Source organism: Mastigocoleus testarum BC008, assembly GCF_001456025.1.
Taxonomy (GTDB): Bacteria; Cyanobacteriota; Cyanobacteriia; order Cyanobacteriales; family Nostocaceae; genus Mastigocoleus; species Mastigocoleus testarum.
This window is the reverse complement of sequence record NZ_LMTZ01000138.1, coordinates 1-57,671: the sequence shown is the minus strand read 5'-3', so window position 1 is coordinate 57,671 and position 57,671 is coordinate 1. Positions and strand designations below refer to the sequence as shown.

Here is a 57,671-nt window from a genome sequence, read left to right as displayed (position 1 = left end):
CAAATAGTTGGAATCTATCTCCAATTCTTAATTTATTATTATTTTGGAATTAAATGCAGGGGAATACAAATAAATTGGTATAGATTATGGAAATATTTTTCTACGACCGGCATAATTTACCGCAAACGACCAGATCGTAAAATGCTAATAATTAACCATATACTCAGTAAACTAGCGGTAGCAAATAAAACATTACTAATAATAGAAAGCTGATTGGTTTTAGCATTACTAGAAACAATTGCTGCTCCCATAATCAGCGAACCTACTAATATACTAAAGGATAAACGGTTAGCTGCATCATCTGCTGTTCGACGCAAATTATCTAACCCTTTGAGTGATAAATTCCATTGCAAAGTTTCTGAGGTGACACGCTCAAGAACCAATTCTAATTGTCGGGGAGATTGCAAAGACAGACTTTTTAAATCTAAAGCTGTTCTCAACAGGGATCTTACGGGAGCATCGCCAAATAATTGTTGACGGAATAGATCTGTTATTAAAGGTTTAATTTCATCTAAAAAGTTAAGTTCGGGATTAAAGGAGCGGGCTAGTCCTTCTAAATTAGCAATTGTTTTTGCATACAAACCCATATTGCTGGGTAAACGAATTCTGTTATTCCGAGCTACTTGAAAAATTTCGTAAACTACCTCGGAAAAATTTAATTGAGATAAACTCAAGTTAAAGTATTTTCTTAATAATCGGTCGTAGTCAGCTTCCAAACGAGATAAATTTACTTTTTGAGAAACGTCTGATAACTGTAAAGTTAATTGGGCACATCGTTGAGCATCAAGATCGACAATTGCCAACAACATTTCAATCAATATTTGTTGCGTGCGGGGATCGAGTCTCCCCACCATACCACAATCTAACAAGGCAACACGACCGTCTTTGAGATAAAAAATATTTCCTGGGTGGGGATCGGCATGGAAAAAACCATCAATATATAATTGTTGTGAAAAAGCTCGAAATAGTAAAGAAGTAATTTCTTTACGTTCCGTAGTAGGGTCTTTGCCATTTTTATGATTTCCCAAATCAGCAGATAAAATTGGTCCTCCATCCAACCATTCCATTACCAATAATTTTGGTGTAGTCAATTCCCAATCAATTTCTGCTACTACTAACTTTTGGGGATCAAACCACTTACTTTGAGATAAATTACTCCTTAATTTATCGGTAAAACCAGCTTCGCGAGTAAAATCTAACTCATCTTCTAAAGCCTTACAAAACTCATCCGCAATTGTTTTAATTTCATAAATTTGACCAAAATCAGTTCTTGAGACTAGATCGGCGATTCCTTCAATTAAAGCTATATCGCGAGAAACAGTAATATCTATCCCAGGACGTTGTACTTTTAATGCAACTTCGCGACCATTTGCTAAAGTTGCGCGGTGTGTTTGAGCGATAGAACCTGCAGCTACAGGTATGGGATTGATAGTAGAAAATATTTCACTTAATGGTTTATTTAATTGTTTGCGAATAATGATTTCAACTTCTGACCAAGGTACTGGAGGAACTTCATCTTGTAAGGTTGAAAGTTCATCTATATATGCACCACTGAGTAAATCGGGACGAGTGGAAAGAAGCTGTCCTAGCTTAATATATACTGGTCCCAAATCTACCAAAATATTTTTTAAAACAGCTGGAGTCGGTAACTGAGGTCTATCGGCTTTACCACCAGTTAGTAATCGCCTCATATAGTCCCAGCCATTACGTAGTAAAACTTCAATAATTTCTCTTTGACGAGGAACTGTTTGGGTTATGAACATTGTGTTATCGGGAATTGGAAAGTGGGAATTAGGAATTGGGAAGTGGAGATTATTGATTAATAATTATTAACTGTAGCTCGTAAGGGTGTGGTATTAGCCATGAACTGCGAACTGCTAACTATTAAGTGATAAAAGTATTGGGGAACAAATATCAAAAATAAAATATATAGAGATTAAATATCATATATTTGGACATTTAATATTATTTTTCCTCTATTTAATTAGTTGATATTTAAGATGTACCCCAATTAACTTTACAAATCCCTCAACGGACTTAAATAAAAATTACATTTTCCACACGAAGATGGCTTATTTGCTAAATTATTAACAGAAGAATTAAGATTAATTTAAAAATAATTATTCTCATATCTTCTGCAAATTAACTATTTACAATAGCTTACAAAAGATGAGTAAATCGGGAATCCTCTTTGAGAGTTTTCAGTAACTGCTTAATTTCTTGAGTGCGCTCTTTTTTTACCATCAATGTCACGTTGCGATCGCGAACAATCACCACATCTTCTAAACCAATGGTAACAATAACATCATTTCTATCTGTGGCATAAACAATAGCTCCTTTAGTATCTAGGCCTACATGGTTAGCTAATTCTACATTGGAAGTATTTTCAGTTTTTAGTAAACGCTCAATAGCATTCCAGTCACCTAAATCATCCCAGCCAAATTCTGCAGGTAAAACATACGCTAGACTGGTTTTTTCCATTAAGGCATAGTCTATACTTTTTTTAGGTAATTGCGGATAAATACTCGGACCATTTTTCTCTAGTGGCTCGATAATTTCAGGAGCATGTTTGTGAAGTTCGTTGAGGACAACACCTGCCCGGAAAACAAACATTCCGCTATTCCAACTAAAGCGTCCTGTAGATAAAAAAGTTTCTGCAACTCGGCGATCGGGCTTTTCAGTGAAGCGGTTAACATGATAAGCTGGCAAGTTATTAAAACTACCCGTATTTTCTCCCTGCTCGATGTAGCCGTAACCAGTAGATGGAAAAGTAGGTTTGATCCCCAAAGTGACTATGGCATCTTTATTGCTTGCAAGTTCAATTGCAGCATCTAAAGTACCAGCAAACTTATCTAAATCGGCAATCCAATGGTCCGCGGGAAAAAAACCAATGATTGCATCTTCTCCGTAGCGTTTTTTAATTTCCAAGCTCGTCCAAGCAACCGCAGCAGCTGTGTCCCTTCCTTCAGATTCAACCAGTAAGTTGTCGGATGGTAATTGGGGTAACTGTTCCCTGACTCCTTTTGCTACCACTGCAGCAGTGATGACCCATAATGAGTTCCAATCTCCTGCAAGTGTTAGTAATCTATCTGCAGTTGATTGTAGTAAACTGCGAGAACCACCATCCAAACATAAGAATTGCTTGGGGCGTTCTTTGCGACTCAAGGGCCAAAAACGTTCGCCTTTTCCACCAGCAAGAATTACAGGAAAGAATGGTTTAGTCATATTTTCATAAATACATTATTGAGGAACACTACAAGTTTACTGTGACATTAAGAACTGGCAACTTTTATTGCTTTAACATAACTTTTAGGGAGTGGTAGAGTGGGGAGTTAGTTGTGATTGACCAAATAAAAAGTAGAGTAAACCAAAAAGTATCTCAGTCATCTGAGGTATCAAGCAAGACAAGTTTTTACACAGAAGATAAAACTACCGTTAAAGCTAGTTCTATTCCCAGCCAGCTTTATCATCGTTTGGGTTTAAGAATACCTAAATGGTTATTTTGGTTTATGACTGGTGTTGTTGGGGTTACTTTGTCGGGCTTATTAGCATCAACTCTGGCATTGTGGACACCCCTATGGAGTGACATCGATCGTACCGAAGATGAATTGGGATGGGCTGGCGATCGCGCGACTTCCTCACCACTACCAGGGGATTTATGGAACAGTATCTCCGAATACCAATTCATTAAACCAATGAACATTTTAGTTTTGGGGATTGAACCGGTGAAGGGTGCAGTGGATGGTTCTGCCGATAGTTTTGGTGGTAAAAGTGATGCAATGTTACTTTTACGTATCAACCCTAACGAACAGAATAAAAATATTCGGGTATTATCTATCCCTAGGGACACAATGATTTCGATTCCTGAGCAGGGTCTAACTAAAGTATCGGAAGCAAACAATCAAGGTGGTCCTGTTTTAGCTGCAAGGGTAATAAGTCGAACTTTAAGTAATGCTCCAATTGACCGTTACATTCGCATTTCCACTAGTGGTTTTCGTCAATTGATAGATCGCTTGGGTGGTATAGAAGTATTTGTTCCTAAAACAATGGTCTACCGAGATCGAACTCAGGGTTTATCCATTAATTTGGTTAAAGGTTGGCAAAATTTAAATGGAGACCAAGCCCTGGAGTTCGTTCGCTACCGAGAAGAAGGTAAGGGAGATCTAGGAAGAGTACAACGACAACAAGCATTATTAAAAGGGTTGCGGCAACGTCTTTCAAGTCCTACGGTGTTGCCTGAATTACCCCAGTTAGTTCGCATGATGGATAAACATGTTGATACTAATCTCAGGCTTGAAGAAATGATGGCATTGGTTAATTTTGCACTTAACTTGGAACGAGATAAGTTCGAGATGACAACTTTGCCAGGAATATTTAGTCGTTTGAGTCGCGATCCCGATAGTTATTGGTTAAGTCTTAATGGTAGAGCGGATTTATTGGAAAAATATACTGGTGTGAATATATCGGGTATTAGATCTGATTCTCGACCTTTGAAAAAGCTGAAAGTTGCCATTCAGAATACAACTGGTAAACCACAGTTAACTAAACAACTAATTAATTCTTTAAAACAAAAAGGATTTACACAGATTTATACTGCGGAAGAATGGCCAGATCCCCATGCTAAAACTCAAATCATCATTCAGAAAGGAAATAAAAGAGCTGGGAAACAATTGCAAAAAATCTTAGGTACGGGAGAAATAGAAGTATCATCTGCTGGTGATATTCAATCAGATATTACCATTCGGATTGGTCAAGATTGGTCACAATAATTTGACAACTTTGCGATTCACACTACAATTTACAATTCAAATTTATAAGAACTAGTCTAAACCTAAAACTCCTAGCCTCGATGCAGGAGATATAGGCAAGGCAGCACTTTTAAATGCTTCTTTAAATGTTTACACTGTCTTCCACTAGCATTTTCGCATAATTTTGACTACTAAAATTATGGCAGGTTAAAACCTGCTATTAGTATTCATCCCCGGGCTAATAGCTTGCGTGTCGTAGGCATAGACCGGGGTTTTCTCCATAATTATTATAAAATTTTGTTGACATCTCCCTTGGTTAAAAACACAAGGGATTGTGACAGACGCGTAAACTTGACCATCTTTATAAGCCAGTGCTTATGCGGGAAATGTGATAGCCGCAAACCTCCTTTCTTCTAGTATTTAGGCGGCTTAAGTCTATCTACTTCACTTGCAATGGTGCTACGCAGATCGCCTCTGTAATAAACTTTTACCAAAGCCTTATAAAATCTGAGTCGGTTACAGAGACATCGCATGAAGGTGTAAATCTTGTTTATGAGGGGATGTCAAATAATGCTTGAACCAACAACTTGCTAAACGAGCAACTTCATCCAATGCACCTGGTTCCTGAAATTGATAAGTTGCTCCTGGAATTACCTCTAATTGTTTCTTGGGTGTCTGAATTTTTGTCATCGCATCTTCACTCACGGTAATTGCTGAAATATCACATCCACCGACAATCATTAGTGTCGGAGCTTGCACATAGGATAGAACCTTAGATTCCAGATAAGTTTCTCCACTACGAGAAACTAATGCTTCAACAACTGTTGGACGTTGTGCTGCTGCAAGTAATGCAGCGCCTCCAGCGACACAATCACCAAAGTAACCAATTTTCAGATTATTAGTGATGGAATTATCAATTAACCAGTCAGTGATACAGACTAATCTTGTTGCGAGGAAAGTAATACTATTACGGAAATGAGCAGTTCTCAGATCGATTGCTTCCTCCTCTTTTGTTAATAAGTCAACTAGTATAGTTGCAAGTCCTCCACTCTGACGTAAAATATGGGCAAGATAACGATTGCGAGTGTTGTAGCAACTACTAGCGCTACCATGGGCAAAGATAACTATCCCCTGGGAATCCTCAGGTAAAACAATTTCAGCTTGTAAACTAATTGAACCCAGCTTCACTGAAACTAGTTTTTCCTCAACATCGTATAAAAAATTTCGAGTCATTTGGACACCCTCTTACAAGTTTTTGATGCGTAGTTAGTATTAAAGTAATTACTTTTAAGTCGTTAAATTTACCCCTTGCACTACAATTTTCTATATCTACGCGGTAAGCATTACTGAAGATTTCTCTAGCAATTCATGTACTTGCTTGTCACTTGTTTGGGAAAAATCATCATAATATAAGCCGACAGCATAAAAAGGTTCGGGAGTTGCCAAACATATTACTTTATCGACTTCTGCCCTTAATTGTTCGTAGACTGTTGCTGGTGCGACAGGAATAGCTACTATTATTTCCTTGGGTTGTTGTTCTTGTAGTATGGCGATCGCAGCCCGTACCGTTGAGCCCGTAGCAATGCCGTCATCTACAAGGATTACTGTACAGTTACGTACATTCAGCGACGGACAATGACCTCTATAGGAACGAGCGCGCCTTCTTAATTCTCGTAATTCTTTACTAGCAATTTTGTCAATTATCTTACTATCAATTTCCCAGTCATTTAAAACACTATAATTGAGTACTCGAATTCCATTAGGTGCAATCGCACCCATCGCTAATTCCTTATGATGTGGTACCCCAAGTTTTCTAATGATGCAGATATCAAGCGGGATGTTTAATGATTTTGCGACCTCAAATCCTACTGGAACTCCACCACGGGGTACAGCCAGCACAATTGTATCTAGGCGATTTGCATAGGCTTTAAGTCTTTGAGCGACTAGCTTCCCTGCTTTTGTACGATCGCGGAATTTAATTGTCATTAATCTCACCCCCTTAACATGAAGAGCACTGGCTTTACCCCACAAAATGTAATTACATGAGACAACAACTCTAATTTTTGTCCCTCAGTACTTCAAACCATCGAACCCATCTTATATTTATATAAAAAACGTGAGGAACTTGTGAGGACTTACCACATTATTCTCTCCTCAAGGAATAGCTCACAAATTCCTTAGATTTTTGACTTAAATTTAAATTAGATAGTTTCAAAATATTATTTGATTACAAACCTATAAAACACTGATTCAAAACCATCGAGTAAAAGGCATTAAGCGCAGAATATTAATTCCAGAATATTGATTCCACAAAACTTCTGGCAATTTTTACATAGGGGGTTACATGAATTATTTGACAAACCCATTTTCCGGGAAACCTAAAACCTTGGAAAGCAGTTTGCTTCTTCCTTTGATTAATGTTGTCTTGCTACCAGGGATTACATTACCTGTCATGGTTGTTAGATCGCACTCTGTAGGAGTAGTAGAAGCTACAGCATTAACATCACACAAGCAATTAATAATTGCTGGAGTTCGACCAGAATCGCGGCAAAGATTAGAAAAAAACCAAAAAGCTGAAATTGAAAGCTTGGAGGAGATTTATCCTGTTGCAACCTTAGCAGTAGTTCAACGCGTAATACGCTTACCAATGGCAGGAGGTATTCAAGTTATCCTTAGAGGGATAGAGAGAGTTTGTATCGACAAAATACAAATAACCAATCGTATTTGTGAAACTAATTACCACCGACTACCACAACTACATCAAGATAATACTTCTGAGCTTGAAGGAAAATCAGCAGCTAAGGTAGAAGCATTAGTCGGAGCAATTAAATCCCAATGGAGAGAAATAGCTACTTCTGATTCTACTTTTCCCCAAGAAGTTTTAGCTTTCTTGCAAGATAATGATAACCCAGCTCTATTGGCTTATCAAAGTAGTATGCTTCTCCCCCACGATCTCGATAAAATTCAAGGATTACTGGAAGAAGAAAATCTCGAACAACTTCTTAGAAAGGTACTTGCAGATTTGAGCCAAGAAGTAGAAGTTCAACGCCTACAAGGTCAAATTCTAGGCGAAACCAAAAAAGAAATCGATCTACAACAACGAAAATTCTTTCTGCGCGAACAATTGAAGAAAATTCAACAAGAGTTAGGGGAAGGTAAATCGGAAACTCAAGAAATTGAAGAATTACGAACCCGTATAGCTACAACTCAGTTACCCGGTTGTGTAGATAAGCAAGCAAAACGAGAATTATCGCGTCTAGAAAGAATTGGTAATGCTTCAGCAGAAGGGGGCGTAATTCGCACATATCTTGACTGGCTATTAGAAATGCCTTGGAACCAAACAGTCCAAGATAATTTAGAATTAAAGAATGCCAGAGAAGTTTTGGATGCCGACCACCACGGTTTAAGTAAAGTAAAAGACCGCATTATTGAACACTTAGCAACATTTAAACTCAAACAGAAACCCATAAAAAAAGATAAACCAGAGGTGAAAGTTACTAACTCCGACTTTCCCAGGAGTATTGCTTTTGGTACGGTTTTATGTTTTGTCGGACCACCGGGAGTAGGTAAAACTAGTCTGGGGCGCTCCGTTGCTCGGGCTTTAGGTCGCCCATTTGAGCGTATTAGTTTAGGTGGGTTGCGTGATGAAGCTGAACTACGGGGTCATAGGCGTACTTATGTTGGTGCAATGCCAGGTCGTATTGTCCAAGCTCTACATAGATCTGGGGTGAAAAATCCAGTCATTATGCTAGATGAGTTGGATAAAGTTGGTATGGACTATCGCGGCGATCCGGCTTCGGTATTATTAGAAGTTCTTGACCCACAACAAAATTACTGCTTCCGCGACCTCTATTTAGATTTAGATTTTGACTTATCCCAAGTATTTTTTATTGGTACTGCAAATGATTTATCTAAAGTTGCTGCACCATTACTCGATAGATTAGAAATTATTGAACTGTCGGGTTATTCTGAAGAAGAAAAATTAGCCATTGCCCAAAAATATTTGCTACCACGCCAGATTGAAAAAGCTGGACTTCCTGAAGATGCAGTGCAAATACCTTCACAAACCCTTAGGCTAGTAATTAAAAATTATACCCGCGAAGCAGGAGTTCGAAGATTAGAGCAAAATTTAGGTACTCTTTGCCGTAAAGTTGCAGTACGTCATGCATCAGGTGATACTAATTCTGTAGTTATCGATCCAGAACAGTTAGAAGACCAACTAGGAGCAAAAGTCTTCTTAGGAGAACAGATGCGAAAGTCACCTCAATCGGGTGTCGCTTGTGGTCTAGCTTGGACTTTGGCTGGTGGGGAAGTTTTGTTTGTGGAGGCAGTGACATTATCACAAGGTAAAGACCTTGTGCTGACTGGATACCTGGGTGAAGTCATGGAAGAATCTGCTCGCATTGCTTATTCCTATGTTTGGTCAAATGCAGCTTTATTGGGTATTGATACCACTGTTTTTCAAACCAATGGCCTACATATTCACGTCCCAGCCGGCGCAGTTCCTAAAGATGGGCCCTCTGCTGGTGTAACAATAGTAACTGCAATTGCTTCTTTATTAATGGATTGTGCTGTGCGAACAGATACAGCAATGACCGGGGAAATCAACCTGAGCGGCGAAGTCCTTCCCATTGGTGGAGTTCGAGAAAAAGTTTTAGCCGCTCGTCGTGCTGGTATTAAGAGGGTAATATTACCTCAACAAAATGCTAAAGACTTAGTAGATGTTCCAGAAGATGTTAGCAAGCATCTAGAATTTATCTTTTGCGATCGCATTGACCAAGTTCTTGAAAATGCTTTGCTGCAGCCATTTAAGAGTTGATAAATTATTGTATCAGTGTTGCTTCTGGAGCAGGTGCCGATGTCGTAGAAAGTTGGAGCGGATCGTAGCCAAGCTGTCGGGCAATGCTTTCTCTAGCTAACATGCGATATTCCCAAAAATGTTCTCCAGCAGCACATAATCCCAGGTACATATTGAGAAGCTGCGGTTTTCTCAACAGGACAATCAAGAGTTGATACCAAAACTGCCACCGAATTTCAGGACGGCGAATGCCTTGGTGCCAAATAAGTTGAGTGATAAACCGCATCCTCTTACTTAAAGAAAATTGCATCATGTGTTTTTGATTTTTCAAAGAACAAATCTTAAGACATTGCTGTAAACAGCGTCTGAGATAGTTTCGAGGCTCGTACAGTATCCAGAAGCCTTCGACATATTCTTTAGTAATATCTGCGATGGGGCGTGTTGGGACAAAATTCATTATAGTATTCTGGTCGCCTGTCAGATGACCATTGCCCTCAATTAAGCGTTGCTCTTTTTTTAACCGCTCCCAGAGGGCGGTATTGGGTAGAGCTTGAAGGATGCCCAACATAGGTTGAGGAATGTTAGTTTGTTCGATAAACTCTTGTATGCGATCGCCCGCCCCGGAACGTTCTCCATCAAAACCAAGAATAAATCCTGCATAAATAAGCATTCCTGCATCATTGATTTTGTTGCAAGCTTCCACAAGGGGGTTACGGGTGTTTTGCAGTTTTCGAGTAACTTGTAAACTATCCTGGTCTGGGGTTTCGATACCGAGGAAGACTGCATAAAAGCCTGCTTCACCCATCAGTTGAAGTAATTCATCATCCTCTGCCAGATTGACTGAGGCTTCCGTAATAAAAGTAAAGGGATAGTCGTGCTGCTGCATCCAAGGAATCAATTCTCTCAGGAAGCGTTTGACATTCCTCTGATTACCAATAAAGTTGTCATCCACAATAAAAAGTGAACCACGCCAACCTAAGTTATAAAGGGTTTGTAACTCAGCAAGAGCTTGTTCCGGTTCTTTCGTACGGGGTTTGCGACCATAAAGAGAAATGATGTCACAAAATTCGCAGTTGAAGGGACACCCACGGGAAAACTGGATTGCCATCATCAAGTAGGCAGAACGTTCAAGCAGGTCAAAGCGTGGCATTGGGCTTTGGGTAACATCCGGCTTTTCAATAGAGCGGAAAATGCCCTTGGTTTCACCTTGACAAAGTGCCTCAAGAAATAAAGGAACCGTCATTTCGCCTTCATCCAGAATCAGGAAATCAGCTCCAGCATCCAACGAATCTTGAGGGACAGAGGTGGGATAGGGTCCACCCACTGCAACTTTCTTTCCCAACTGGACTGCTTTATGAATCAACCGGTGGAAATCCTGCTTCTGTACAATCATGGCTGAAAGAATCACCAGATCGCACCACTCCCAATCTGCTTCAGTTTCACAAGCGACATTGCGATCGCGAAATCGAATCTCCCAATCTTGTGGTAAGAGTGCTGCAACCGTAATAATTCCCAAAGGTGGAATTACTGCCTTCAGTCCAGCAATCTCCATGAAGCGATCGTAAGACCAAAAGGACTGGGGAAATAGAGGATAGAGTAGTAGTATTTTCATAATAACCTCGCGGTAGCAGAGCCTGCAGTATCGCCGTTGCCTCTGTAAACCCAGTCTTTCAAAAGCGAATAACTTAGGAATGTGGATTAAATAAAGTATAAAAGTGGGGCGCTGTTAGGATCACGTAACGCACCATTCCAAATTTCAAAATAACAGGTTATTAAATTCTCATTCCTTAGTCTAGTCAACTACGCCTTAAACCTTGGGCCCGAAGCCCAGTGTCTTTAGACCTGGGTCGTTGACAAATACCTTCAGTAGTTGAAGATGCGCCAAATTATTTTTTCTAAATCAAGCTATATGAAGCTTTTCAGCCTTGGAGTTCAGCACAGCTTCAAGTATAAATTGTCTGAGTAGTGGGAAGGCTTCAATCAAAAAGTTATGTAACTTTTCTTTGTATAAATCTTAATCAAACAAACCATCTATAGCACTACGCAATTAGGTTAGGACATCAATGAATCCTAAAAGCTATGAGCAAGTAGTGTGCTTTTGACTTGTGTCCGTAGGACACGCATTAACGCAGTGTGACGCAACAGCGTCATAACCTAGAGCAGAAGGGCGACGGCAGATCCACAGGTAACGGCTCCGTAAGTAGCGTAGCTATAGTTATAGCCTCTTGCTGCGCTACCTACGGTTAAGCCAAACGGGCGGAGCCTATGACTACGTCACCTTACGGATCCGGCGACGGCAAAGCCTCTTGCTGCGCTAACGTCGTCAGACCTGTGCATTCGTCTTTAGACGCATCCAAACCGGTACGCTTACGCTAGCCGCTAATGACTTATGTCCTACGGACACGCTACGCTAACGACTTGCGCGTAGCGCTATACAGCTTCACCAATGATTGTGACGAGAGTACCCTGGGTTAAAGAAGAGGACATAAAAACTCCGAGAATGGAATGATAAGTATTTAACTAAAAATGCTAGGCTGACGTACACTTAAACTGAATAATTTAGTGTCTCTAATGCTTTTAGAGCCTGAGTTTTTGTTTCAAAATAAATGCCGAACAGCTTAAATCTCGTCGGCAATTCAACCGGATCCCATCGTAGTATTTACGTCCACCCGCTTTATCTTTTGGGCAGAGCAATATCCCAAAAAGACAAACATCTATTTGCAGTCTGATAGATGTAGAATTCTACAAGCAAAGCAGCTATCTCTTCAGTTCTTAATTCTTTTATCTTGGAAACAGATGTCGCCTTGGTCCAATACCTGGATTAAAAATACCTGCAACATCTTCATCAGACAATTGGCTCAGTTGAGTCTCTAAATCTTTGACATTGAAGTTATAGCCTCTAGCTGCAGCTAAAAGAATGAAATCTTCTGGATTGCTAAGGGCTTTTTGTCTTTCCTGTTGAGCATGGGCTTGCTCTACTTGTTTATAGATTCGGGCAGCATTTTCCTGAATCATAACTATACCTCCTTCTGGAAGGACGATTTTTTAAACTTTTTCCCAGCTTTCGCGATTCCAAATGTTATAAGGAAAATTTATTTTAAATATAAATAATTATACAACATAATTATTTTTTAACCAACGTATTTTTCACAACTTCTTATCTTGGAAAGTTTCTACTAAAGATTGGTCACATTCAGGCAAAACTTCTGCTATGGCTTTTACTAATTCACACGCCGTGAAAGGTTTAGCTAAAAATCCTTGAACTCCAGTCCCTACAGTTTTTGCTAAAGCCTCTGTAGAGGCTAAACCACTGGTAGCAATAATCTTTACTCGTGGATTTATTCTTTGCAAAGTACGAATAGTAGTTGCACCATCCATTATAGGCATCATCATATCTGTTAGCACAATACTAATGTCATCTTTGTGGTTAGCGTAAACAGAAATTCCTTCTATTCCATCTTTTGCGGTGAGTACTTGTAAGTTATAGTTTTCCAGGGTGGTTTTAATAATTTCACAAATTTTTGCTTCGTCATCAATTACTAAAATTACTTCTCCCTTTCCTACTAATCCTTGTAGATCCTGTTCTTTGTCTGAAACAAGCCCTTCTTGACTGGGTAAATATACTTGAAACTGACTACCATTTCCCAATTCACTGGATATCTTCACAAATCCGTCATGGTTTTTAATAATACCCAATACCGTAGATAAACCCAAGCCTGTACCTTTACCGACATCTTTTGTAGTGAAAAATGGATCAAAAATCCTGTCAATATTTTCCGGGGGAATACCAACTCCAGTATCGGCAATTGTTACGACAACATAAGGCCCAACCTTAGCATCAATATTCATCCTGGCATAACTTTCATCAACAAAAATATTCTCAGCCAGAATACTTAAAGTACCACCATCAGGCATGGCATCCCGGGCATTAACTACTAAATTCATAAATACCTGATGCAACTGGGTAGGGTCTGCTGCAACTGTCCATAAATCTCGCGGTAAATTCCTTTCAATTTCAATAAACTTAGGAAATGTTCCTTTGACAAATTGCTCGATATCCCTCAATAAATGCTTAACTTGTAAAATTGTGCGCCTAGCTTCATTACCACGGGCGAAGGACAAAATCTGTTTAACTAGGTTCGCACCCCGTTTGGCACTGCTTTCTAGCATTTTCAACATGTCTTGGGAACTTCGATCAAGATTAGTCACCTTGAGAGGTAATAATTGTGAAACTGCCAAAATCGGTGTCAAAATATTATTTAAATCGTGAGCAATACCACTTGCCAAAGTCCCAAGACTTTCTAGGCGCTGAGCCCGGAGAAACTGTTTCTCTAGTTGCTTTTTCTCAGTAATATCAGTGTCAACTGTAAGGATAGATTTGGGATTTCCTAACTTATCTTTTACCAAGGTCCAACGGCTAGCAACGATTATTTCCCTACCTTCTTTAGTGATTTTATGTAGCTCACCTTGCCACGAATGTTTATCCTTGATTGTTTGGAGTGCTTCGGTTAATTCCGGTGAAATTTCTTTGTATAAAAGTTCGTCTGCAACCTGACCAATTGCTTCCTGTGACGTCCAGCCATACATGCTTTCAGCTGCTTGATTATAGTATATTATCTCGCCCGACAAACTTCGGAGCAAAATCGCATCTGTAGTAACATCAAGTAATGCAGCCTGTTCGGCAATTTTTTCTTCTGCAAGCTTGCGCTCGGTAATATCACTAGCAATCAGTACGGCAGTTGTGGCTTTTCCTTGAACTTGATTTGGTGCAATTTGGGTTTTATAGAAGCGAGTATCACCTTGTCGGTCGGGGATTGCGTACTCTATTTCTTGAACTTGTTGGGTGGTAAAAACCTGCTCTAAAACCGAATCAATGCTAGAACGTTGATCTGGGGGAAACCATTTTGTGACTAAGCTGCCTAGTAACTTTTCTTGAGATACGCACTCATTGGTACGATTTGCAAAGATAATTCTACCGTTGCGATCCAGTTCATAAATATAAATGGGTGCATTGACAGTAAGAGAATGTAATTTTTGAGCTAGATCGCGGTAACGCTCTTTACTTTCTCGTAATGCTTCTTCTACTTGCTTGTATTCACTGATGTCCTGAGAAATCCCGTAAAAACGTACAACCCTTCCTTGGGCATCTTTGTCTACTCGTCCGCAAGAAAAGGCATAACCAACAGTACTATCGGGACGTAGAAAGCGAAACTCTGTTTCATAAGGAATACCTTGTTCCAAGGCAGCTTTAGTAATTTTATTCACCCTTGCTCGATCTGCAGAATGAATAAATTGATTTGCCACTTCGATATTGGGTATTGGGCTATCTTGATTTAAATTAGTAAATCGATAAAATTCTTCTGACCACCATTTCTCACCAGTATTTAAGTCCCAAGACCAACTTCCCATCTTTGCTACTCGTTGTGCTTCCTGTAGCAAAGCCTCAGTACGTCGGAGTTTTTTTTCTACTTGTTTGCGTTTAGTTATATCCCGAATAACCGCAAGTAAACCAATTTTATTTCCACTGTTGTCTTGAAGAAAACTAATTGATAAATCTACATGAATTTCTTGACCATTATTTTTAATATGAATATTTTCTCCTTGCCACCATCCTTGTGTTAACAAAGCATTGTCAGCTAAATACTTATCTTCGTTATCGATCCATTGATACTTATAAACTTCTTCTAAATGCCGACCAATAAATTCATCTGCTTCAATATTGTACAATTGCTCTGCTCGTCTGTTTAAATAAACGACGTGATGTTCGTTATCAATGGCGATTACTGCATCACTTACGTGGGCGAGAACATTTGCCTGAAAGTTGATTTGAGCTTCTATTTGAGAGCGGACTTTAATTTCCCGTTTACAACAAATTTTTGCTTTTTCAAATATATTAACTTGCTGTTTTAACTCAGAACGAGTTTGATATAGCTCTTCTTGTAATTCTTTTAAATGATTTTCCTGTGATTTTAATTGTTTTTGTAATCCTGGAATAAGATCGGTTTTCTCTTCCGAACCAAATACTTGCTGTAAATGATTTTGAGTAATAATACCAACCAATTTATTTTGCCGATCTAAAATCGGTAAATGGTGAATCCCATGTCGATGCATGAGCGATTGCACAGTGAAAATATCATGATTCGGATATATCTTTAAACTTATGACTTGCTGAGTCATTACCTCAGAGATTCTCACACCGGAGAAATTTATTCCAGAACCAGCAAGCCTGACAATATCTATATGTGTAAATATTCCTACTAAAGACAACCCTTCTACTACCAACACATAATCTTTCGGGTTGCGATCAGTTTTATTTGGTTGTGATAATTTTCCCCGCACCCCAAATTTGTTACTACGATTTTGTCCTTCATGCATCATCAAAGGAATTGCATCGACAACTAAAGTGTCCGGTGTAACGGTCAATGGGGAAACATCAATAACACCATTTAAATCACAAAAATCAATCAGCTTGTTGTTAGGTTCCATGGCTAATTTGCCTCAGGAAAACCCAAGGTAAGATTATTACATATACCACACCTATTCGAGTTACCGTAAAATACAACCCACCCCACAAATTAAAAATAAGGGAATAACAGTTGAAAAATTTAAAAACAATAACTTATAGCGGGATTGTAAAAGTCAGAAGACAAAAGGAATTTGGATGGGAAGGAATCCAATATTTTTGATATTAGGCTTTATTACTATTCTTTTACCTTACTTATTGCCAACTCGCTATATATCATCTTTAAAAATAGGCGATATAAATATTGTAGCGATTTTTCAACTTTCGATATCTTTTGTGAATTTTTATTACAATATAAATAGATATATTCCAAAATTATTATCACCCGTGGGTACTATCAGTTTATAGTTAATTAACTTTTTAAAATAATTATTAATTACTCACAACTTTGTGCTGTTACAGTCCGGGAAACCTACGGTACATTTTACGCCACGTTAAGTTCTGCTAGCCGCTAGCTAAACATTAGCCACTAACTGACTCATTACTCATTACCGTGCGCTGTAGACACCCTCATTAGTCTGTGCTTACGCCCCAACTCGTCCCGCTATAGCTAGAGCCTGAGGGGTACCTGCGGTGTGGTGTTTAGACGCAGCAAGCTGTATGACTACGTCACGCAATACCTACGGTACGCTACGCTAGCAACGCTAACATCCGTAGGATGCGTACTAACGCCTCTGGCGCATATCACGGCATCGGCAGATTCGCAAGGTGACGTTAGTCAGAGCCTTTGGCGTCGGCATAGCCTCTAGCCTCCGGCCTCTAGCTGCGCTACCTACAGAGCCGCTAACATTACTATTACTCATTACTCATAATTATTTATCCAATCTGACATCAATGATATTGCCTCGGAAATAGTAATTAAAACCTTCCATTGTGGCAGGCATACCTATTTTTAATTTACTATCACCTACAAATGAAGCATCATCTTTCACTTCAGCGCTACTTGATAAAGTTACTAACATGTTTGTTAGAAAACGAGCCGTAGGATCCTCTAATTCTTTGACCGAACCATCTGGTTGAGTTACAGCAGTAGTAATTGGTATTAGTTGAACAGATTTGATCTGCATTTGACCAGCAGGTTGGTTTTTGATTGTAATATCAGTATTGACTCCATTTTTCAACTCTTGATTCACTAAATCTTGAGGGCGACTAATACTCAAATACTTCACCAATAAATCTAACTCTACAGGCTGAGTTGAAGCTGTAGCATAAGTTGGGGAATTAAGTACACCTGGTGTAAATAAAACTGATGTTAATATTAATACTACTGCGAGTAATATACTCCAACTAAATCGCTTCAATATATCTATAAACTGCTGAAACAAACCAAAACTCCTCATCTATACAAGTTCCTACTTATACGACAAACATGTTTGTCAATTGGGTTTGTATTTAACCATTTACCCAATAAATCTAACAGTTCATAACTTTATCAAAATAAAGCTGGTTTATTTGAACATCATTATTAAATATTTAAATATCACACCGAGTAATTAGGTTGAAACAATAAATTTAAATCCAGTCTTGATTAATATTAATACCCCTAGTTTCCATACTTTCCAAAAACAGATTCGTTGGAAGTGCTTCTTCCACCGGAAAAACTCCAGCTTTTCTCAATTTACCTTCTAATAATAATTGAGCTATGGTACCGGTACCACACCCTGCTGCGATCGCTGTATTTTCATGGATTAAATTTGCCCTACAGACAAGAGAATTACCATTTTTGGTTCCAGTTACTTCTGCACAAACTGCAACTCCAATTCCACTAAAGCGATCAGTGACATCTGTCATCAAATGACTAACATGGGATAAAAACTCGATTCCCCTCGAATTTCTCAGCCACGAGCGAGGGAAAACATGTGCGGCGATCCAGGTCAAATGGTTATAAAAGTCAGGAACAGAACCAAACTTAGTAATAACACTACTCACACGGGGAAAAGACTTCGGAAGAGTGTAGGTCTCCGGCATATCATACCAATACACACCATTAGCTCCGTAGGGTGATGGGAAATCAATAATTTCGCGATCAGTATATGGTTTGATGATTTTCCAATCACCCTCTATCCATGCTTCAAAGGAATTTTGCAAACCTAAAAATGTTGTACGCATTACTGTGACACCAGCTCCACCGGAACCAGAAACTACGTAACTCAAATGAATTTTCTCCGGTTCATCGAACTGCTCAACGCATTGTCGCACCATACTATTAGATATTCCTGGAAATATCCCGGTGTTTACAATTGCAGTCACATTTGCATTAACTGCATCTTTGTGGTGTTCTAAGGCTCTAATAGTGTAGGAACGGTGGTCGCTAACATCCAGATAATTCACACCCTGCTTAATGCATAGCTCTAAAACCTTAGTATCCCGGTGATGAAAAGGACCAGCACAGTGAATTACTAAATTAGATTTAGCGATTTCTGATGCCAATTTGTCAATATTCGCTAAATCCAAACTGAGGAACCGCAATTGAGGATTTAATTTATGATTTGGTTGATGGTTTAATTGAATATCTCTAATTTTACTTGCAGTGCTACGCCCAGTAAGAATCACTTCTGAGTCTGTATTAGTTGCAATATCTTGGGCGACGCTACCACCGATGCGCCCATTTCCTCCTAAGATTAGAACTTTGTTGGTCATTATTTCAAAATAAACACCCCTTTTTTATTTCATAAAAATTTCTCGGTAGTTTATGCTAACGCGTCGCTGCGCTAAGGAAACCCAGCTTATTCATCATAACTGGGAGGAAAAACGCCCCGGTGGTTTTAACCACATTGAACAATTAAGCCAGTGGAACGTTTAAGTAGTTGAACTTTATTTCTAGAAAACTGACCAAGCCGTTTCCAGTCAGAATTGCTAACAGAAACTTGCGTTTTAGTGTCACCACTAACCCAGCCCCTAACGGTTTTCTTTCCTTGGGTCGCTTCAGCATAATCACCTTTCCTGAATCCGTGCTTGGTAACAGTCCCACCATACTTGCGACGTTTAGCACCTTTACTAAATTGCAGTAAATGCAACTGACGACGACTGACGGGAGGGCGACGAATTACAGTTAACGGCTTATAGCCTAGTCAATTCTCAGTAAGAACTGTCTCTTACAAGCTCAGTGGCTTTAGCCCTGAGTTATTGACTTAATATCTAACTTAGATTGTACTTTATTTTGCTCTTCTACTTGCTGCTTCTGCTTGCAACTCTTCTACAACATCCCAAGCTGCAGCACATTCTTTTGAGGTTGGTCCCTTCGCTTCACAAATAGCTCTTGCATCATCTCTTGCTGCTTCAATTGCATCTTCGAGATAAATTCTTCGGGGTTCCTCAACAAAGTCACTTTTTTTGAGAATATCTGTAATAGAAACAATGCCAAGCAAAGTATCTTTTATCACAGGAGCACGGCGAATTCCGGTATTAGCAAATAAACGGGCGACATACTCTACTCCCAACTCAGGGTTTACGGTAATGCAGGGCTTGGTCATAATTTCGTAGACCCGGATTTTTTTTGGATCTTCACCATATGCAGCGATTTTATAAATAATATCGCTTTCTGTTACCATTCCGTAGGGGTCATTATCGTGACGACGTTCAACTATTAAGGCACGTAGCCCTTTGTCTTTCATTAAAGTCACAGCTTCAGCAACCGTTGCTGAACCAGTAATAGTCACCACCTCTTTGGTCATGATTTCTTCTGCTTTCATCATGGCTATTTACTCCCCCTGTAGATCAAAGTGATGGTTTATATTGATAATTCTTATTTACATGTGGAAATCCCATAAATATTGTATGCCATTTTGTGCGTCGAGATAATTCGCCATCTTTGAAAGATTTATCCGAAAAAATGATAGAAAAATCCTATTTTTAAACTCCATTAGTTTTAGGTGCATGAGGGATAATTCATTTTTGAAGTTTCTGTAGTATGGGTTTATCTGCAGACTCTTCAAATATTGCACCCCGTCGAATTAAATCCAGCTTTATTCTTTCAGAGATTCCCAAGTTATTCCTAAATTTAGCATTTTTAACATTTGCACCTTCAAAGATAGTATTACTCAGATTGGCTCCAATAATATTTGCTCCACTAAGATTTGTATTACTCATATTAGCTCCATTGAGGTTGACACGATATAGGTTGGAATAGCTTAGATTTACACCACTGAGATCGGTATGACTGAGGTTAACAATGCTGAGATTAGCATCTCCAAAGTTAGCATTTCTGAGTTGCTTAGTACTACTAAAATTGGTCTCCAAAAGAATCGCACCACTGAAATTTGCACCGTAGAGTTCCACATTACTTAGGTTTGCATTACTGAGGTTGGCATACATCAGGTTGCTACTCTGCAGATTAGCACCACTGAAGTTGCTCTTGGTGAGGTTGGTACTTTGGAGGTTGGCTCTGCTCAGGTTGGCGCTGCTGAAGTCAGCACCACTAAAATTTCCGCTGCTAAGATTGGCGTTAATGAGGTTAGCTTGACTAAGATTGGTTATAGTTATTTTGAGTTCGCCACTAATTGGGAGTTTGATATTGCTGAGATTGGAGTTCTCGAGATTACTACCAATCATATTTGCACCATCTATTTTTGCAAAAGTGAGGTTTGCATCTTTCAGGTCCGCACCACTGAGATTCGTATTCCTCAGGTCTGCACCTTCAAAATAGGAATTCCTAAGGTTCGCACCCTTAAGGTTCGTACCTTCAAAATAGGAGTTTTTGAGGTTAGCATTATTTAATTGAATTTTGGATAGGTTAGTTTTACTAACATTAATCCCTGCAAGACTAAAATCTTCCTTATATAGTCTTTCAAGTGCTAACCGCACCACTCCACTTTGAGAGCCTTTACCCTCTCTAACTACTTCCCAAGCTTTAAATATTCTTTCTTCTTTTCTCTCATCCAATATCCACCAGAAAGTTACAACTCCGGTTACACCAGCAACTATACTTATAAAAATACTTATTCTTTCAATAAGATTAAATATACACTTATTATTTTTAGTATTCATTGAATTTTTTTTATTTTTAACTTATAGCCTAGGAACACGACCATCAGTTTATAGAATTTAGCAACACTAAGGTCAAGCTTGACAGAATCACTCTGCTTGCGTGGCTAAACTAGATATTGTATAAGCTATATCAGCGCCTGTATTTATGATATTCCTTTAAATAGAATGCAATACTTGATGTAGCAAAAATATACGGTAATTAATACTTACAATAGACTCTGCTAAATACAGCGTAAATTATGAATTTTGATACTCTAAAAATTTTCTAGGCAAAGGCATTTTATGTTTTTGACACGCTGAAAATATTAGTACTCACTAATACATTGCTTACTTATTTGATTAATTGTTTATAATTAATTGATATTAGACAGTTAATAACAAACTATCAAGCAATAAAGCTACATGTTGTCAGTTAAATTTGTCTATGTTTTTTTATTTTTTGATTTTAATTAGATATGTTAAGATATATTTCAAATTTGAAATATGAATTCTCAACTTCTGCCATCGTTGATTATGTGCCCCACACATACCAGTGGGGAGACAAATAAAAATAATAAATAAAAGTATCCCCGTATACAAGAATCGGGGAAGCTTAAATTAAAACAAATAATAAACAATTGACGAGCTAGTAATGATTGGATTTTGCTTAAAATTTATTCGTTTCTAGCTAAAGTAGTCTTTCAAGGTGCTGTACCAGTTGTGGTGCTTGAAGTAAACCTTCAATTCTTTCTACAGCTTCACCTTTCTTAAATAAAACTAAAGTGGGTAAAGCTTCGATTTGATACTGACTTGCTAGTTGGGGATACTTGTCGGTATCAATTTTTACTATCTTCATTTTTCCTTGAAGTTGAGCATTTACTTGTTCCAAAATCGGCACCATCATTTGACATGGTCCACACCAAGCCGCATAAAAATCCACTAGTACTGGTAAGTCAGAACCAGACAGCATTTCCTCAAAGCTGTTAAATTTCTTTTTCACAGACATATGTTCTTACCGCTTTAATACTACTGCTTAATAGTAGTGTGTTTATCAAGAATTTGGAATTAGGGATAGCACTGCGTGCCGCCGCAAGCGGCATATGGCGACTGGCGACTGGGATTACTAATCTTTAGTTTCTATCCCCAATCCCTAATCCCTAGTCGCTAATCTCTAAAATAATCTTAATTTTTAATGAATAATCGCTCTATGATGATAGCGATTAGAACGCAATGATTGAAAATTAATAGGAACAGATAAATGGCAGTGCTTGAATTATCGGAAGTATTACCAGAAAATTTACAAACCCTACGTTCCCAAGTGGCTGTTGTCACCGGTGCATCACGGGGAATCGGACGGGCGATCGCCCTAGAATTAGCAAAAATGGGAGCTACAGTTGCGGTAAACTATGCATCTTCTAGTGGTGCGGCTGAAGAATTAGTCGAAGCAATTACTAAGGCTGGCGGAAGTGCGATCGCTCTTCAAGCAGATGTTTCCAAAGCCGAACAAGTGGATGCACTAATAAAGGCTGTAATGGAAAAATTCAAGCGTGTTGATATTTTGGTAAATAATGCAGGTATTACTCGCGATACACTGCTATTACGAATGAAACCAGAGGATTGGCAAGCAGTCATTGACCTCAACTTAACTGGTGTTTTCCTCTGCACCCGTGCGACTAGTAAGATTATGCTGAAGCAACGTTCTGGGCGGATTATTAATATAGCTTCGGTTGCCGGACAAATGGGTAATCCGGGACAGGCTAACTATAGCGCGGCGAAAGCAGGTGTGATTGGTTTAACTAAAACCCTCGCCAAAGAATTTGCTGCTCGTGAAATTACAGTCAACGCAGTCGCGCCAGGTTTTATTGCTACTGATATGACTAATGACCTCAAAAATGATGAAATTCTCAAATATATTCCTCTCGGTCGCTTTGGAAAACCAGAAGAAGTGGCGGGGATGGTGCGCTTTTTAGCCTCGGACCCCGCCGCTGCTTACATTACAGGACAAGTTTTTAATGTGGATGGTGGAATGGTGATGGCTTAAAACAGTTGTCAGTTGTCAGTTACCAGTTATCAGTTAATGCGCTGTCGCGCACGCTGCGCTANTTTTAATGTGGATGGTGGAATGGTGATGGCTTAAAACAGTTGTCAGTTGTCAGTTACCAGTTATCAGTTAATGCGCTGTCGCGCACGCTGCGCTAACAGTTAATGCGCAATACCTACGGTACGCTTACGCTAGGAACGCGCACGCTATAGCTACGCTACCTACGGATCCGCTAACAGTTTATGGCTTACGCCACGCCCTTACGGGCTACAGTTAATGCGCAATACCTACGGTACGCTTACGCTAGGAACGCGCACGCTATAGCTACGCTACCTACGGATCCGCTAACAGTTATCAATTTTTTTGATTTATTTTGTATTTGCTGTTAACTGTTCCCTGTAGCCCGCGAGGGCGTGGCATTAGCCATAAACTGTTAACTGTTCACTGACGTTTGTCAAACTTTGTGCATTCTTTGCCAAATTGCAAATCCTAATAACATAAGAATACTAGCTGTAGTTGCAAGTATTACACTGATACTCATACCTCTGATTCTCATAGCCAGTAAATTAAAAATCCAAGTTACAAACCACAATGCAAAAGCAGCACGACGTTGGGATAATCCCCAAGCTAATAAGCGATGATGTAAATGATCTTTTCCTGGTGTTGTTAATGGGTTTTTTCCTGCCATTAATCGGCGGATAAATACTTGAGATGTATCTAGTACCGGCAACAACAAAAATAAAACTGGCGGTACCAAGGTAACAACTGTTGTGGTTTGTAATTCTCCCAAAATACTTGTGGCTGCTAGCACATAACCAAAAAAGTAGGCACCAGCATCACCCATAATAATTCGGGAAGGATGAAAATTATGTCGTAAAAATCCCAGCGCAGCGCCAGATAAAGCAGCAAGTATTAAAGTCGCTGCAGCGCGGTTGGGAAATTGTGCTGAAACTGCTAATAAACTAATCGAAGTAATAAAACTGACCCCTCCCACTAAACCATCCATACCATCCATTAAATTGATCGCATTGGTGATTCCCACTACCCAAAATACTGTTAGCAGCATTGAGAGGAATGGATCTATAGGAGTACCAAAGGTTAACTGAAAACTAATACCATTAGCAAACAGCAACAAAGCAGTTAAAATTTGGATCAATAAGCGAAATGATGCTGGCAAACTGAATTGGTCGTCAATGAATCCAACCAGAACTAGGATGGAACCGCCTAACAAAATCGTTAACACTTGTGCCAAAACACTGTGTAGTTCGATCGGACGTAAAAGAGTTGCCAAAACAATAGCAGCGATCGCTCCAGCATAAATAGCCAAACCGCCAGCATTAGGCAAAGGTTCTCGATTTAATCGTCTTGCATTTGGTTGGTCAGCCCAACCAACCTGCAAAGCAAATTTACGTACTATTGGCATTAGACGCCATGTTACCAACCAAGCCAAGAAAAAAGTGAAAACTACTGCCAACCAGCCGGAACCGTAGGGATCGGCAATTCCGATTGCCTGCAGGGAGTCGTATAATTTCATCCCCCAAATCAACTATATTTGTCAATTTCTATGAATATTAACTGATATATTAGTCTGTTTGTTCCGCGAATATTGTATTTTCTACCTCGATCTGAATTTATATTTCTTACAAGTGAGTCTGAGAATTAGGATAAATCCCAAAGTACAAAAAGAATATTAAAGATATAATCTCCTTTTCTTGTTTAATTCATCCGTTATTTACGGGTTCACAGGAAAAAAAGTCAAAATTATAGTTAGCACTCTTCGCCTCTGAGTGCTAAATTGTTAGACAGAAAGCACTCTTTGATGAAAGAATGGCAAAAATAGTTTCTTTTGACGAACAATCTCGGCGGTCATTAGAGAGCGGAATTAACGCTCTTGCTGATGCTGTTAAAATCACTCTAGGACCTAAAGGTCGTAATGTTCTTCTCGAAAAGAAATTTGGTTCCCCCCAAATTGTTAATGATGGTATCACTGTTGCCAAAGAAATTGAACTTCAAGACCCTTTGGAAAATACTGGTGCAAGATTAATCCAGGAAGTGGCATCCAAAACTAAGGATGTGGCTGGAGATGGTACAACCACCGCCACAGTTTTGGCTCAAGCCATGATTAAAGAAGGCTTGAAAAATGTAGCCGCTGGTAGCAACCCCATCAGTTTAAAACGGGGAATTGATAAAACTGTTGAAATTTTGGTAGAAGAAATTGCCAAGATTTCTAAGCCAGTAGAAGGTAGTGCGATCGCTCAAGTTGCCACTGTATCGGCTGGAAACGATGAAGAAGTCGGTAGCATGATTGCTGAAGCGATGGAAAAGGTCACCAAAGATGGTGTCATTACCGTTGAGGAATCAAAATCTCTCTCAACTGAATTAGAAGTAGTTGAAGGGATGCAAATCGACCGGGGTTACATTTCTCCCTACTTCATCACCAATAACGAGCGGATGACAGTAGAGTTTGAAAATGCCCGTATTTTAATTACCGACAAAAAAATCAGCAACATTCAAGATTTAGTTCCAGTACTGGAAAAAGTTGCTCGTAGCGGTCAACCTTTGTTGATTATTGCTGAAGATGTCGAAGGAGAAGCTTTAGCAACTTTAGTTGTTAACAAAGCAAGGGGTGTTTTATCTGGTTGTGCAATTAAAGCTCCAGGTTTTGGCGAACGTCGCAAAGCAATGTTACAAGACATCGCGGTTTTAACTGGCGGACAAATGATTTCCGAAGAAATCGGTTTGAGTTTGGATACCGCATCTTTAGAGATGTTGGGAACTGCCCGTAAAATCGAAATCGATAAGGAAAATACCACCATCGTTGCTGCTAGCGATGTCACCAAAAAAGACGTACAAAAGCGAATCGAGCAAATCCGCAAGCAATTGGAACAAACTGATTCTGAGTACGATAGCGAAAAATTGCAAGAGCGCATTGCCAAATTAGCAGGTGGAGTTGCAGTCATTAAAGTTGGTGCAGCCACTGAAACCGAACTAAAAGATCGCAAACTCCGCATCGAAGATGCTCTAAATGCGACCAAAGCTGCAGTAGATGAAGGTATTGTCCCTGGTGGTGGAACAACCTTAATCCATCTCTCCCAGAAAGTAGAAGAAATCAAAGCTACACTTTCTGAAGATGAGAAAATTGGTGCAGATATTGTTGCTCGTTGTTTGGAAGCTCCCCTACGCCAAATTTCTGATAATGCAGGTGTAGAAGGTTCAGTAATCGTTTCTAAAGTCAAAGAAACTGAATTCAACATTGGTTACAATGCTGCGACCGGTGAGTTTGAAGATTTGATTGCTGCAGGTATTATCGATCCTGCTAAAGTTGTTCGTTCTTCTCTACAAAATGCTTCTTCTATTGCTGGAATGGTTTTGACCACCGAAGCAATCGTAGTTGAAAAACCTGAGAAGAAACCTGCTGCTGGCGCTCCCGATATGGGCGGCATGGGCGGCATGGGCGGCATGGGCGGCATGGGTGGCATGGGTATGGGTATGCCCGGTATGGGAATGATGTAGGTTACAGCTATATCTAGCCATATTTTGAGCATTACCCGTGCAGTGATATCGAGCTTGCTGCCAAAATAAAATGATAATGTAGGGGCAAAGGCAAATAGCTAAGTCTCTACATTATTTATTTGAGAATTGGTATACGCCCGCGCCTAACGGCGAATGGTAATTGGTAATTGGTAATTGGTAATTGGTAAATATCAAAAAATTATATTGAATTATTATTTTAATTTAAATATTCATATTCTCTTTGGCCCATAGAGCTGCTTGAGTGCGATCGCGAAGTTCAAGTCTTCCTAAAATCTGCGTCACATAATTCTTCACGGTACCCTCAGTCAGATACAGTGCTTTAGCTATTTCACGGTTATTCTTACCCTGGCTAATTAAGCGCAAAACATCCAACTCTCGTTCGCTAAAAAGATTTTCATAGGAATTTTGCTTACTTACTACGGGTGGACGTAGCTGGGCAAAAACTTTAGGTGCTATGGTTGGACCAAGTTGAGAATGTCCTTGAGATAAAGTTCGTATGGCTGCTGCAAGTTGTAAAGCTGGAGTACTTTTAAGGAGATAACCAAGTGCTCCGGCTTGTAAAGACTCCCAAATATAATCATCTTCATCAAAAGTTGTGAGCACCAAGATTTTAATCCAGGGAAAACGATTGTGAATTTCGCGTGTTGCTATCACCCCATCACAAATTGGCATCCTTACATCCATTAGAATTACGTCAGGTTGTAAAGTTTCAGCTAGGGTAATAGCTTCTTTCCCGTGATTGGCTTCTCCCACAACTTCTAAATCTTCTTCTAGGGATAGCAAAGAAGCTAGTCCCTGTCTAAATAGTGGTTGGTCATCTGCTAGTAATAACCGAATCATAATTATAGATGGGATTATTTGTTGAACCATCCTGATTCTAGTCTTTGTCCATCAAATATATTTTCCCAAACAGTTTTGCTCAGAGAACTCTTTGTTGATAAGACTGGGATTTAATATAATTTAGGATTAAGTGTATAAATAATTTTACTTGCTGAACTATTGTTTATTTATTTACAAGACAGGTATATTTTTACCCATCTTCAGGATCAACCTTTATACCATCTTCTAATCCTGGAGGTGTAAGATAACCAAGTGTAAATGTCGCACCGGCAGTAAATACACTAGCAACAGCAACTTTGAAAGCTTGTTGGTCTTGTTGGGGAATTACGATCCCAATATTTTCCAGTGCTGGAAGTGTGGAAGCAGTAACAATAATTCCACCAATTGAACCAACTGCAGAGGCAAATGTTGCAGCCATCACTTTATTATTGGGTCTAGTTGTTACAGATTTAGCTTTATGCATCTCTTTAATTATCCTTAGTTGTACAAAATGAATATATTTTTTACTACTCATTTTGCCCAGGAAATTTCCAAAAGGTTTTGGCAAATCTCGTAAAAATTATTTTTGGGGTAATCTCGCAATTCACAAACCGTCACTACAAAGACAGCCGAACGGCAGAAGCATTAGAATATTACTGTAGCGATATGTGCCAAATTCCCAGAATTTTTCCGCTCGGGACTGAAATACAGAGTCGTTCGCTATACTCAGAATAGCTTCAAACCAAATAATGACAAAATTATTGCAAATCCGATTAAAAACAGCATCACTCCTAATAATTGCTTGTTTTGTATCTGCATTTGCTGTTCAATTTCACTGTAGCGGACATCTGGTTGACCTATTTGAAAAATAGCAGGCTTTTTAAATAAACTTGGTAAAATTTGATGAAAGAGGGAAATTGCCATCAATTTGGTGAAAAATAAAGTTTTTATTACCCGCTTATTATTCCCCAATCCCTGTTCCGACATTCTAGCGTTCGCATCTGTATCTGGTTTGCGTTTGATAGTGTAGGCAGGTAAAGCCTTAGTCAGGTCACCATTATACTTCTCTAAAGTTCGTGCCAAAATTACACAACTTTCCAAGGCTACATTACAACCTTGTCCGAGAGATGCCCATACAGAGTGTCCTGCATCGCCAACAAGTACGACACAATCTCCTCCATGTAAACTACTACATATAGTAGTGATACCACCATAGGATGGCTTCTGTTCAAGCAAGTATTTTGCCCAATCTTCTGGTAATGATTTCCCTGCTAAGATATCAGGGAATTTTTCTTGAAATAAAGCTTCTAGTTCTGCCTCAGTTTTAAGTTTATCAAAGGTGAATTCTCCCTCTGGTGGCATAATTAAAATTCCGTTTAGCGACCCATCGGAACTGGGCGGAGCTAAAATAGTTACAGGCTCATGACTAGGCCAGGTATGAAAACATTTATCCCATTGAGGTTGAGCATCAGGTAATTCTGTTACTTTTCCTAATGGACAAACTTTAAACATCATTTTATCAAAGTTTTGCTGGCAGCTAAAGCCGTCAAAGTATTTTTCCATCAATACTCTAACGGTACTGAAAACCCCATCTGCACCTACAAGTAAGTCAAAATTCCGCTCTATACAATCGTTTTCTTTGTGAAAAGTTGCTAACTTTTGCTCGAAATCAATACTTTCTAAACGATAACCAAAGTAATATTCTATGTGTTCTGGAAATCTACAGCGCCCTTCCTGAAATAGTTGCTTTGCCAAAACATTACGATTTACGGAGATAGCTTTATTAAATGGTTGATTGAAGCGAATGCCTTTATTTGTGTGTCTGACATTACCAGCTAAAGTAACGCTTAGGTCAGGAGGTAATTCAACACCAACCTCTTGCAGCGCAAATATACCTCTTTCAGTGAGAACAATGTTATAGGAACGCCCTGATTTGTTTACTCCGCCCAAATTACCTGTACTTTTTTCATAGAAGTCTCTCCGCTCAAATACGGTTACTCTCCAATTCATCTGTGCTAAATACAATGCCATCAGTGTTCCTGCTGGACCTGCACCAACAATAATGGCTTTCCTGTCTTTTCCTGAATTTTGTGGTGAATTAGACTGCAAAAGCGATTCAATCATACCCTGACAATGGGATGCTCTTAACTAGATGATTTTATCGGGTAAACCTGGTAGAAGCAATATCTATTTTTTATGAGAAGAAATAAATCTACATTGCTTAAGCTTTCTGAGGGTAATTCTTAGCTAATTCTCAGTAATGTATCACTAACTGCTCATATTAATCACTGATATTAAAACTCAAGTAAAACTTGCACTTTAGCAGATTAAAGATAAAACGTTATATAAAGAGAAAGATTATGAGTGAATTCTTTAGACAGGCAGGAATGGCATTACTTGGTGGCTGGATAATTGGTGTTGTATTTGCTGGGATTAGGCTTCCTGCACCAGTTCCTCCACTTTTGGGTTTAATTGGAGCATTCGGTATATTATTGGGTGGTTATTGTTATGAATTAATTTTCAAGATGTTTAGGTAAAAATTTTTACACTAGTTTAGAATCCTCCATGTTTTACCGGGGGAGATGTCAAGTCCAATTTCCGATCAATACAAATGGAGCCCAATAAAAAGGATGATTGAATTTTTTGGATTTAATTAGCCTTAACTGCGCTTGTCTCAATATTTGGGCTTTATTTTGAGAAGTTTTCTTGATTTGCTGATAAAATTCATTCATCAAGATAGAAGTTGATTCATCTGATACTGGCCATAAAGTTCCAACTGTGCTTCTTGCCCCCGACCTGAGGGCAATTCCCGCAATACCCAAAGCGGATCTAGTATCTCCTTCGGCAGTTTGACAAGCACTCAGTACTAAAAGCTCGATAGGAATTAATTTGGGGGTTTCTTCTCGCACTTTGAGTAATTCTTCAAGTTCATTAACTCCGATACGATCGTTCCAAGTCAGAATAAATGTTTCTTCTGGTTTAGAACTAAATTGACCATGAGTTGCTAAATGTAAGATGGGTGCGCTGGTTGTTTCTTTTAAAGTCTTACGAAGACGATTGTTAGTAAATTTCTGGTTGAGTAAAAGTTGAGAATTAACATTGTTTGCGATGTCTTGCACTTCATTTTCTACCGCTGGTAGAGCAGAAAATCCCTGATTTGCTTCACTCAAAGCTCCTACCACTGCTTCAACGCGTTTATTATTTATTGCTTTGGAAGGTAGTAATTGTAACCCTGGGGTAAGGGCGATCGCATAATCTTCTACCAGATATTTTTCACCATCGTAAAGAGCAGCTACGGGAAGATTACGCAAAGCACTATCGAGAACAAAGACTAAAGTTTTGATTTTTGCTGCTTTTAAGTCATTAAGTGTAGGTTTTATCAACCAATTATAAAATTCTTGAGACTGAGTTTTTCTTTCTTCGTCGGAAGAAACTGGGTTAAATTGTGCCATTAATCCCATGATTTTACTTTCAAGGTCAGCAGCTGTTATTGGTTGAATTTGCAGCTTAATCGGTTGACCTGGAATAGAAGTTAAAACTGCAAGAGTGTTTTCTGTGACTATAGGGTAAATAATTGCAGCTTTGGGATCGAATTGCTCGATTTTTTCAGGTTTAGCTTGTAAGCAAGCTTGTCGAAAATAGTTCTCCATCTCAGCCATCTGCAAAGATTCTACAGTTTTTCTCGCTTGGATGAGATTATCTTGGGTCGGTTGAGAAATTAATAACTCAACTAACTGACGATAGACAGGTTCTACACTTTCACGAAATGAATACTGTGATTCTGGGTTGAAAGTCACTAAATCTTCTCGAATCTTACCCAAATTATTTACGGCTTTTTGATAGGATACGATCGCATTCTCGATTTTCCCTTGGGTTTTAAAAATTCTTCCTAATTGCCATTCCCACTGATAAGCTATATCATCAGCAGCAATCGCATCAGTTAAGCTGAGAGCATATTTATTGAGTTCGATGGCTCGATTTAAATTTCCTTGTTGTTCCTCTATATAAGCTAAAGTCCCAATAGCATAAGATTCTGTCCTCGCAGTACCTTTAGATCGTGCGGATTGGGCTATTTTTTCTAACAACTGTTTGTGTCGGTTATTAATTAAGGGTTGCGATCGCTTGTTAGAGATAGATTTAGAAGCAATAATTCTAGAGCTTTTATTTTGACGAGAAGCTCTAAAATTAGGAGATGTATAAGACTCTAATTTTGCCATTTTTTTGATTAAATCGATTTTGGCAAAATCATTGTTTGGTAAGTTCAGAATTAAATCTTGACTCTGATTTGCAGTGGTAATAGCTCGCTCCCAATTTTGACTTTCAATGTCAATATCAATGGAATTAAGCAAAGCAATAGCTTGGGTTTCTCTATTCTTCGACACCGATGCGACTTCTTGCAATAATTTAGTAGCAGTTTGGGGCTCAGAAAACTGAAGTACCGCAGCTAAGTCAATTCCAGTTTTAGCTGTTGCTTCTATATCTGTTTCCTGGGTTAAAGCAATACTGGCTTCGAGTTTTTCGATTGCTGTGGGAAAATCTCCAATAGTGGCGTAGGTTATTCCTAAGATTTTATATACTGATGCCTGTAGTAGTTTTGGTATTGAATTTAACTTTGTTTCCAACTCTTGAAGGTTTTTTTTTGCTGTGCGGTATTTACCCAGTTTTTGTAAAGCTATTGCTTCATTAACTGTAGCACCAACCTCTCCTTCAGTATCTCGTTCTTGTTGATATATTTCTTTTGCTTTGCGAAAATTTAAAGCTGCTGCTTGGGGATTATTTTGTTTGAGTTCGAGATTACCTTGAGTATTGAGAACTTTAGCGACGAGAGTGGAGTTTAATTTTTGATTATCTGATAGTTTAATTGCTGAAGTAATAGCTTTTTGTGCTTGGACTAAATCACCTATTTCTTGATAGCCCAAGGACAAAAAAACATCAATCAGTATTTTGCTCTCCAGGTCTTCAATTTTTAGATCTTTAGCTTCTAAGCGTGATGTTTCATTTTTAGCTTTCTCCCATTGGGCGATCGCATTTAAGTAATCACCGCGCAACATCGCTTCTCTTCCAGTATTTATTTTTTGTTCTATTGTTGGGGGTAAACCACGAACAACTGCTACGGGAGTACAAACAATTCCTAAGCCAATCAAAATTCCTAAGATAAAATTACGCATAAATATTAATTTCATTAAAGTTTCTCAATACTTTTAAATTTTCAATAGTCTTAAATTTGGATATGGCAATCCTAACTGCTAAATAATTTAGTAATCTATAAAAACTGATATTCCTCACCAAGGGGAGGTTAGGAGATGGTTAGCCTCGACAACTAGACTTTATCCAATTGTGTGTGGATAAAGGGCTCAAAGCGACTAATTCTAACTCACCATCTGAATTGATGATAGTTGCTGTAGCTTCTTTAATCGGCTTTCTTGAGGGAGCGACTTTTGCTGTATTTACTTTGGTTGTTTGTTGTGTAGCTGGACGCAGATCGTGCCAATTTGAACTAAGAGAATGACTCTGATATGGACTATTGGGAATTCCCCCATTACCCGTAACTGCAAAAATATTTTCGCCACTACTTGGACAAGCTGCTGTAATCAGACCACTAGGATCTGTAATATCTTCAGGTAAGATACCCGTACCTAAGTCTTTTTCTGATTCGGGACTTTTAATCTCAACAACTCCATCAAGTCCAAACTGAGATGAAGCATCAATATCACTGGTTAAATCGGTGAAAATAAGTTCGGTTGTAATATCGATATTACCTCCTGGTCCAAATACAGCATTAGCTCTAATATCGCTATTATTGAGTGCCAAAATAAAATTAGAATTATCAATAAAAATATTTCCCCCACCACCATTACTATCTAAAACGCTGGTGCTAATTAAGCTATTATTTCGTAATAGAATTTCATTGCTGAAAATATTGATATCACCACCACCTGTTTGTTCTGAAGTTGCAGTAATAAAGCCTCCATCTGTTTGAATGCGATCGCTATTTAAATTAATATTGCCAGCTTGACCTGTCCCCGTACTGCTAGTAGTAATTTTTCCTTGTGCAGAGATATCCAGCAAGTTACTATTTACAGAGATTATTCCCGCATCTCCTGCTGCAACAGTACTACTACTGAAAGTTGCACCACTAGTAAGATTTAGATTATTTGTAAAAACTTCAATAGCACCACCAGCACCTTCTCCTAAAGTTTCTGCTGTTACTTGAGCGCCATTTTGAGCGGTAATTGTGTTGCTATTAAGAAAAATATTTCCCCCACCCCCTGCAAAAGTTGAAGCTGTAATGCTAGCAGGAGTATCAGTATCTACTCCATCTAGTTCAATGGTTGGGGCGTTAATATTGATATTTCCTGCTTTACCGGTTCCTGTTCCTGCTAAAATATCTGCATTGCTACCACTTAAGAAGTTACTTGCACTAATAGTTGCACCATCTTTTACAGTTAGTCTATCGGTTGTTAAATTTATATTTCCACCGTTTCCATTCCCCAAAACCGCACTGGAAAATAAACCACTACTACCACCACCAGCTTGAATTGCATTACCGCTCAATTCTACTGAGTTGGATGCTGTAACTGTAAGATTACCAGCAGATCCAGAACCACCAGTACTAACAGCAATTTGTGCTCCATCTGATACCTGTAAATTATCGGTTGTGATCGCTAAATTACCACTATTACCGGTTGCACCGGGAATAACAGTTGCAAATAAACCAGTAGATCTGTTAGCAACTGCAGAATATCCAGTTAAATTAATCTCGCTGGCTTTAATAGCAAGATTTCCTCCTTGTCCGGTACCGAGTACACTGGAATTTATTTGGGTTCCACCACTAAGCTTGAGGCTGTTAGTCTCGATGTTAATATCTCCAGCTGTTCCTGTCGCACTCGATTGGACGGAAGCAGAAATTTGACTGGGGTCTGTTAAAGAATCAACGCTGCTTAATTCAATATTATTTGCTTTAATATCGATATTTCCAGCATTTCCTAAGCCTCCAACGGTAGAACCAATATCAGCACCGTCTATAACTTTTAAAGTATCAGTATTAATACTTAAGTTACCTCCATCTCCACCGGCAAAAGTATTATTAAATAAACCACTAGGAGTCCCATTAGGAGAAGTTCCATTAAGTTCAATATCTTGTGCCTTAATATTAAAATCCCCTGCTTTACCATTACTAAATGAAAGAGTAAAAGCTTGGGCTCCTCCAGCGATTAATAAACTATCGGTGTCTACATTAATATTTCCCCCATCACCAGTTGCTCCTGGGACAATGGGAGCAAACAGACCGCTCGAACCAGCTACGCGGGAACCTGCAATTAACTCTACCCGCTCTGCATTTACACTTAAGTTTCCACCTTTACCACTGCCAAAAATAGCACTAGCTACTTGAGCGCCGCCAGCAACTAATAAATAATTGGTATCAATATTTAAATCTGCCCCTGCTCCTGTTGAACCTGCTGTAGTATCTGTGGAAACATAGGAAACAAAAGGAATTTGGTTTTGAGATACCCCTGTAATTCTGACGGAATCTGCACCGTTAAGAGTAATACTTCCTCCCGTTCCATTTCCTGAAGTGTTAGAGAGAATGGCGGAAGCGTCTGTTAGAGAAATATTTTGTCCGCGAACGTTAACCGTACCACTACTATTACCACTAACTTCCACTGAAGCTGCATTTGCTAAAGCAATATCTGTAAAACCAGCTACTCCTTGATAGTCAAATGTCCAAATTTCACTACTAGTATTAAGTCCAACTAAACCCTGCTTAACACTACCTAATTCAATATGTCCTTCTGCTGCGGTTAGATTTCCCCCATCTAAAGCGATATTACCTCCAATCAAAGCTAAATTTTTTCCCTGGTCTACTTGTAATCCAGAAGGACGAAAGTTTTTAACTAGAGAATAATCATTATTACTGGGGTCAGCAAAACCCGTACTATTCCCAGTCCCCTCAACAATAATATTTCCTGGCTCAGTACCATATTGCAAACCAACGGGAATATTGATGTTTAGTAAAGGTGGTGCTTGGGGGTCAACAGCACTATAAAAATTACCATCACTGAATTTAATACTTTCTGCAGTACTTCCTAAAAATGAACCACCAATCTCCAGAGTTGCATTGGGACCGAAAATAATGCCCTTGGGGTTAATAAAAAATAGATTAGCTGTCCCATTTGCACGAATTATCCCTTCAATATTAGAAACTGAGCTACCAGTAACCCGACTGAAAATACTTCCTATACTCGATCCATTATTGAAGAAAGCTGTTTGACCATCAAGAACAGAAAATTGTTGAAAGCTGTGAAAAAGATTATTTCCTGCAGCTGTTCCTCCAGTAATTTCAATCAAATTTCCACTAGTATCGGGGGACACTACAGAATTGATGGGAAGAGTAGTATCCGGGATAATTTGAATTTGTGTTGATTGTGCTGAGACTTTTGGTGTATTGCCAAATAACGAACAAAATACCAAGCATAATATCAGATAAAGGTTTTTGTTTTTCTTTCTGATTTCCAGTTGTGATAAAGAAAAATAAACGTTATTCATGGCTCACCCTAGATCTCTAACATTTAAAGTTAGTGAGAGTTAAATAAAAACATTTAACCGCATTTCCAAATTAATTATTCCCAAAAATTACTGATAAATTAATCATGCATTAATTTTTACGAAAAATCATTTATAAATTCAAGAAAATTATATTTAGGACATGTCCTGAGAAAGATGACCCAAAGATAAATGAATCAAAATTAATAGAACAAGCAAGTAGCTAAATAAAATAATGTAGATCGCTAAACAATTTGAGTAATTTCAGTCTTAATACTGAGGCCAATTTATTTTAAAATCTTATTTTTATTGATACTTTCATCAAAGTTTAATATCGATTTTGCCCAAATCAATAATAGGTTTTTTAAACTTGAGAAGATAAGTACAAAAATTTGAAAAACGTTTATTTACTCTAAATTACATCAGAATATGCAAATAAACTTTCTTTACGATATGAATGTCAGTCTCGAACAAATGATTGGTTACGAGATGACATCTCTTCTTTGGGGTCAATTATTTGCAGATGACATTGAAATCAATATCTTTGCCAAATGTACAGACCAATTAGATGCAAATATAATTGGTGGAGCAGTTCCCGAATATCACGAACAACATTACGCCTTATTTTTAGAATATTTTGCTGCAGACATCACTTCGGAAGAAGACCAACTTGCTTATGATGCTTTACAACAAGGAAATACCGTTGATTTCTTACTTAATGGCGATTTAATTGGCGGTAATACCAAAATAAAGTTAACCACTGCCTTAGCTCAAGCCTTGGGAATGAATGAAGCAATTAGTTTGGATCGTTATGTTCTCGACGATTCAATTCATTTCCTCGATGGCACAATTATGATGAACCAGGATTTTTCCTGGGATTTCAATTACTTAAGGGATAGTGAAGCAGCAGAAAATACCCTCGATTTTTTGAGTGTAGCGCTCCACGAAACGGGACATATTCTAGGTTTTACCAGCAGTTTAGATTTCTCCTTGCAACAAGATACTCTTTATTCTGGTCGTACGGAGTTAACAAATTTTAGCCCTTTAGACTTATTCCGTTTCTCCGCGCAAAGTTTAGCTCAAAACAACCCTGACGGGAGCGTAAGTGATTTATCAATCGGTGGAGTAGCTTGGTTCTCGCCTGACGGTGGAGAAACTTTAACAGCCAAGATGTCTACAGGTAAAGAAGGAGACGGTTATCAAGCTAGCCACTGGGAAAGACGTTACGACCCTCTAGGGATTATGGATCCGACTCTGTGGTATCAAGAGCGAGCATCTATTACTGACTTGGATGTCTTAGCTTTTGATGTCATGGGTTACGATCTAAGTGAAAGTGCTGGTGACGTGGAACAGTTATTCACCACACAAGGATTAGAATTAACACTAGCCCAAGCCAAGATTCAACTAGCTGAAAAACTCGGTGTTTCTGTTGAGTGGATAGAAGAAAATGCAAACGTTCCAGTATCTTCTTTAGATTTAATAGCGCAAATAGAGGCAGAAATTGCAGCTGCAGCATCTGAATCTACCACTACAACCGAAACTACATCTGAATCTAACACTACAGATTCAACTTCCGAATCCACTACAACCGAAACTACTTCTGAATCTAACACTACAGATTCAACTTCCGAATCCACTACAACCGAAACTACTTCTGAATCTAATACTACAGATTCAACTTCCGAATCCACTACAACCGAAACTACTTCTGAATCTACCACCACAGATAACACCACGAATGAGGATGAGCCAGACAAAGACTTCTTCAAAGATTTACGCAAAATGAAGAAGAAAAGCTATAAGTGGTGGGCGCAAGATAATGAAGGAGGTAACTCTTCTTGGCAAGAATTCTATGAATGGTGGTCACAAAATAATGAGGGAGGTAATTCTTCCTGGCAAGAACATTACGAATGGTGGGCGCAAAATAACGGAGGAGGTAATTCTTCTTGGCAAGAACTCTATGAATGGTGGTCACAAAATAATGAGGGAGGTAATTCTTCCTGGCAAGAACTCTATGAATGGTGGTCGCAAGATAATGAGGGAGGTAACTCTTGGTGGCAAGAAGTATTCTTTGCGAGTCAAGATAATGGAAACTTCACAGACATTAGATTACCAGGACAGAATAACAGTGAGATAACTAATGTTATTTACGGAGACATTACTGGAGGTCATGAAGATGACATCATTGGTGGGGACACCAGCAACGACAATATAGTTTCTGGTAAAGGTGATGACTTAGTTGATGGAGCCGAAGGAGACGACACTATAATTGGTGGCGAAGGTTATGACACTATCTTTGGCTTTGATGGTAATGATTCGATCAAAGGTGGGAAAGGAGATGACCTGATATCTGGTGAATCTGGTGAAGATGTATTGCTTGGCGAAGCTGGCGCAGATGTCCTGATGGGCGGCGAACATGATGATTACTTGGACGGAGGAGAAGGTAGAGATTTCCTCAATGGAGATACAGGACACGATGCTTTAATCGGCGGAAAAGGAAATGATGCTTTAGAAGGAGGAGCAGGAAAAGATTTATTGGTTGGGGGAGAAGGAAAAGATATTGGAAATGGTGGTAGCGGTGATGATTTTATCTTCGGCGATCGCTACTCTGCGATATTACAAAAAGCCTTTGGCAATAATTTAACTCCTCTGATCGGTCTATTTACTCCTGAAACTGATACTACAACTGAAGAAGTCATTACTGTCGAACTTGCTCAAGACCCAATGAGAATCGAAGCAGAAAATATGACCTTGTCTGGAAACTACAATCTAGCTTCTAGTGGGACTCTGGTTCAGACTAATTCTACAGCTAACATCAGTACCATTTTTAACGGACAAGCAGGACTATACAATATTGTGATTGGCTATCACGATGTTTATGGTAATGCTAGGATTACAGCTTCTTTAGGATCCAGTACAATAGATGATTGGTATTTAAATCAAACTTCGGGAAGTACATCTCCTGGTGTTTCCAACTTTAAAACCAGGACTATTGCCAGTGAAGTTAGTCTTAACGGTGGTGAATCTTTATTTCTAAATACAGTTGCTTACGCAGCTAGTAGTGGTGGTGATGATGATGACGATGGTGGCAGTGTCGTATACGATAAAGCTTACATCGACTATGTTGATTTCGTTCCCATCGTTAACAACAACAATGTAACTTTAGAAAAAGACCCTGTTCGACTTGAAGCTGAAGAAATGAATTGGACGGGAGTGTATAAGGAAGAAAGTAAAACTTACGCCTCTGGTGGTAAGTTAATTGGACCCAATTCAGATAACCAATGGATTTACGGAAATACAACTTTTAATCTGGAATCTGGACTCTATAATGTAATTGTTGGTTATCATGATATCGGGAAAGTTGGCGAATCAAAATATAATCAGGGCAGGATAAAAGTTAAAGTAAACGGAGTTGAAATTGATAACTGGAAACTTGATGATGTTCTTTATGATTCTCAATTAGAAGCAGGAAACTTTACTAAGCGCACTATTAATAACGTTCAATTGAGTCAAGGTGACACCTTCGGTATTGATAGTTTGGCAGATTTTACTCCAGAAGGTTTTATTGACTATATTGAGTTTGTTCCTGTGGAAGTTTCTACTGATACTTCCGATATCACTGGAAATTCCAATACTACTGACACTCCTAATACTAACGATACTTCTAATACTACTTCCAACGCCACTGATACAACAGCTACTGCAATAGAACTGGGAGCAAATAGCGATATCCTCAGAGGTGGTAATGGTAATGATGGGATTGATGGTGGTGAAGGTAATGATATTATCTTCGGGGAAGATGAGGCAAACGATTCGAGTAATATTGCCCCAATTAATATTGCTGGTAGTTTTAACTATGGTCGGAGTACTTATATCTTAAGTCAGGCTGGTACTTGGACAGAAGCACAAGCTGAAGCTGAAAGTTACGGTGGTAACTTAGTTACTATTAACGATGCTGCTGAAAACCAATGGTTGAAAGATACCTTTGGTACTACAGAAGCTCTCTTTATTGGTTTCTCTGATGCGGAAACTGAAGGAACCTGGAAATGGGCTAGCGGTCAAGTTGTAGATTGGGTTCTCGGTAATACCAATGATGGCATCTATACCGATTGGGCTCCCAATCAACCGGATGATTCTCAAGGAAACCAAGACTACGCTATCTTGAGTCATATCTGGGATCCTAATACAAATAAGTGGGATGATGTAACCACAAATGCATCTTTCCGAGGCATTATTGAAATTGACTGGTCTAGCGCTGGTGGTAATGATACTATTGTCGGTGGATCAGGAGATGACCAAATTTACGGTAACTCTGGTAATGATTCAATCTATGGTGATGATATAGACGATGGTATTGCTGTTAAAACTCCTCAAACCTTAACTTTCCAGCAAGGAGTTAATGGCTACAACGGAACAGTTGACACTCAGTTAAATGGGTACTATTGGACCACAAGCTATAGTAATGCAACTTCCCTCAATATAGATAGCAATGACTTGGGTTATCCAATTCATAGTTTAATTCGCTTTGAAGATATCTTTGGTGCTCAAGAAGGTCAAATTGCTCTGGACGGTACCATTAACTCTGCCTTCTTAGAACTTGATGTTTCTGATCCGGGTAGTAGTTTTAAGGTCCATGAAATGCTTAAAAGCTGGTCAGATAATGTTACTTGGTATTCTTGGGACACTTATGATAACGGAGTATCAGCCAATGGTGTAGAAGCATCTAATACAGCAGTTGCTACTACTGGTTCTGTTAGTGCAGGTATTTTGAGAATTGATGTTACAGAAAGCTTAAAATCTTGGCAAACGGACCCCACTAGTAATTATGGATGGGCTTTTCTACCCACAGGATCTGATGGAGTTGATTTTGACTCTGCAGAAGGTGCTAAGGCTCCTCGCTTAGTGGTAGATGTTGAGCAGGTTTCATCTTCTACTTCCGGAATTGATGGTGCAGTGTATAACGGTAGTAAGTATATTGTTACTGATACTGCAATGACTTGGAATGTAGCACAAGCCTATGCGGAAAGTATTGGTGGTAACTTAGTCACAATCAATGATGCTTCAGAAGAAGAGTGGTTGAAAACAACTTTTGGTAGTACCGAAGAATTGTGGATTGGTCTAACCGACAAAAATGTCGAAGGACAATTTGAGTGGAGCAGCGGAGAAGCTCTTACATATACTAATTGGGTCCCTGGAGAACCGAATAATGTCAATGGTGGCGATTATGTCAGGATGAATTATCAAAATCAATGGGGTGATAAGAAAAATATACCTCTAAGAGGAATTATTGAGATTAAATTATCTACCGCTAATGGTAGTAATAATATTGACGCTGGTAACGACCATATAACTGGTAATGGTGGTAATGATACTATTTCTGGCGGTGCTGGTAATGACGTCATCAATGGTACTGATGAAGTAGTTGCTGGTTACTATGAAAAAGATATCTTAACCGGTGTTGATGGTGCAGATAAGTTTATCTTGGGAGATGCAAACCAAGCCTACTATGCTACAGCTGGTCATCAAGATTATGCTCTAATCAAAGATTTTGATTCTACAGTTGATTTTCTCCAACTTCATGGAGTTGCTGAAGATTATCAACAACAGCAGCAAGGAGATAATATCTTCCTTTCCCGCGATGGAGATTTAGTAGCAATTCTAGAAGATAACATCACCTTAAATCTTAGTGACAGTGCTTTTGAGTATGTCTAATTCGAAACTTTCAATTCTTTTTTAACTATCAGGCTACAAAATTTAACTAAAGTTACACTTTGATTTGCTGAAGTAATTCAGGGAAAACTAGCTAAGAATGTTTACAGGATTATCAAAATTATTGCATTTACCACAACTAAAAAAATTAATTGGGAAAGTGTTCATTTCACTTTCCCGATAGTTTTACATAACAAATATCAGGTGTTGATTGCTTAAGTCGCAGATTTAAAGCTAAAAATAACTTTATACATACCATTCAATATCATTCCCCCAATTTTCTTTACCGTACTTAATTCTTGATTCTAAATTCGAGTAATGCAGTTCAAATTTATTACCAGAAGGATCGAGAAAGTAAAATGATTCTCCTTCTGAATTGTTTTCTTTCCATTCAGGAATATTGTTTTGCTTCAACTTTTCAACCAATGAATCAAAATTATTCTTATCCAAATCAAAAGCTATATGGTCGTATCCTCGATCTAAGCATTTTTCGCCTTTAGTCACAGCTAACCAAACATTTCCGGCTAAAAAATATGCACTCTTGTTGGATTTCATTATTGGTTTTAAACCCAGAATATTTACATAAAAGTCAAAAGCGACATCTATATTTTTGACATTCCAGGTGAGATGATTAATTCCAGTAATCATAATAGCCTAAGCAATCTATTAAGCAGCAATATATAAAACCAGCATATCTAATAACATAGAAATCTATTTTTAACATCTTCAGGTTCTAGTAGTCCTTTTCATTAGATTTTTTTAAACGCCTTTGAACCATAGCATCAAAAGCATTAGATATTTTCCTTAAGTGAGGTTCTGTATAAGGAAAATTCTTCGCATGGTCAAAGTTATGTCTCATCGCAGCATTCAATTCAAAGATAAATAATGTTCCATCTTGGAGAATTGTAAAATCAATTCCGAAGAAATCAAGACCAACTAGATCGCGAATTTTACAGAGTTTATCAAAGTTTTCCCTACTGATATAGCTGACAGGATCGTTCAAAAAAGACTGTTCTTTATCTTGTGTCCATTGGTTTTTGTCCATGATGCTATAACGGTCTCCCGAATGAACATTCCAAGAATCATTGAATAAGTTTGCTACTGGATAGAAATTATCATCGATAAAAAACACTCGGATTTTGTTAAAAACATTCTGCTCATTACGGTAATCCTGGAATTGAATGATGTAGTACTCTCTGTTAGCTGGTATATTTTGGAAATGAGAGCAAAGTGCTTGTTTATTATTAACAAGTTTAACTGTAGATCCAGTTTGGGAACCCACTTGACGAACGATAACAGGAAAAACAAACCCCAAACCAAAGATTTCGTTTGCGATCGCATCTACAGAAACACCATCCCACTTGAGTTTTTCTGTTTTGGGGAATTTGACACCCGGAATCAAGTTAAGTCGCAATGCGTTACGTTCGCGGGTTGTTTCCAGAACCTGATGAGGATGATTAATGACAGGAATATTAGGATAGCGATCTAAAAATCTAGCAGCAGTAATTAGTGATACTCGTTTCAAGTCTGGACAAGCAATTGTGTTGAGAATTAGATCAAAGTTGGAAATATCTTTTAACTCGTCAATATTATTTTCCAACAGATTGAGAGTCATCAAGTTATATCTTTTCCGGTTGACAAAGTCCTTAATAGAGAAATGACCACCTCGCAATAGGTTTTTGTAAGTACCGTCATATTGTTGAATAATGCGATAAGCCGATCCTTCTATTCCTCGAATTCTTAATAATGTTGACTTCTGAGGATCTGGTTTTCCTTCCCAAATCAGAGGATGACTTCGAGCAACCTGATTTAATATAGCGCGGGCTGCATTATAGTCTCCGCTAGCATCAGCAAGACTAGACAAGGCTAGACCACTTTCGTAATCATTAGGAGAAATTTTTAAGCAACGGAGAAAAGCTTTAGCTGCTTGTGGAAATTTTCCTTTACTCAGTAAAAATTGACCATAGATATTGAGTAGAGTTGCATTATTAAATGGTGAACCACTAGGATGATTACTCGGTTTGAGTACCTTTGTAAATTCGTGGAAATCTTTTATTTCTTGGATAGTTGAAGAATCAATATCCTTATCCTTGTAAACTAAATCTTCTTGCTTACTCTGACCCTTTAAAATAGATGTCTTTGAGTCGCGAATATATTCTGATGTCTGAGTTTGATTAGCAGATTCAAATTCAAAACTGTTGACATGGAGGCGAACTCTGTAAAGTAAGCGATCGCTATCTAGAGGAAATCCAGTCCGTCCATGTAGTACTTTTTTATTGTGCATAAACACAATTTGTCCTGGTTGCAGAGAAAACTGCATCAATTGTGCAGACTTCTGAAGCACGGTGTCTAGATTATTGATCGCACTACGATATTTTCTAGATAAAGATAATTTTTTAATTTCTAGGGTGCGGTCGATTTGCGATCGATAGTAACGAATTTGCTCATCTCCTGCGACACCAGAAATAATGGGATATATATTATCCCCAAACGGAAATACTGAAGCTCTCAATAATTCAAGATTCTCGCTATCAATTTGTCGTAAGATATCTTCAATGGGAATCATAATAGACTCACCACCTCTATTATCTGCAACGATACACTGAAATGCAACCAAATTATGGGGCCTATCCATGTAAGATGAATCGGTATGGAGTGCTAAAGGTAGGTGAGTTCGGCTATACTGGGTAACTTTTCCACTTGTTGTAGGTTTTGTTTGATTAATTCGCACTTGTGTAAAGGAAACTTTTACTTGGTTTTCATAACTAAAATTTAAAGTGGATTTTCCCGAACAAATTGCATAAATAGCTTGGGACAGGTTGACCAAGTTGGTGCGATCTTCAATAGGAGCATAGCCGTTGACAACCACAAAATGAGGATAAGTACTTAATGCTGTACAAATAGAATGAGCTATTTCTTGAAGCTTTGTTATTTTTTCCTTTGCGGGAGCTATAGCAAAATGAGTAATGTCAAGGGTGGGAATAAGTAATTTTTTCACTTTAAATCAATAATTTAAATCGTAAAATTTTCTTTAGTCGTGAGGATTTTCCGCTGTACTTATGGTCAATACAGGGATTCTTACCTTGTTTTAATAAAACTCCATTATCACTTTTATTTGCTTCTTCAACTTGAGTGTATTTTTATATCATTGAAATACATAATTGAATTTCTTCTAGTCAAAATTACTCAGGTGCTTTACTTATTGGTTACTTAAAATAGGGTGTCTTACCAATGAGGCTTAGCTTCAACTAACTATGAAGTTAAAGAGTAATCTTGAATCCTCCAATGTTTTAGTAGGTGATGACTTTATAAACTCAAGACAAAATCAGGGGACACCTTCTCTGAGGAAAGTAACTCTCAAATTATTCCCTTTCTCTTTCTCTAAAGAATTTGTAAGAAGATGGGAAATAATTCTAACGCAATGTCTTGACTGGAGAAGTAGGGATAACTCAAGTATTGCATCTTCCAATAAAGTTAATATGAGCATTTGTGAATACTTTTTATACAAAAATCTTCTACACAAATACTTTTTAAATTTTGGGTATAGTTTAAGTCTTATTGTTATTGTTAATATCTGTAATATTAAAACTTCTCAAGCGCAAACTGCTGTAGATTTTAATCCTATAGACTTCAATAATCATATAGAGCAAGAAAATCGACAATTTTTCCCAAATAAGCTGGAAAATTCTCCTATTAATCTAGATATCTCCAATCAAAATTTTCCTACAGCTATAGAGAATCAAAAAGTTCAAGAAGCTTCTCAATACTCAAAATTTAATATTGTTCTTGACCCGATTAAAGTCAAAAAGATTGAAGTTGTAGGTAATAGTCTATTTCAAAGTGAAATTTCCCAACTCATTAAAAAATTTCAAGGAAAGTCAGTTACAATAGCAGAGCTATACGAATTGCGCTCGTCTATCTCCAAACTGTATATAGATAATGGTTATGTAAATTCCGGTGCTTATTTGCCAGCCCAAAAATTACAAGATGGTATAGTCAAAATAGAAGTATTGGAAGGTGGAATAGAATCTATTAAGGTAAATGGTAATAAGCGCCTGAGCGATCGCTACATAGCTTCTCGTCTTAGTTCTCTTCCAACCCCACTGCAAACAAAGCAACTGTTAGAACGTTTGCAAATATTGCGCCTCGACCCCCTCATTGACAATATTTCAGCAGAATTATCTGCAGGTTTAGCTCCTGGTATGAGTCGTCTAGATATAGAACTTAAAGAAGCTAATGCTTTTAGTTTATCCTCCTCTTTAGACAACCATAAATCACCTTCAATTGGATCTAATAGTCGTAATATCGCTTTAAACCATTCTAATCTTCTGGGATTTGGGGATAAGTTCCAACTAAACTATACAAATACTCAAGGTAGTAACGGATTTGATATTGGTTATACATTTCCAATTAATGCGAAAAACGGTACTATTAGTTTTGCCTATGGTTTCAATTCTAATGACATTGTCGAAAATCCTTTCACACCCTTAGATATCGAAACTAAATCAAACTACTACCAACTTAGCTTTCGACAGCCAATTATCTATAAACCCAATCGCGAATTAGCCTTAGGAGTTAGCTTTTCTCGTCAGCACAGCGAGACTTCTTTACTGGATATTCCTTTTCCTTTATCCATAGGTGCAGATGATTCTGGTAATACTAATATTAGTGCTTTGCGAATTTTCCAAGAATATACAGAACGCAGCGACCGTAGCGTTTTAGCATTGCGATCGCAGCTTAGTGTGGGAGTAGATATTTTTGATGCCACTATTAATGATAATCCTCCAGATAGTAATTTTGTTGCTTGGCGAGGACAATATCAATGGGCGCGTCAGCTAGATAAAGATTTTCTTTTTATCTTACGAGGAGAGATTCAACTTGCAGATAAATTAGTTCCTCTAGAGCAATTTCGTTTGGGTGGTGCAACTAGTGTCAGAGGCTATCGAAGAGATGTCAGTTTGTCCAACAGTGGATTATTTGCTTCTGCTGAATTAAGAATTCCAGTCCTGCGAATGAATAAACTAGACGGTCTATTACAAATAATCCCTTTTATCGATCTAGGCTTACCTTGGAATAGAAACAATGAAGCAGTTGATATTGACTCTTTAGTCTCAGTTGGGATGGGATTAAATTTTAATGCTGGAGACAGGTTCAATGCTCGTATAGATTATGGTATTCCCTTGACTAATACCAAAATTAATGGAAACAGCCTACAAGAAAATGGAGTGACTTTTTCTTTAGGTTATGGTTTTTAATTATTTACCAAACTTTTTGTTATCAAACTTTTTGTCAGTCCTCTACCTTTAGATGCATTAATAATTTTTTGCTCCTAGTTTTTAACATTTTTGTTACGAAAATTGTCAATCAACCATAACAACCTAAAGAATTAAACAACTGACAAATAGTAGATTTTAATTGCTCTTAGAGTCATTGATTAATAAAACTTAACTAAAATGCCTGAGAATATACAATGGATCCACTAAATATCTAGTTTCTTCTATAGCAAAATTAATTATAATGTAAAAAATATATAATCCTGAAGCTAAGTATATGTATATTTATATCACCATTAATAGTGTAACTACAAATACAAACTACTTTTTAAAGAGATAAATTAACAATCAAAATATAAAATAAAATAAATAAAGCTAATGAGTTTAATTGGCGAACCTTGATCAAAAATTGTCACCTAAAATACATAGACTTTGATCGAATTTTGATTTAAAGAAAAATCTATTAAAAGTTATATTTAGATTTGACGCAGGCTTACATAACTTCTGATTATGTAATTGATTAATTCATTTCAACACTAAATAAAAGTCCATAACTATATATGGAGGTTGTTTCAGGCTTTTAATGAGAATTTTATTCCTGGATTTATAGGTTCATCAAACTACAAACAGATGTAGTATTTTTATCTTTGTGCTCGAAAATTTTTAGTTCCAACAAAATAATTAAAATTCAATAGAGTTTTAAAAATATATTATCTGACTAGCCAATATAAATTTGATTTTGGGAGCAGCTAAGGAATGTCAAGTTTTTAACTAACACCTGTAATGAATTTTGTATAAAAATTTTATTTTCATCTTAATCTAAAAAAAACAATAAACTATCTTCACAAATGCTTGTTCTTAGCTAATACTAAAGATAGATTTAACCACAGTTAAATCTTGCAATCTTGGTGTGTAATTTTCAGCCGTACTCAGAAATACGATGAAAATTAGTTAGTCGGTTTCACAAAAAAGGAAACATCTGCTAGGATACACATCTACCAAAATTGCATACCAAACAGCCTAGTTTTTTTTGGGAGTATGTGACGATTATGAGATCGGAAAATCCTACGATTTATAGATGTTTGTGTTCAAGCTAATTATTCATGTATTTACGATGGCAAATATTAATAATGGTCGTCGTTGACGAACAGTATTAATCCTGTGAAGAGGAGTGATATCGCGTCTACAATATAGTTTTCTGACGTGAAATAAGCATGTGGTGTATTCCCGAAAGAGGTAAGTCTAATGACGACTGAATTGCTTTTCAGTTTTTCTGTATTTGACACAGAATGATAGCTTCAGTCGTATCGTTCTCGGTTGCAAAGATAACTAAGCTAACTAAGGAATTAATTGAGGAAAAGCCTTGGATTTCACACATTCTCACACCCCCGACGTCCATACCCTACATCAAGGTTTAGATGTATTCACTGATTCAGGTAATCCTTTAGAAGATAAGCCTTTCAGTTCGGATAAGGGACATAAAGCACTTACTCTCAAAATTCAAGATCATATTGATGGATTCTTAGAAAGAAGAGAAAAGCTTTTAGGTGATTCAACAGATCATATATATGACATCCACGATCTACATCACGATATTTTCAGCAGATATCAAGACATTTTTAAAAAATATAATCATGATGTTCAAGGCGATGAACTTCTTGGTAAACATAATGGGAATGACAACCTCAATGGTACTAAAGACATCCTCGTTGGTGACTCAGGAAAAGGTGATGTTGATACATTGACTGGTTTAGGTAGTAAGAAAGAATCTGTCGAAAATCCTTTACCAACCTATAATCCAGAGCCAAAATCTGTACCAGTCGATTCTTCAAACTCATCTGATAAGATGTCTCCTGATATGAATTCAGGAAATAAAAATTCTTCTGATAAAATGTCTCCCGACCTGACTTCAGAGGAGAAAAATTCTTCCGAAGTAAATTCTTCTGGTAAGAACTCATCTGATAAGATGTCTCCTGATATGAACTCAGAAAATAAAAATTCGTCCGATAAAATGTCTCCCGATCTGACTTCAGAGGATAAAAACCCTTCCGAAGTAAATTCTTCTGGTAAGAACTCATCTGATAAGATGTCTCCTGATATGAATTCAGGAAATAAAAATTCTTCTGATAAAATGTCTCCCGACCTGACTTCAGAGGAGAAAAATTCTTCCGAAGTAAATTCTTCTGGTAAGAACTCATCTGATAAGATGTCTCCTGATATGAACTCAGAAAATAAAAATTCGTCCGATAAAATGTCTCCCGATCTGACTTCAGAGGATAAAAACCCTTCCGAAGTAAATTCTTCTGGTAAGAACTCATCTGATAAGATGTCTCCTGATATGAATTCAGGAAATAAAAATTCTTCTGATAAAATGTCTCCCGACCTGACTTCAGAGGAGAAAAATTCTTCCGAAGTAAATTCTTCTGGTAAGAACTCATCTGATAAGATGTCTCCTGATATGAACTCAGAAAATAAAAATTCGTCCGATAAAATGTCTCCCGATCTGACTTCAGAGGATAAAAACCCTTCCGAAGTAAATTCTTCTGGTAAGAACTCATCTGATAAGATGTCTCCTGATATGAATTCAGGAAATAAAAATTCTTCTGATAAAATGTCTCCCGACCTGACTTCAGAGGAGAAAAATTCTTCCGAAGTAAATTCTTCTGGTAAGAACTCATCTGATAAGATGTCTCCTGATATGAACTCAGAAAATAAAAATTCGTCCGATAAAATGTCTCCCGATCTGACTTCAGAGGATAAAAACCCTTCCGAAGTAAATTCTTCTGGTAAGAACTCATCTGATAAGATGTCTCCTGATATGAACTCAGAAAATAAAAATTCGTCCGATAAAATGTCTCCCGATCTAACTTCAGAGGATAAAAACCCTTCCGAAGTAACTTCTTCTTCTGATAAAAATTCATCTGATAAGATGTCTCCTGACGTTGACTCAGAACAGAAAAAATCTTCTGATAGCATCTCCCCAGATGTCACTTCAGAAAAACAAAACTCTTCTGAGGTGAATTCTTCTGATAAGATTTCTGGTGATACAACTTTAGAAGAAAATAACTCCTTTGGAAATAAATACTACGTTTCTGTAAATGGAAGTGATAATAATCCAGGAACAAAAGATAAACCTTGGAAAACCATTGACCATGCAGTCGGTAAAGACTCTCCAATAAAAGCTGGTGACACTGTTTTGGTGCAACCTGGTACTTATACAGAATTAATTACTCTTGGTAAATCTGGCGAAAGTGGTTCGGGTAGAATCACCCTTAAAGCTAACGGTGATGTCACACTGAAAGACCCGAATCCAACTAAAGGAGGTTTCCGTGAAGGTGTTATTCAGTCAGCTGGTAAGAGTCATTGGGTGATTGATGGCTTCCGTATTGAAAATACATCCTGGGCTGGAATTTCTTTACGTGATGCAGAAGACATAACAGTTCAAAATAATCACACCTATGAAACTGGAGCCTCCGGTATTATCGTCTTACCAGACACTTACTATGATGGCGGAGAACAAGAGGTCACTAGTAAAGACATTAAAGTTCTTAACAATACTATAGAACGAGCAAACTGGAGATGGAAAGGTCGTGGCGACACAAATGGAACTCAAGAAGCTCTAAGTATATGGGGTGTAGATGGCTTCGAAGTAGCTGGTAACACCGTAGATCAGGGTAACCGTGAAGGAATAGATGCAAAAACTGGTTCTCGCAATGGTTCTATTCATGACAATAAGGTAACTGGTACTTCTTTAGTTTCTGGTACACCTGGTGGCTACAATGGAGGTTCTGCAATCTATGTTGATGGTGGTCGTGCTAGGTCCTTCAACATTGATATTTACAACAATGAAGTTTATGGAAACACTGCTGATGCGATTTCGATCGCAGACGAAGACCCCAGTAGAGGTGATGTATTTGATATCCGCGTCTTCAATAATGTTGTTTACGACAACGGTAAACAAGGAGTAAATGGTGGACAAGGAATTGGAATCAGCAATAATGTTCGTGATGTCGAGATTTTCAATAATACTTTTTCCAATAATGTCCAAGCAATTACCATAAACGGTAAGAGCTACACTGGAGGCTATCAACCTCGTAATATAACGGTTACTAACAATATCTTTGCTGATAGCACTTATCGAAATGGGTTTATCGAAGATGCGAAGAATGTGACTTTGAAAAATAACTTATTCACAGATCGGTTTAGTAACCTTTACGATGGTGGTAAGAGAACCACAAACGTGAAATCTTCTGATAATACTGAAGTTAACTCAATCAGATTTATGGATTCTTCCGGTCATGATTTCCATCTCAAATCTGATTCAGCAGCAGTTGATAGTGGTTTTAGGATTGACCCAGACGTAGAGTTTGACAAAGATGGTAAAAAACGAAATCAAGGTAAAGCCATTGATGTGGGTGCTTACGAGTCAAAGTAAGGACGATAAATTGAATCTCATATCCTGCTGAGTTCATGTCCGGTTGTTATATTTTTCCCACATTTAAGTAAAAAAGGGAAAGGGGTTTTTCAAAACATTAACGTGACTTAAATAATTGATCGGGTTCAAATATAATTAAGTTAAAACACAAGCAAGTATTAATATTTACATAACATAGTTTTTTCACGCTCGAGCTTTACGAGTATTTGTAGATACTATAAATAATTAAGTATTCATACAAATTTAGTCAGTCAGTCTTGTATCGGATAAATTATACTCCGTAATCGCAAAGTGAAGAAATGTTAACGATTTTCTCTAGGAGTTGAATGACTTTTAAAGAGTTTCCTGAACTGGATTCATATTTTATGGCTCAATGCATATAAATGCACTATAAAAATTAATTTTAATTACAATAATCACAATTTCCTCACATTAAATTGTTAACCTAAAAATAGATAGGTAGTAGACATTACTTCTGTCAAAAAAACAATATTTTAAGAGTTAACACCAAGTAAAAGATAAGCAGATATAGAAAATCTTCCGCTTAACTTTTATTAGGAGGGTAATATGAGACTTACTAGTGTAATGGTGAGTACGCTTGTTGCTTCCTCCATTCTTCTTTCGGGCGGAATTGCAGCAGCAAAGCCAACAGGTATGGATGGTAGTTACATTGGTGCTGGTGTTTCTGCTGGCGTTACCAATGGTGGACAAGATAACGATGCAGCAGTATTAGGTGGTAATGTTCAAGGACGTTATGCGATTCCTGAAACACCAGTTTCCGCTAGGGGTGCAGTTCTATTCGGTGGCGACTCTACAGCCATCATGCCAATGCTAACTTACGATGTACCCATTGCTGATAATACTAATGTTTATATTGGTGCTGGTTATTCCTTTGTCACAGATGAAGGCGAAAATAGCCCTTTAGGTAATAGGGATGCAGCTGTGATTACTCTTGGTGCAGAATCAGAAGTTAGCGATCGCGTCGTCGTATATGGTGATGCGAAATGGGGTATTGATGCTTATGAAGACAGTTCTGCTGATGCTGTGAGTTTGCAAGCAGGAGTTGGTTTCCGTTTTTGAGAAAAGGATTTAACTTTGTTCGTGTTGTTAATCATAGTTGTCAATGACTTGCAAACATGACTTGTAAGTGGGTGCGATTGGATTTAATTCAATCGCACTTTACTAATATTTGGGAAAAGCGTCTAATTTGTTCGATACCAAGCTATTTTTAAACTTCTTCAGAAACCTCAACTTCTTCCTTAATAACGCGCCAACCTGTATGTAAACCCATCTTACCGGCTTTCACAAACATCCAGCATCCACGTTGATAAGAATTTTTACCGGCTTCACATCTAGGCTTGACCCCAATTAACTCTTCCACTTCTTCGGTAGTTAGTACCCAACCCAAAGTATAGGCGCGTTCTAATATATCCATGTACCAAAGTGGGTTTACTGGTTGCAATCGTGAAAATAATATTTCTTGTAGATTAATTAATGACTGAGTGATTTCCGTTAAACGTTCTTCAAAATGGATAGATTGTGGAGTGATATTCTCAGTTTTGGCAAAGGTTTCATTGAGTGGGTCAAATTGTGGAATTTCTCCATCAATATCTTCTAAGGCAGACTCATCATCTAATTTAAAATCTGGAAAATGATGATTTGTATCTAAAATAGCCTCTTTGGCATCCTTTTGTAAGTTTGCTTTGAAATTCTTTACCGGTACTAGATTTCGACTAATTTCTGCAGCTAGATTACTTAAGAAACGAGCTGCTCCCTTTTCTTGACGTGTAGCCATTTGAACTGCTACTTGTTTCATCATTCGCACCAAATTGGGGTCAATTAAATTTTGATGAGATTCTAAAATATCGGCTTCTGAACCACTGGGACAATCCAATAAGTCTTGAATAAGCTGGAGATAGGCTTGGGATTTTTCATCATTACTTTGGTGGTGAACTGCTTGTTCAAACAGATGGTTGATTTGTCCAGCCCAATGTTGGAGGTATTTGGCTGCATCCAACCTTCCGTCTGATTTTAACTGCATGGCGATTTCTTCCATCACCTGTACTAGATCGGGAGTAACTAGTTGTTCGTTACGTTCTAGCAACGTCCATTCTTCTCCATGAGCACAGCTTAGCAATTCTTGAATTAGTTGTAGATAAGCTTTGAGTTGTTGTTGTCTCATTTTAAGGATGCCTTTTATTAATTATTAAATTTATTAAATTCAGAATACTCAATAATTATTGGCTAATTTTCTTATAGGTTAAAAAAATGAGGAATTTGTGAGTTCATCACTCCGTCTGCGACCTCACAAGTTTCTCAAGTTTTTTACTTATAAATAAAAATGAAGAGTTTTTATTTACGTACAGATTACAAGATTTTTAAATTTACTACCAGTGTTTTCATAAATTGAGTGTTTATGAAACAGCATAACGATGGTCCATGTTTTATACAGTTGCCTAAGTAAATCTGATGTTTAACATAGGGATTTAGAATTTTAGGTTTTGAACTGTAGGTTTTGAATTGTAGGTTTTGAATTGTAATTTTTGAATTTTGGATTTCGAGCTAGGAGATGATTTTATGTTCTCCCTTCAAAGTAATACAACCGATATAAAAACAATAGATTTAAAAAACCCAGAAGTTTTACTTGCTACTTTACAAGAACTTCGGCAATCAATTTATCAACAGGGAGAAGAAATTTTTCAACGATGGGAACCCCTTATTAAACGTCGATCCTTCCGAAAAAGTGCTCAAAATTTAGCATACTATCTAGCTTTGCAAAGTCACGATCTACGCCCTTTACAAGCAGCTTTGATTCCCTGGGGACTATCATCTTTGGGGAGAATTGAAGCCAGAGTACTACCTAACTTGGACGCAGCGATCGCAACTTTAGCTGCTATTTGTCAAACAGAATCATATCCTCTTCCACCTCGTCCTTCAATACAATCTTTTTTAGAAGGACATCGTCTGCTCAGACGTCATACACAAGATGTATTGGGAAAACCATGGAATAACCGTTGGGTAAGGATTATGGTTACATTACCCAAGTCAGCAGCTAGCAGTTATGAGTATGTTAGAAGTTTACTACAACAAGGAACTAATTGTGTCCGAATAAACTGTGCCCATGATACACCAGAACTCTGGGAGGCAATGATTCATCACGTACATCGTGCGGAGGGCGAAACAGGACAACCCTGTAAAATTATGATGGATTTAGCTGGACCAAAACCTCGTATCGAGCAAACTATTAACTTCTGTGAGTCTGACCGTTTATTCCCAGGAGATTATTTATTCTTACGACGCGATTTATTGGGTGCAGAATCTGCAAATAATTCTAGTTTTGGCGATACTGGATATCCACAATTAACTTGCACAATACCAGAAGTGCTAGATAGTTTAAAAATAGGTGCTAATGTTTGGATTGATAACGGACGAATCGGTGCTTGTGTTGAGTCGTTAAGTGGTGAGGGAGTACTGGTAAAAGTTACCCATGCTAGCCATAAGGGTAGTAAACTGTTGCCAGATAAAGGAATCAATTTTCCTGATACTTTACTTAATTTGTGTCCCCTTACAGAAAAAGATAAACAAGATTTGGATTTTATTGTATCCCACGCAGATATTGTGGGATATTCTTTCGTTCAAAATACTTCAGATATCGATCTTTTAGAGCAAGAGTTACAAACTCGTCAGATTAAACGATCCAATCCTTTAGCAATAATTGCAAAAATTGAAACACCTCAAGCAATACAAAACCTTCCAGAATTAATAGTTCATGCTGCAGGTAAGTATCCTTTTGGTGTGATGATTGCTCGTGGTGATCTAGCTGTAGAAATTGGTTATCAGCGTTTAGCAGAAATGCAAGAGGAAATTCTCTGGCTATGTGAAGCTGCTCATGTCCCAGTGATTTGGGCTACACAAGTGTTAGAAAAACTGGTGAAACAAGGAATTCCTTCTCGTGCTGAAATGACTGATACTGCTATGTCGGAAAAGGCTGAATGCGTCATGTTAAATAAAGGACGTTATCAAGGAGAAGCAGTAAGAATATTAGATGATATCCTCAAAAGGATACAGGAACATCAATTGAAAAAGATGCCCCAATTACGGGCTCTTTATTCTTGGAAATATTACGACCGGAGTTGATTTTAGTAGAAAAACCTCACAATTTCCTCAAATTGTTTGTTTATAAGGAAGGTGTCGAGTTTAAAGGATTCTAAAGGTCAATTATCAGGAATCAAACAATATTGGTTCTTACAAACCAGAATAATTTTTTAAACAACTGTAATCCCTTCTATTACAGGTACGGTCTGAGTTTTGCGATGGAAAGCAAGACAACGTAATTACAAAGCAATACGGGAAGGTAGTTATGCTAAAAGCCGCAGACATAATGACTAAAGATGTTGCAACTATTCGCAGTTCGGCAACTGTAGCACAAGCGGTTGAGTTAATGAATTCCAGAGGTTGGCGTGCATTAATTGTAGAACGTCGCCACGACCAGGATGCTTATGGCATTATTACCGAAGCTGATATAGTTTACAAGGTAATTGCTTTTGGTAAAGATCCTGCCAAATTGCGCGTACATGAAATAATGAGCAAGCCCTGTATGGCAATTAACCCTAATCTCGGTGTAGCATATGTGGCGCGTTTGTTTGCCGAATATCACTTACTCAGAGCACCTGTAATTCAAGGAAAACTATTAGGTATTATTTCCCTTAGCGATATTATTAGTGAAAGTAAATTTGTTGAAGAACCCCAAGAGGTACTTTTAGAAGAAGAACTACACGATGCAGTGGAAAACGCCCGCAGTATTTGCGATCGCACTTCACCGAATTCGAGAGAATGTGGAGCAGCTTGGGATACAGTTGATGAACTACAAGCAGAAATCGCCCATCAACAATCAAAGAAAATATTCAAAACTGCTTTTGAAGAATACTGTGAAGAGTTTCCTGAAGCTATGCAAGGTAGAGTTTTTGATGCTTGGTGTAGTGGTTAATTGATGTTGTGCGAAACAAACTTTTTATGGGTCATTAAATCAACCTGATATTTGCATTCTATAAATGCTTTATCGGGTTTTTTCTATTGCTCCTAGTGCTTTTAGGCTGAGAATTTCGGCTGATGTTAAGCCTTTAACACCTGTGATATTCATGCGTTCGTAGGGTCTGTATCTTAATGTCTTTAAGCATTCACCCGTTTTTATATCCCAAATTTTGATTGTTTCATCTAAGCTACCGCTAACCAATATGGAATCATCTCTTGCGAATGCTACTGACCATACTGTATTGGTGTGACCTGCTAAAGCTTGTATACTTTCTGTTTGAGATACTACTTCACTGGAACGTCCCATTTTGAAGATGGACCTTTTCATTCCAATACCATAAGTTCCGATGGTATAGACATCATTATCAAAATTATTATCAGGTCTTCCCATTCTAAAAGCATACTTTTTTGCCGTATCAATTGGTATGCCACCACAATTATCTGCTATTGTAAAATTATCTGATGAAAAATTTATTTTTGCCCAAAATTTTCTATAAGGTTCTTCTGAGTCTTCAAACTGTTGAGTATCTCTAATAGTTCTTTGTATACCATCTACACAATTATCTAGAAGATCAAGAATCGCATCTTGAAGCTCAATATCACGAGTAAGCATCTCCACAAAAAAGCTTTTCGTTGGTGATGCATTTAAAGTATCTAAACTTTGCGACTCGTTTTCTAATTCCATATCTTGTTCCTGACTGTTTTTAACTTAAGTCACTGAGTAGATCACTTGAATTTTAGTGCCTAATCATATCAATTGATATATAAAAATGTTGTTTTACTCGTTCATTGTAAGACAGAACAGCAATTAACACCACAGTAACGTAATTACGGTTATTGTGACGTAAGGCTAGCTTTAAGCGTAAACGGAATTACTCCGCTTACGCCATAAGCGCGGTTTAACGTTTCCGCAAAGAAATAGCATTCACCGTAGGTGCGGTTCACCCCAAACAAATGACCTTGCGGTCACGCTATAGCTATAGCTGCGCTACCTGCGGAGCCGCTATCTTACGGATCCGCTAATGGAAATTAGTAACGAGTGAGTAAATCCTAATAGCTTGAAACTTCTTGCTGAATTTTTTTAATACCGCGCGCGAACACTTCTCATGGCGGCTAGAACTACAGAAAGGATACAGAAAGGAATGGCACTAAGAAAAGCTGGAACCCTTGTGGTTTAAGCGGTTTGTAATTGCTTATTTAATTCATGCCGGGGTTTAGTCATTAAGGGGTAAGCTTTTGGACGGCGTTTGC

General features: G+C 38.0%; 34 protein-coding genes. 11 read left to right on the top strand and 23 right to left on the bottom strand.

Annotation, left to right across the window (positions count from 1 at the left end):
- Window positions 1-116 precede the first annotated feature (116 nt).
- On the bottom strand, window positions 117-1,763 hold the full coding sequence (locus BC008_RS36750) for an ABC1 kinase family protein (protein WP_027843676.1): 1,647 nt from the start codon (window positions 1,761-1,763) through the stop codon (window positions 117-119).
- Window positions 1,764-2,160: 397 nt separating this feature from the next.
- Entirely contained in the window at window positions 2,161-3,225 is a 1,065-nt protein-coding gene (locus BC008_RS36745) for a mannose-1-phosphate guanylyltransferase (protein ID WP_027843675.1), read from the bottom strand.
- A 113-nt stretch (window positions 3,226-3,338) separates the two neighbouring features.
- On the opposite strand from BC008_RS36745, the gene BC008_RS36740 reads away from it, so the two are divergent.
- On the top strand, window positions 3,339-4,769 hold the full coding sequence (locus tag BC008_RS36740; protein WP_027843674.1) for an LCP family protein: 1,431 nt from the start codon (window positions 3,339-3,341) through the stop codon (window positions 4,767-4,769).
- 495 nt (window positions 4,770-5,264) lie between these two features.
- Here the strand turns inward: BC008_RS36740 and BC008_RS36735 are convergent, their stop codons facing one another.
- Both BC008_RS36735 and BC008_RS36730 read right to left on the bottom strand, forming a co-directional pair.
- Window positions 5,265-5,981, bottom strand: a complete 717-nt coding sequence (locus BC008_RS36735) for a dienelactone hydrolase family protein (protein ID WP_027843673.1) — start codon at window positions 5,979-5,981, stop codon at window positions 5,265-5,267.
- A gap of 96 nt (window positions 5,982-6,077) precedes the next feature.
- A complete protein-coding gene (locus BC008_RS36730; protein WP_027843672.1) occupies window positions 6,078-6,734 on the bottom strand; it encodes a phosphoribosyltransferase in 657 nt (218 codons plus the stop codon).
- A gap of 358 nt (window positions 6,735-7,092) precedes the next feature.
- On the opposite strand from BC008_RS36730, the gene lon reads away from it, so the two are divergent.
- Window positions 7,093-9,567, top strand: coding sequence for an endopeptidase La (gene lon / locus BC008_RS36725; protein ID WP_058184174.1), 2,475 nt, complete (start codon window positions 7,093-7,095; stop codon window positions 9,565-9,567).
- A 4-nt stretch (window positions 9,568-9,571) separates the two neighbouring features.
- On the opposite strand, the gene BC008_RS36720 is transcribed toward lon, so the two are convergent.
- The 9 genes from BC008_RS36720 to trxA form a co-directional block, all read right to left on the bottom strand.
- Window positions 9,572-11,158 (bottom strand): B12-binding domain-containing radical SAM protein, encoded by a 1,587-nt coding sequence (locus tag BC008_RS36720; protein WP_027843670.1) that lies wholly within the window; start codon window positions 11,156-11,158, stop codon window positions 9,572-9,574.
- Window positions 11,159-12,327: 1,169 nt separating this feature from the next.
- On the bottom strand, window positions 12,328-12,561 hold the full coding sequence (locus BC008_RS36715) for a Nif11-like leader peptide family RiPP precursor (RefSeq protein ID WP_027845206.1): 234 nt from the start codon (window positions 12,559-12,561) through the stop codon (window positions 12,328-12,330).
- A gap of 132 nt (window positions 12,562-12,693) precedes the next feature.
- Window positions 12,694-16,032: a PAS domain S-box protein gene (locus BC008_RS36710; RefSeq protein ID WP_058184173.1), complete on the bottom strand. Its 3,339-nt coding sequence runs from the start codon at window positions 16,030-16,032 to the stop codon at window positions 12,694-12,696.
- Between the two features lie 849 nt (window positions 16,033-16,881).
- The gene (locus BC008_RS36705; RefSeq protein ID WP_027845207.1) at window positions 16,882-17,409 is read right to left on the bottom strand and encodes a DUF4330 domain-containing protein; all 528 of its coding nucleotides are present in this window, start codon (window positions 17,407-17,409) and stop codon (window positions 16,882-16,884) included.
- Window positions 17,410-17,581: 172 nt separating this feature from the next.
- Window positions 17,582-18,709 (bottom strand): saccharopine dehydrogenase family protein, encoded by a 1,128-nt coding sequence (locus tag BC008_RS36700; protein ID WP_027845208.1) that lies wholly within the window; start codon window positions 18,707-18,709, stop codon window positions 17,582-17,584.
- 125 nt (window positions 18,710-18,834) lie between these two features.
- Window positions 18,835-19,086 carry a hypothetical protein gene (locus BC008_RS36695; protein WP_058184172.1) on the bottom strand — a complete coding sequence of 84 codons (252 nt, stop codon included), beginning with the start codon at window positions 19,084-19,086 and terminating at the stop codon, window positions 18,835-18,837.
- 138 nt (window positions 19,087-19,224) lie between these two features.
- Window positions 19,225-19,764: a CBS domain-containing protein gene (locus BC008_RS36690; protein WP_036267078.1), complete on the bottom strand. Its 540-nt coding sequence runs from the start codon at window positions 19,762-19,764 to the stop codon at window positions 19,225-19,227.
- A gap of 193 nt (window positions 19,765-19,957) precedes the next feature.
- Complete coding sequence (locus BC008_RS36685) at window positions 19,958-21,055, bottom strand: pentapeptide repeat-containing protein (RefSeq protein WP_058184171.1); 1,098 nt, start codon at window positions 21,053-21,055, stop codon at window positions 19,958-19,960.
- A 667-nt stretch (window positions 21,056-21,722) separates the two neighbouring features.
- On the bottom strand, window positions 21,723-22,040 hold the full coding sequence (gene trxA, locus BC008_RS36680; protein WP_027845209.1) for a thioredoxin: 318 nt from the start codon (window positions 22,038-22,040) through the stop codon (window positions 21,723-21,725).
- 252 nt (window positions 22,041-22,292) lie between these two features.
- On the opposite strand from trxA, the gene fabG reads away from it, so the two are divergent.
- On the top strand, window positions 22,293-23,075 hold the full coding sequence (fabG, locus tag BC008_RS36675; protein ID WP_027845210.1) for a 3-oxoacyl-[acyl-carrier-protein] reductase: 783 nt from the start codon (window positions 22,293-22,295) through the stop codon (window positions 23,073-23,075).
- 454 nt (window positions 23,076-23,529) lie between these two features.
- Here fabG and BC008_RS36670 read toward each other — a convergent pair whose 3' ends face one another.
- Window positions 23,530-24,609 carry an MraY family glycosyltransferase gene (locus BC008_RS36670; RefSeq protein ID WP_027846783.1) on the bottom strand — a complete coding sequence of 360 codons (1,080 nt, stop codon included), beginning with the start codon at window positions 24,607-24,609 and terminating at the stop codon, window positions 23,530-23,532.
- A 293-nt stretch (window positions 24,610-24,902) separates the two neighbouring features.
- On the opposite strand from BC008_RS36670, the gene groL reads away from it, so the two are divergent.
- The gene (gene groL, locus BC008_RS36665; RefSeq protein WP_058184170.1) at window positions 24,903-26,588 is read left to right on the top strand and encodes a chaperonin GroEL; all 1,686 of its coding nucleotides are present in this window, start codon (window positions 24,903-24,905) and stop codon (window positions 26,586-26,588) included.
- A gap of 222 nt (window positions 26,589-26,810) precedes the next feature.
- Here the strand turns inward: groL and BC008_RS36660 are convergent, their stop codons facing one another.
- The 3 genes from BC008_RS36660 to BC008_RS36650 form a co-directional block, all read right to left on the bottom strand.
- The gene (locus BC008_RS36660; RefSeq protein ID WP_027845306.1) at window positions 26,811-27,449 is read right to left on the bottom strand and encodes a response regulator; all 639 of its coding nucleotides are present in this window, start codon (window positions 27,447-27,449) and stop codon (window positions 26,811-26,813) included.
- A 190-nt stretch (window positions 27,450-27,639) separates the two neighbouring features.
- Complete coding sequence (locus BC008_RS36655) at window positions 27,640-27,912, bottom strand: hypothetical protein (RefSeq protein WP_153009694.1); 273 nt, start codon at window positions 27,910-27,912, stop codon at window positions 27,640-27,642.
- Window positions 27,913-28,154: 242 nt separating this feature from the next.
- The gene (locus BC008_RS36650; protein ID WP_027845304.1) at window positions 28,155-29,552 is read right to left on the bottom strand and encodes an FAD-dependent oxidoreductase; all 1,398 of its coding nucleotides are present in this window, start codon (window positions 29,550-29,552) and stop codon (window positions 28,155-28,157) included.
- A 236-nt stretch (window positions 29,553-29,788) separates the two neighbouring features.
- Here BC008_RS36650 and BC008_RS36645 point away from each other — a divergent pair, with 236 nt between their 5' ends.
- Window positions 29,789-29,965, top strand: coding sequence for a DUF1427 family protein (locus BC008_RS36645; protein ID WP_027845303.1), 177 nt, complete (start codon window positions 29,789-29,791; stop codon window positions 29,963-29,965).
- A gap of 48 nt (window positions 29,966-30,013) precedes the next feature.
- Here BC008_RS36645 and BC008_RS36640 read toward each other — a convergent pair whose 3' ends face one another.
- Together BC008_RS36640 and BC008_RS47815 are read right to left on the bottom strand one after the other, a co-directional pair.
- Complete coding sequence (locus tag BC008_RS36640; RefSeq protein WP_161938184.1) at window positions 30,014-32,596, bottom strand: CHAT domain-containing protein; 2,583 nt, start codon at window positions 32,594-32,596, stop codon at window positions 30,014-30,016.
- 139 nt (window positions 32,597-32,735) lie between these two features.
- Entirely contained in the window at window positions 32,736-35,975 is a 3,240-nt protein-coding gene (locus BC008_RS47815) for a two-partner secretion domain-containing protein (protein WP_027845302.1), read from the bottom strand.
- A 426-nt stretch (window positions 35,976-36,401) separates the two neighbouring features.
- On the opposite strand from BC008_RS47815, the gene BC008_RS36630 reads away from it, so the two are divergent.
- Window positions 36,402-41,684, top strand: a complete 5,283-nt coding sequence (locus tag BC008_RS36630) for an NF038122 family metalloprotease (RefSeq protein ID WP_082650674.1) — start codon at window positions 36,402-36,404, stop codon at window positions 41,682-41,684.
- A 243-nt stretch (window positions 41,685-41,927) separates the two neighbouring features.
- Here BC008_RS36630 and BC008_RS36625 read toward each other — a convergent pair whose 3' ends face one another.
- Window positions 41,928-42,329: a VOC family protein gene (locus BC008_RS36625; RefSeq protein ID WP_058184167.1), complete on the bottom strand. Its 402-nt coding sequence runs from the start codon at window positions 42,327-42,329 to the stop codon at window positions 41,928-41,930.
- An 85-nt stretch (window positions 42,330-42,414) separates the two neighbouring features.
- On the bottom strand, window positions 42,415-44,679 hold the full coding sequence (locus BC008_RS36620) for a TauD/TfdA family dioxygenase (RefSeq protein WP_027845359.1): 2,265 nt from the start codon (window positions 44,677-44,679) through the stop codon (window positions 42,415-42,417).
- A gap of 256 nt (window positions 44,680-44,935) precedes the next feature.
- On the opposite strand from BC008_RS36620, the gene BC008_RS36615 reads away from it, so the two are divergent.
- The 3 genes from BC008_RS36615 (at window position 44,936) to BC008_RS36605 (ending at window position 52,469) form a co-directional block, all read left to right on the top strand.
- The gene (locus tag BC008_RS36615) at window positions 44,936-46,936 is read left to right on the top strand and encodes a ShlB/FhaC/HecB family hemolysin secretion/activation protein (protein ID WP_082650673.1); all 2,001 of its coding nucleotides are present in this window, start codon (window positions 44,936-44,938) and stop codon (window positions 46,934-46,936) included.
- Window positions 46,937-48,317: 1,381 nt separating this feature from the next.
- Window positions 48,318-51,389 (top strand): right-handed parallel beta-helix repeat-containing protein, encoded by a 3,072-nt coding sequence (locus tag BC008_RS51845; protein WP_235595997.1) that lies wholly within the window; start codon window positions 48,318-48,320, stop codon window positions 51,387-51,389.
- A 567-nt stretch (window positions 51,390-51,956) separates the two neighbouring features.
- Window positions 51,957-52,469, top strand: coding sequence for an outer membrane beta-barrel protein (locus tag BC008_RS36605; protein ID WP_027845905.1), 513 nt, complete (start codon window positions 51,957-51,959; stop codon window positions 52,467-52,469).
- Between the two features lie 148 nt (window positions 52,470-52,617).
- On the opposite strand, the gene BC008_RS50880 is transcribed toward BC008_RS36605, so the two are convergent.
- Entirely contained in the window at window positions 52,618-53,571 is a 954-nt protein-coding gene (locus BC008_RS50880) for a hypothetical protein (RefSeq protein ID WP_027845906.1), read from the bottom strand.
- 395 nt (window positions 53,572-53,966) lie between these two features.
- Here BC008_RS50880 and BC008_RS36595 point away from each other — a divergent pair, with 395 nt between their 5' ends.
- Window positions 53,967-55,526, top strand: coding sequence for a pyruvate kinase (locus BC008_RS36595; RefSeq protein ID WP_027845907.1), 1,560 nt, complete (start codon window positions 53,967-53,969; stop codon window positions 55,524-55,526).
- Window positions 55,527-55,749: 223 nt separating this feature from the next.
- The gene (locus BC008_RS36590; protein ID WP_027845908.1) at window positions 55,750-56,376 is read left to right on the top strand and encodes a CP12 domain-containing protein; all 627 of its coding nucleotides are present in this window, start codon (window positions 55,750-55,752) and stop codon (window positions 56,374-56,376) included.
- Window positions 56,377-56,445: 69 nt separating this feature from the next.
- Here BC008_RS36590 and BC008_RS52330 read toward each other — a convergent pair whose 3' ends face one another.
- Window positions 56,446-57,033 carry an ATP-binding protein gene (locus BC008_RS52330; RefSeq protein WP_082650675.1) on the bottom strand — a complete coding sequence of 196 codons (588 nt, stop codon included), beginning with the start codon at window positions 57,031-57,033 and terminating at the stop codon, window positions 56,446-56,448.
- Window positions 57,034-57,671: the final 638 nt, after the last annotated feature.

Bases quoted from the DNA above. Each gene is read 5' to 3' on its own strand.
- BC008_RS36645 (WP_027845303.1), top strand. From the start codon at position 29,789: ATGAGTGAATTCTTTAGACAGGCAGGAATGGCATTACTTGGTGGCTGG.
- BC008_RS36720 (WP_027843670.1), bottom strand. From the start codon at position 11,158: ATGAAAATACTACTACTCTATCCTCTATTTCCCCAGTCCTTTTGGTCT.
- BC008_RS36690 (WP_036267078.1), bottom strand. From the start codon at position 19,764: ATGATGAAAGCAGAAGAAATCATGACCAAAGAGGTGGTGACTATTACT.
- BC008_RS36705 (WP_027845207.1), bottom strand. From the start codon at position 17,409: ATGAGGAGTTTTGGTTTGTTTCAGCAGTTTATAGATATATTGAAGCGA.
- BC008_RS36710 (WP_058184173.1), bottom strand. From the start codon at position 16,032: ATGGAACCTAACAACAAGCTGATTGATTTTTGTGATTTAAATGGTGTT.
- BC008_RS36750 (WP_027843676.1), bottom strand. From the start codon at position 1,763: ATGTTCATAACCCAAACAGTTCCTCGTCAAAGAGAAATTATTGAAGTT.
- BC008_RS47815 (WP_027845302.1), bottom strand. From the start codon at position 35,975: ATGAATAACGTTTATTTTTCTTTATCACAACTGGAAATCAGAAAGAAA.
- BC008_RS36595 (WP_027845907.1), top strand. From the start codon at position 53,967: ATGTTCTCCCTTCAAAGTAATACAACCGATATAAAAACAATAGATTTA.
- BC008_RS36700 (WP_027845208.1), bottom strand. From the start codon at position 18,709: ATGACCAACAAAGTTCTAATCTTAGGAGGAAATGGGCGCATCGGTGGT.
- BC008_RS36685 (WP_058184171.1), bottom strand. From the start codon at position 21,055: ATGAATACTAAAAATAATAAGTGTATATTTAATCTTATTGAAAGAATA.
- BC008_RS50880 (WP_027845906.1), bottom strand. From the start codon at position 53,571: ATGAGACAACAACAACTCAAAGCTTATCTACAACTAATTCAAGAATTG.
- BC008_RS36640 (WP_161938184.1), bottom strand. From the start codon at position 32,596: ATGCGTAATTTTATCTTAGGAATTTTGATTGGCTTAGGAATTGTTTGT.
- BC008_RS36660 (WP_027845306.1), bottom strand. From the start codon at position 27,449: ATGATTCGGTTATTACTAGCAGATGACCAACCACTATTTAGACAGGGA.
- lon (WP_058184174.1), top strand. From the start codon at position 7,093: ATGAATTATTTGACAAACCCATTTTCCGGGAAACCTAAAACCTTGGAA.
- trxA (WP_027845209.1), bottom strand. From the start codon at position 22,040: ATGTCTGTGAAAAAGAAATTTAACAGCTTTGAGGAAATGCTGTCTGGT.
- BC008_RS36745 (WP_027843675.1), bottom strand. From the start codon at position 3,225: ATGACTAAACCATTCTTTCCTGTAATTCTTGCTGGTGGAAAAGGCGAA.
- BC008_RS36615 (WP_082650673.1), top strand. From the start codon at position 44,936: ATGAAGTTAAAGAGTAATCTTGAATCCTCCAATGTTTTAGTAGGTGAT.
- BC008_RS36735 (WP_027843673.1), bottom strand. From the start codon at position 5,981: ATGACTCGAAATTTTTTATACGATGTTGAGGAAAAACTAGTTTCAGTG.
- BC008_RS36670 (WP_027846783.1), bottom strand. From the start codon at position 24,609: ATGAAATTATACGACTCCCTGCAGGCAATCGGAATTGCCGATCCCTAC.
- BC008_RS36630 (WP_082650674.1), top strand. From the start codon at position 36,402: ATGCAAATAAACTTTCTTTACGATATGAATGTCAGTCTCGAACAAATG.
- BC008_RS36715 (WP_027845206.1), bottom strand. From the start codon at position 12,561: ATGATTCAGGAAAATGCTGCCCGAATCTATAAACAAGTAGAGCAAGCC.
- BC008_RS36590 (WP_027845908.1), top strand. From the start codon at position 55,750: ATGCTAAAAGCCGCAGACATAATGACTAAAGATGTTGCAACTATTCGC.
- groL (WP_058184170.1), top strand. From the start codon at position 24,903: ATGGCAAAAATAGTTTCTTTTGACGAACAATCTCGGCGGTCATTAGAG.
- BC008_RS36655 (WP_153009694.1), bottom strand. From the start codon at position 27,912: ATGCATAAAGCTAAATCTGTAACAACTAGACCCAATAATAAAGTGATG.
- BC008_RS36605 (WP_027845905.1), top strand. From the start codon at position 51,957: ATGAGACTTACTAGTGTAATGGTGAGTACGCTTGTTGCTTCCTCCATT.
- BC008_RS36650 (WP_027845304.1), bottom strand. From the start codon at position 29,552: ATGATTGAATCGCTTTTGCAGTCTAATTCACCACAAAATTCAGGAAAA.
- BC008_RS36625 (WP_058184167.1), bottom strand. From the start codon at position 42,329: ATGATTACTGGAATTAATCATCTCACCTGGAATGTCAAAAATATAGAT.
- fabG (WP_027845210.1), top strand. From the start codon at position 22,293: ATGGCAGTGCTTGAATTATCGGAAGTATTACCAGAAAATTTACAAACC.
- BC008_RS36730 (WP_027843672.1), bottom strand. From the start codon at position 6,734: ATGACAATTAAATTCCGCGATCGTACAAAAGCAGGGAAGCTAGTCGCT.
- BC008_RS52330 (WP_082650675.1), bottom strand. From the start codon at position 57,033: ATGCTTACTCGTGATATTGAGCTTCAAGATGCGATTCTTGATCTTCTA.